Origin of the sequence: Erythrobacter litoralis (genome assembly GCF_029760855.1) — a bacterium.
Taxonomy (GTDB): Bacteria; Pseudomonadota; Alphaproteobacteria; order Sphingomonadales; family Sphingomonadaceae; genus Qipengyuania; species Qipengyuania litoralis_A.
Genome location: NZ_SOSI01000003.1, coordinates 452,954 through 508,755, shown reverse-complemented (window position 1 = coordinate 508,755; position 55,802 = coordinate 452,954). Strand labels below are relative to the sequence as shown.

Genomic DNA, 55,802 nt, shown 5'->3' with positions numbered 1-55,802 from the left:
GCGAACGCCAGCTCGATTTCTTCCGGATGCTGCTGCTCGACTGGAAAAAATCGATCCACAATGCGGCTGGCCAGACCATCCAGTCCCTGAAGGATGGTCCGATGCGCGAGCCCGATCTCAACGATCGCGCGTCGTCCGAAACCGATTGGGGCATCGAACTGCGTACTCGGGACCGGCAGCGCAAACTCATTTCGAAAATCGATGCCGCACTGCGACGGATCGACGAGGGCGAATATGGATATTGCGACAAGACCGGCGATCCGATCGGGCTAAAACGCCTGATCGCGCGCCCGGTTGCGACCATGACGCTGGAAGCGCAGGAAGCCCACGAGCGGCGCGAACGGATATCGCGGGACGACTGAATTCCTAAGAGAAATTACCCGTTTTCTAACTTTCTGTTTAGCATTCACTCCTACTGCCCAATCGGGTCGCGAATGCGGGTTCGGGTTGGAAATGCAGGATAAGATGATGTCGGCAATCGATACGCGCGGGGTTTCCCGCGATAGCCTTTTCCTGATGGCGGATATCTCGGTCGAGAGCCGCGATGTCGAAAGAATCAAGGTTCGTAACCTGTCGGATTCGGGGATGATGGGCGAAGGAACTATCAAAGTCAGTTCGGGGAACCGCGTTACCGTCGACCTGCGCAATATCGGCGAGGTCACCGGTAAGGTCGCATGGACGCAAGGCAATCGGTTCGGCATCGCGTTCGACAGGATCATCGATCCAAAATTGGCGCGAACGATATTGGAGACCGGGGAGACGAAAGCTCCGCGCTACGCCCAGCCGGCGCTCGATTGCGAACCCGATCCGATCGATCCCCGCAATCTGCGCAAGCTCTGAACGCCCGAACGCTTGCGCGCCGGCGGTCGGATGCTACGCCGCTTTCCATGCGGCGAATTTCCGGCCTTGCGATAGCCTTTCTGATTTCCATGCTGGCGACGGGCTGTGGTGGGCCGGTCGGCGATGGATCGGTCGACGTCGCTTTCATCGGGGACGATGAAGACCTGCTGCAACAGGGCGTTCGGATCGGCCCGGGCGCGCAGATCGTCCGCGCATCGCGCTGGCAGGGCCTCGTCCGGCTCGATCCGGCTGGGCAAATCGTCTCCGGACTAGCGGAACGCTGGATCGTTACCGACGACGGGTTGAGCTACATCTTCCGGTTGCGCGATCTGAAGGAAGGCGACGGAACCCCGCTCACTGCCGAAGAGATCACGCGCGATCTGCAACGCGCGATGGGCGCGCTGAAGGGCAGCAGCTTCGGCCTCGATCTTGCCAAGGTGGAGGATATTCGTGCGCTGACCGGTCGGGTCGTGGAAATACGGCTCGACAGTCCGATGCCCGGGCTCTTGCAATTGCTGGCCCAACCGGAACTCGTTATCGCGCCGGAAGGCGGCGAGGCGGAACTGATGACCTTGGTTGAAAGCGACGGGCTTAACCTGTTCGCACCCCTTCCCCCCGAGGCGCGCGGCCTACCGCAACAGGGCGACTGGGCCGATATCGTGCGGCCGGTTTCCCTGCGGCAAGTCTCCATACAGGACGCAATAGACGGCTTCGCCAACGACCGGTTCGACGTCATCCTGGGCGGACGAATTCAGGACCTTCCGCTGGCCTCGGGCGGCCCGCTTTCGCGCGGGACCGTGCGGCTGGATCCCGCCATCGGCCTGTTCGGGCTCGATATCGCGAGGCCGCAGGAATTCCTCGAAACCGCGGCAAATCGCGAAGCGCTTGCCCTCGCGCTCGAACGGCCCGCTCTGGTCGCATCGCTGGGCGTCGGAGGGTGGCAGGCCAGCGCGCGGATCGTGCCGAACGATCTACCGGACGCCCAAACGCCGGCGAGCGAACGTTGGCCGGGGCTCAATCTCGAACAGAGGCGGGCGGAAGCCACGCGCCGGGTGAATGGATGGAAGGCGCAAAACGCGCCGGACCTGCGCCTGTCCCTGTGGCTTCCCGAAGGACCGGGTTCGGCCATACTTTTCCGGGAACTACGCTCGCAATACGCGCAGATCGGCATCGCGCTGGATCGGGCCGAAGCGAGGGACGGTGCAGACTTGGCTTTGCGAGATCGGGTTGCGCGTTTTGCCGGCGCGCGATGGTTCCTGAACCAGTTCAATTGCGACATCGCCCCCGCCCAGTGTTCGCCGGAGGCCGACGAACTGGTTGCCGCTGCCCTATCGGTTAACGACGCCGCCGTGCAGGGGCAATATTATGGCGAGGCGGAAAATACCCTTACCGCGCTCAACCTCTACATACCCATCGGCGCGCCGATCCGATGGTCGCAGGTGCGGGCCGACGTTCCCGGTTTTGCGGAGAACCAGTGGGCCTTCCATCCCTTGTTCCCGATGTCGGGCGCGCCCATCTGACTTTGATGACCGACGACCGCCTTACCCCGATTACCCCGCCTTCGCCGCATGACGAGCAGCAATTCGGCACGACCGATCGCATGCGGTTCGACCTCCCGATGGGCAGCGATCCGCATTCGGTTCGGCGGCGCGTAGAGGCGATGGAGCACCTGCTCGAGCGCAGCGCGACCATTCCGGGCACGAATTACCGCATCGGGCTCGACCAGATCGTCGGGCTGGTGCCGGTGGTGGGCGATTTGATCGCCGCCGCCATGGGCAGCTATATCGTGTGGGAGGCGCGCAATCTCGGCCTGCCGAAATGGAAGCTGTGGCAGATGATGGGGCGGATTGGGTTCGATACGGCGGTCGGCGCGGTCCCGTTCATCGGCGACGCGTTCGATGTGATCTACCGCTCGAACACCAAGAACCTGAAGACGATCAAGCGCCACCTCGACAAGCATCATCCCGAAACCCGCACGATCGAGCAATAGTTTCCCGCCGCGTCCCGCTGCGCTAGGGCAGGGGCATGACGCAAGGCGTAACCTACTCCTCCTATCTCGATCTCGACCGCATTCTCGCCGCCCAGCACCCGGTTTCGGGCGCGCATGACGAGATGCTGTTTATCGTCGTCCATCAGGCGAGCGAGCTGTGGCTCAAGCTGTGCCTGCACGAACTGTTTGCAGCGCGGGATCGGATTATCGTCGACGATTTGCGCCCAGCCTTCAAGATGCTGGCGCGGGTCGCGCGAGCACAGGGGCAGCTGATCCAGAGCTGGGACGTACTGAGCACGATGACGCCGCACGATTATTCCACCGTGCGTCCACATCTCGGCGGATCGAGCGGCTTCCAAAGCGCGCAGTACCGGATGATGGAATTCCTGCTCGGCGGCCGCAATCCCGATATGGTGACCATGCATGAGGCAACCCCCGAGGTTGCGCGGGAGCTACGTGATGAATTGGGCCGCAAGAGCATCTATGCCGAGGTCGTCGCCCTGCTGGACCGGCGCGGTTTCGAAATTCCGGGCGATGTTCTGGCGCGCGATCATACAGAAACGTGGGAACGATCCGAAGCGGTCGAGGCAGCGTGGGCCGATATCTACCGCGAGCCGCAACGGTATTGGGATCTCTACGAGCTCGCCGAAAAGCTGGTCGATCTCGAATATCATTTCCAGCGCTGGCGCTTCGGGCATCTTAAAACGGTCGAGCGGATCATCGGCTTCAAGCGCGGCACGGGGGGAACGCCCGGCGTGCCCTATCTCGGCAAGGTGCTGGAACAGGCCTTTTTCCCCGAGCTTTTGAGCGTGAGGACCGCGATATGAGCAGCTGGCGCAGCCCCCGCCGCATCTGGGACATCTCCCAGACTTTGCGCCCCGGCCTCCCGGTGTGGCCCGGCGACACGGAATTTGCGTTCGAGCGGACATGGAAGATGGAAGACGGCTCACCCGTCAATGTCGGGCGCATGACGATGAGCACGCATTCCGGCACCCATGCCGATGCGCCGCTGCACTATGCGACGGACGGGCTGGACGCGGCGGCGTTGGAACTCGACCCCTATATCGGTGCCTGTCTGGTGGTCGATGCACGCGGCGTATCGGGCGAAGTGGACGTGGCGGACCTGCCGCATATCGAAAGCGCCGATCGCGTGCTGTTCCGCACATGGGATGCCTTCCCGTACGAAGAATGGCGCAGCGACTGGTTGCCGATCGCGCCCGAGGCGATCGAGTGGCTGGCGATGCAAGGTGTCAAGCTGATCGGCACCGACGCCCCGTCGCTCGATCCGCAGGAGTCGAAAGAGATGGCGGCCCATAATGCGGTGCTGAAGCACGATATGCGTATTCTGGAAGGGCTGGTGCTCGATGACGTACCCGAGGGGCGGTACGAACTGATTGCCTTGCCATTGAAAGTCGGCGGCGGCGATGCTGGCCTGTGCCGCGCGATCCTGCGGGAACTGGCCGATGCTTGAGCGCGCACGGGAACTCGACGCAAACGATCCGCTTGCCGCCTATCGCGACCGTTTCGAAGTACCGGACGGTGTCATCTATCTCGACGGCAATTCGCTCGGCTGCCTGCCCAAGGCGACGCCGCAACGGCTGCAGCAAGTCATTCGCGGCGAATGGGGCGAGGGTCTCATCCGAAGCTGGAATGACGCGGACTGGATCGGCCTGCCCCAGCGCATCGGCGGCAAGATCGCACCCCTCATCGGGGCCGCGCCGCACGAGGTGATCGCGGCTGACAGCGTTTCGGTAAACCTGTTCAAGCTGATCTCCGCCGCGCTCGCCATGAAACCCGGCCGGAAAGGCGTGCTGAGCGAGCCGGGCAACTTTCCGACCGATCTCTACATGATCGAGGGTCTGGAGAAGCAGGGTCTTGCCGAGCAACGGCTGGCGGATCGCGCTTCGATGGAAGCTGCGCTCGATAAGGATGTCGCGCTGCTCCTGCTCACCCATGCGCATTACAAAACGGGCGAGGTGTTCGACATGGCTGCCCTGACCCGCGCTGCGCACGAGGCGGGAGCGCTAGTGCTGTGGGACCTGTCGCATTCCGGCGGCGCCCTGCCGGTCGATCTCAACGCCTGTGACGCCGATTTTGCTGTCGGCTGCGGCTACAAGTATTTGAACGGCGGCCCCGGCGCCCCGGCCTACGCCTTCGTTGCCGAGCGTCACCACGATGCCGTGCAGCAACCGCTTAGTGGCTGGATGGGCCATGCCCGCCCGTTCGAATTTACCGACGATTATGCCCCGGCCCCGGGCGTCGACCGCCTCCTGTGTGGCACGGCGCCCATCCTTGCGATGGCGGCACTGGAAGTCGGCGTGGATCTGATCGCCGAGATCGGAGTCGAGCGACTTTATGCCAAATCGCAGGCGCTCTCCGAATTCCTCCGCGAATGCTTGGACGATCGCGGCGTAGATCTCGATCTCGTCAGCCCGAGCGATCCGGCCTCGCGCGGCAGCCAGCTCTCCTATCGCCATCCCGAAGCCTATGCGCTGAGCCAGGCGCTGATTGCGCGCGGTGTCATCGGAGACTTTCGCGACCCCGACATTTTGCGCCTCGGCTTCGCCCCCGCCTACTTGCGGTTCGAGGACATGGCGGAAGCTGCACGGCATTTGGCAGAGGTGCTGGAAACCGGCGAGTGGCAGCGCGACGAGTTCCGGAAGAGGTCCGCCGTAACCTAGCTAACTACCACCCCCCCTTGCGTTTTGGGTTTGACGCATTACCTTAATTTCGCCACAATTGGCAGTCTGTCGATACTGACAGCAGAATAGGGGTATCCCATGAAGTTCAACAAAGTAGCACTCGTCGCCTCCGCATTCGCCTTCGCAGCCCTCGGCGGCTGCGCCGAGAGCGAGCAGGAAGCGCAGGAAGATCTGGCCGAACAGCAGTTCGAATCGCAGGAAGATCTGCTTGAAGAGCAGGCCGATCTGGCCGAAGCCCAAGGCAACGAAGCCGCCGAAGAATCGCTCGACGCGCAGGCCGATGCCATGGGCGAAATGGGCGACCAAGCCGAAGACGTCGTGGACGCGAACGAAATGTAATTCGTTTAGTCTGTCGATCCGGCAGACGAGGTTTGGGGCGGCACCGCTTTTGGACGGTGCCGCCTTTTTCGTGCGCCGCCTACTCCTCCAGCTCGATGTCCCAATAGAGCCAGTCCCGCCATGTCTCGTGCAGGTAGTTTGGCGGGAACATCCGGCCCTGTTGCTGCAGTTGCCAGTGCGTCGGGCGGATCGGCTGGGCGTAAAGCTGCATGCCCGCCTGTTTCGGCGTGCGCCCGCCCTTCTTCATGTTGCACGGGGCGCAAGCGGTGGCGATGTTTTCCCATGTCGTCTTCCCGCCCAAACGGCGCGGCACGACGTGATCGAAGGTCAGGGTCTGCATCGAGCCGCAGAACTGGCAGGAAAAGCGGTCGCGCAGGAACACGTTGAAGCGTGTGAAGGCTGGGAATTCGGACGGCTTCACATATTGTTTCAGCGCGATCACACTGGGAATCTTCATGTCGAGGTTCGGCGAATGGACCTCGCGATCGTAGGTCTCGATCACGTCCACCCGATCAAGGAAGATCGCCTTGATCGCGGTCTGCCACGGCCAAAGGCTCAGCGGGTAATAGGATAGCGGGGTGTAATCCGCATTCAGCACGAGGCTGGGGCATGACTGAAGATTGCACGAAGCATCCTCGTCGGCGCTGCGGAACCTTGCGGCCCGCTCGATAAGATCGGCCCTAAACATCTGGGTTGAGCACTTTCTCGCGTCCTTCCCTGTCGTTCGAAGAATGCACTTGCAGGATAAAGCGTCAACCCTGTTACAGACAGGCTATCCACATACTTGTCCCACGAGGCAGATCTTGGTCGTCACGCGTTTCGCCCCCAGTCCGAACGGTTCGCTGCATCTGGGCCATGCCTATTCGGCGATCGTCGCGCACGATATCGCCGCGAAGCGAGGCGGCCGCTTCCTGCTGAGGATCGAGGATATCGACGGAGCGCGCTCTTTGCCGGAGAAGGCCGACGAGTTCCGCCGCGATCTCGAGTGGTTGGGCCTGGAGTGGGACGAGGTGCCCGCGCAATCGAGCCGCCTTGCCGCATATGAGGAGGTCGCGCAGTATCTCTTGCACGAAGGGCTGCTCTATCCCTGCACCTGTACACGCAAGGAGATCGAGGCAATGGCGGTACGGCTGGGTCCGGAAGGGGCGATCTATCCCGGCACCTGCAAAGGCCAGAAACTCGATCCGGCAAAACCCGTGGCCCTGCGCCTCGATGTCGACCGGGCCTTGGCCGAAACGGGCGAACTGTTCTGGGAAGACGAGGTCCACGGGACGGAGATCGCCGATCCGCGCGGGTTCGGCGATGTCGTGCTGGTGCGCAAGGATGCGCCGGCGAGCTACCACCTCGCTGCCACGCTCGACGACGCGGCGGACGGGGTGACGCTGGTGACGCGGGGCGAAGACCTGTTCGGAGCCACCCATATCCATCGGGTGCTGCAGGAATTGCTCGGTCTTCCGGTTCCAATCTGGCACCATCATCCGATCCTGCTCGATCCATCGGGCGAGAAGCTCGCCAAGCGTCGCCACAGCGCCAGCCTTGCCGATCGGCGCGCTGCGGGCGAAGACGGCCGGGCACTGGCAGACCGGCTGCGCGAAGGGCGTTTCCCCGCTGGCATTACGCTGGCGACTGCCTAGATAGAGCGCATGAATACATTCCTCGTCATCGTTCTGCTCGCGGCCATGGTCATGGTCGTCGTCTCCCTTGTGCGCGGCGTGATCGCCTTCCTGAAAAGCACCAAGGTCGATCTGCAGAGCGGGCAGCAGGTCGATGCGACCGAGTTCCAGTTGCGCCAGAACAAGGCGATGGCATCGCGCGTAAAGTGGCAGGCCTTCGCCATCATCGTGCTCGCGGTAATCATGGCCGTCGCCACCTGATCGATGGTCAAGCTCAACAAGATCTATACCCGCACCGGCGATGACGGAACGACCGGGCTCGTCGACGGCTCTCGGCTCGCGAAGCAGGCGCCGCGCATGGCGGCGATCGGGAAGGTGGATGAGGCGAACAGCGCGCTGGGCCTTGCCGCAGTCTGTGCCGAGGAGATGAGCGAAGATCTTTTCCGTATCCAGAACGACCTGTTCGATCTCGGTGCCGATCTCGCCACGCCCGCTGCGGAAGACGACGATTTTTCGCCAGGCGAGATGACCTTGCGCATCGTATCCGGCCAGGTCGAATGGCTGGAACGGGCGATCGATAGTGCGAACGAGAAACTCGAACCGCTCGACAGCTTCGTGCTGCCCGGCGGAAGCGAGCTGGCCGCGCGGCTGCATATCGCCCGCGCGACCACGCGCTCGGCCGAACGTTTGGTGGCGGCACTTGCGGCGGTGGAGCGGATCAATCCGCAGGCGCTCGCCTATATCAATCGCCTGTCCGATTACCTGTTCGTTGCCGCCCGCCTCGCCAACGATGGCGGCGCGCGCGATGTCAAATGGGTTCCCGGCGCCAATCGCTGACGCACCGCTGGCCAAGCGCCGCGCCCCTCGCTAGTGCAGCGCCTTTGCTGTATCTGCGAAGGACGAATACGACATGAGCAAGACGATCGCGATCATCGGGGCGGGCCAGATGGGCTCGGGCATCGCGCAAACCTTCGCGCAGCACGGCAATTCTGTTCTCTTGGCGGACGTCAGTCTCGACATCGCCGAAAAGTCCGTCTCGGGCATCGACAAGTCGCTCGGCAAGCTGGTCGGCAAGGGCAAGCTCGAAGTCGCGGATGCCGAAGGGGCCGTGAAGCGAATAACGCCGGTCGGCGATTACGACCGCATGGGCGAAGCCGATTTCATCATCGAGGCGGCAACCGAAAAGGAAGAAATCAAGCAGGCGATATTTGAGAAGGTCGGGTCGATGCTCGCCGCCGATGCCGTCATGGCGTCGAACACGAGTTCGATCCCGATCACGCGCATGGCGAATTATTCGCCCGATCCGGCGCGCTTCATCGGCTTGCACTTTTTCAATCCGGTGCCCGTGATGGGCCTGATCGAAGTCATTCCGGGCCTCGCCACGTCCGAAGCGACGACCGAGAAGACTACCGCGCTTGCCGAAAGCCTCGGCAAGGAAGTGGTGCTGAGCCAGGACGAGCCGGGCTTCGTCGTCAATCGCATCCTCCTGCCGATGATCAACGAGGCGGTATTCGTCCTCGGCCAGTCGACGGCGGAAATGGAGGATATCGACAAGGGCTGCCGGCTCGGCCTCAACCATCCGATGGGGCCGCTGCAACTGGCGGATTTCGTCGGGCTCGATACCTGCCTCGATATCCTCATGGTGCTCTACAAGACCACGCGCGACAGCAAGTATCGCCCGGCGCCGTTGCTGGTGAAATATGTCGAGGCCGGCTGGCTCGGTCGCAAGACGGGGCGCGGTTTCTACGATTATTCGGGCGAAACGCCCGAGCCGACGCGCTGAAGAGGGAACGGGGCGGGGCGGCCCTACGTTGACGGGGAAAGGAGAATTTCCCCATGGACGACGACCGCAAGAAAACCCCCGATGTCGGCGAGAGCCAGGAAGCGCGGCAAGCCGATCTCGCCCCCGAAACCCATAACGACGAGCAGGACGATCACCGCAGCCAGGCGCAGGAAATCGCCGAGGATGCGCAGCAGTTGACGCCGAAAGCCGGCGCGCCAACCGAAAGCACCAAGGGCGACAACAAGTCCGGCCTGATGAACGACTCCACGCAGGACACCGTCGATCACATGCGCGACATGGAAAGTTCGGGCCGGATCGACATGGGTGCCTATCGCGGCGAACCGAACATGGACGACAACGAAGACAAGTACGGCAAGTCGAACAAGATCGACGATCTCAGGTCCGACGGAACCTGATCAGGTCGCCGCGTTCAGGGTTCCATCGTTCAGCAGCCACAAACCGGCCGTGAGGATGATGGAGCCCACCAATACCGAATAGGCAAGCGCACGGAAGTTCGGGGTCGATATGGCCTCGAACTCGTGCGTGTTGAGCCTTGCGAGCGTCTTGCACGCGCGTCGCTGCGCCGTGATGGCCAACCAGCCGCCAGCTAGAATGAACATGGTTGCAATGGCCTTGGCGAGCCATGGCGGATCGAACGCGCCGAACACCGCCTTGAACCCCAGCCCGATGCCGATGGCGGCGAAAGCGGTGCGCATCCAGCCAGCGAAGGTGCGTTCCATCGCCATGATATTGCGATCTTCGGCGAGATCCGTGCGGAACGCAGCCATCTGCGTGCTTTCGTCCGTGTCGCTCTCTTCGTCGATCTCGGCCATGAAGAGGAAGTGTGTCAGCCCGTTCGGCGTTCCGCAACCAACATTTATCCGACCGGCTCCAGATCGATTGGGAGGGGTCGCACGTCGCTGGGTGTCGGACTGTCTACACTCTCCGGGATTGGTTGAGGCGGGGGAGAGGACGCCGATTGGGAATACCACGAATCCAAGGCCGGATCGCGAACAGGCATTTCGGACGGCAGCGGCTGCGGTTCCGGAAGAGGGGGGGCTGCCATAGTCGCGTTCGCGCTGCCCGAGAGGCCCTTGTTCGAGATGTCGGTCAATACGCCGGGATTTTCCTCGCCGCCGACAAGCATCGCCACGCCGACAAGCAGTGCCGCAATAGCGAGCAATTTCTTATAATGCTTTGCTAGGAGTTCGGATTCCATGGCGCAAAGCGTACCGAAAAAAGCTTAAACCTTGGTTTCGTCCACCTGCGCTTTGAGGGTGTAGAGAAGGTCCAGCGCCTCGCGCGGGCTGAGGGCATCGAGATCCGCTTCCGCGAGCGCGGAATGCAGGGCATCCGTCCGGCTTTCTTCCGCCGCCATGCTGGCTGCGAACAGGGGCAGGTCTCCTAGCCCGGCGGCCAGGCCGCCAGTTTCCGCGCGGCCTTTTTCCAGCTTATCCAGAATGGCCCTGGCCCGCCGCAAGACCGGCGGCGGCACACCGGCGAGCTTCGCAACCGACAGGCCGTAGCTGCGATCAGCGGCACCGTTGGCCAGTTCGTGCAGCAGGATAAGGTCGCCTTTCCATTCCTTGGCGCGAACGTGGTGCAGGCTCAATGCCTCGCAGGTATCGGCAAGGCGGCTGAGTTCGTGGTAATGTGTGGCGAACAGGCAGCGGCATTTCAGCGTTTCGTGCACTGCTTCGACTACCGCCCAAGCGAGCGCCATGCCGTCATAGGTCGAGGTTCCGCGGCCGACCTCGTCGAGGATGACGAAGCTGCGCGGTGTCGCCTGCGCAAGGATGGCGGCTGTCTCGACCATCTCGACCATGAAAGTGGACCGCCCGCGCGCCAAATTGTCGCTTGCGCCCACGCGGCTGAAAATACGGTCGGCGAGCCCGATCCGGGCCTTCGTGGCCGGCACGAAGCTCCCTGCCTGTGCAAGCAGCATGATGAGCGCGTTCTGGCGCAGGAAGGTCGATTTTCCGCCCATATTCGGACCGCCAATGAGCCATAGCCGATCGTCCGTCCCCAGCGTGCAATCGTTCGCGACGAAGCGCTCGCCGGTCTTTGCAAGCGCGCTTTCGACTACCGGGTGCCGCCCGCCGGTGATTTCGAGACAGGGGTCTTCGAGGATCTCCGGCCGGGTCCAATCGCCTTCCGCCGCCCTTTCGGCCAAAGCGGCGGACACGTCGATCCGCGCCAGTGCCGCCGCCGTGGCGGCAATCGCATTGCGGCGTTCCACGATCCGCGCGCACAAATCCTCGTAATGCGCTTCCTCGGCGGCCAGCGCGTGGGCACCCGCTTGCGCGATGCGGCTCGCTTCCTCGTGCAGCCCGAGCGAATTGAACCGCACCGCCCCCGCCATCGTCTGGCGATGGGTGAACCCACTGTCGGGTGCCATCAGGCTGTCGCCGTGCTTGGCGGGTACCTCGATGAAATAGCCGAGCACCTTGTTGTGCTTGATCTTGAGCGAGACGACGCCGGTTTCCTCGCGATACTTCGCTTCGAGTGCGGCGATGGCGCGGCGTGCGTTGCCGCTGGTTTCGCGCAAGTCGTCGAGCGCGTGATCGTACCCTTCGGCGATAAACCCGCCGCCACTGCGCTCGGTCGGCGGGGAAGGGACCAAAGCACGGCCCAGAAGGTCGGTCAGTTCCGCATGCCCGCCAAGCCCGGCGCATGCCGTTTGCAGTAATGATGGAAGGTCCGCACTCGCACGCAGCGTATCGCGAATACGGCGGGCCTGATCGAGCCCGTCGCGCACCTGCCCCATGTCGCGCGGACTGCCCCGGCCCGCGACGATCCGCCCCAGTGCGCGCCCGATGTCCGGCAGGCTTTTCAGCATCGCGCGAAGGTCGGCGCGCAGCAGGGGATCGGCGTGGAAGTGACGCACCGCCGAATGTCTCGCATCGACCAGCACTTTTGCGGCGAGCGGTGCGGACAGGTCCTCCGCCAATTGCCGCGCACCCGCGCCCGTCACGCATCGATCCACGCAGGCGATCAGGCTGCCGTCGCGCCCGCCGCTTTGCGCCTGCAGGATTTCAAGGCTCGTCCGCGTCGCCGCGTCCATCGCCATGTGGTCGCCCGATGCGCGCAGGGTGGGCGGCTGGAGGAAGGGCAGAGTACCGCGCCCCGCATGGTCGAGATAGGCGAAAAGGCCCGCTGCGGCCGCCAGCATCGGCCGGGTGAAATCCCCCAGCGCATCGAGCATAGCGAGCCCGTGCAGCGCCTTCAGCCTCCGTTCGCCTTCCTCGCTGCGAAAGTCCGACCGCGGGCGCGGAGTGGCATCATTCAGTTCGACATCGTCCGGCGCGACGATTTCACTCGCGCCCAGACGGGCGAGCGCCGCGTCCACTGCATCTTCAGAGCATTCTTCCAGCACCGTCTCGCCGGTCGAGATATCGCACGCTGCAAGACCCACTCCCCCGCGCATCGGCGCCACAGCCACCAGCAGGTTCGCCCGGCGCGGTTCGAGCAGCGCGTCTTCCGTAAGCGTGCCGGAGGTGACGAAGCGCACGATATCGCGCGCCACCAGCGCTTTCGAACCGCCGCGCTTCTTCGCCTGCTCCGGAGTTTCGGTCTGTTCGGCAATGGCGACGCGCGCGCCGCCCTTGATCAGCCGGGCGAGATAGCCTTCCGCAGAATGCACAGGCACGCCGCACATCGGCACCGGCATGCCGTCGTGCTCACCGCGCGTGGTCAGCGCGATATCGAGGATAGCGGCGGCGCGTTTCGCATCATCGAAGAACAGTTCGAAGAAATCGCCCATCCGGTAGAACAGCAGCGCATCGCCGGCCTCGGCTTTAAGAGCGAGGTACTGTTCCATCATCGGAGTTGGCTTGCCGGACATGGCTGTCGCCGTAGCGAGGGGGCAACCGATTCGGGAAGCGGAAGGGGGCGTCTTTCCCCTATGACTTGGCTTAGAATGCCCTTAGGGCATGGCCGACCAACGACAAGGACGATCATGGCCGACGAGAAACCGACCGCCTTCACCACCCGCGAGGCGCTGTTCTATCACGAGACGATCCGCCCCGGTAAGATCGAGATCATCGCGTCGAAACCCATGGCGACGCAGCGCGATCTCAGCCTCGCCTATTCGCCGGGCGTCGCGGCGCCGGTGGAAGCGATCGCCGCCGATCCGAAATGCGCGGCGAAATACACCGCCCGCTCCAACCTCGTGGCGGTCATCTCCAACGGGACGGCGATCCTTGGCCTCGGCAATCTGGGCGCGCTGGCGTCCAAACCGGTCATGGAAGGCAAGGCGGTGCTGTTCAAGCGCTTCGCCGATGTTGATTCCATCGATTTAGAACTCGATACCGAGGTTCCCGAAGCGTTCATCAATGCGGTGGCGCTGATGGAGCCGAGCTTCGGCGGCATCAACCTTGAAGACATCGCCGCGCCCGAATGCTTCATCATCGAGCAGGCTTTGCGAGAGAAGATGAACATCCCGGTGATGCACGACGATCAGCATGGCACCGCGATCATCGCCGCCGCTGGCTTGATCAACGCCTGTCACCTGACCGGGCGCAAGCTAAAGGATTGCCGGATGGTGGTGAATGGCGCGGGCGCGAGCGCGCTCGCCTGTACCGCGCTGGTGAAGGCAATGGGCATGCCGCACGAGAACGTCATCGTGTGCGACCGTTCGGGCCCCATCACGCCGGGCCGCGAGAATGTCGACCAATGGAAAAGCGCACATGCCGTGCCGACCGATGCGAAGGATTTGCACGAGGCCCTGAAAGGCGCGGACATATTCCTCGGCCTGTCTGCCGCCGGTGCCCTCAAGCCCGAATGGATCGCGGAGATGGCCGACAGGCCGATCCTCTTCGCAATGGCGAACCCGATCCCCGAAATCATGCCGGAAGAGGCAAAGGCCGTGCGCCCCGACGCGATTATTGCGACCGGGCGCAGCGATTATCCGAACCAGGTCAACAATGTCCTCGGCTTCCCCTTCATCTTCCGGGGCGCGCTCGATGTGCAGGCGACCGCGATCAACGAGGAAATGAAGATCGCCGCCGCGCGCGCCATCGCCCAGTTGGCGCGCGAGCGGGTGCCAGAGGAAGTCGCGGCGGCCTATGGCGTCAGCCACCAGTTCGGCACCGATTATATCATTCCCGCTCCGTTCGATCCGCGGCTGATGGAGGTTGTTTCCAGCGCGGTCGCCCAGGCGGCAATGGACTCAGGCGTTGCGCAGGCGCCGATCGAGGATTTCGAAGAATACCGGATCGCGCTGAAGTCGCGCCTCAACCCCACGACAGCGGCGCTTACGAACATTTACGAGATCGCGAAGGCCAACCCCAAACGGATGGTGTTCGCCGAGGCGGAAGAAGACGTCGCCCTGCGCGCGGCAATCCAGTTCCGAGACTATGGCTATGGCGAACCGATCCTCGTCGGGCGGACCGAAAAGGTGCGCGAGAAGCTGGTCGAGCTGGCGGTGGACGATCCGGACGACTGGATCATCGAGAACTCGCTCGTGTCCGACAAGGTGCCGGCGATGGTCGATTTCCTCTACAAGCGCCTGCAACGCCGCGGCTATACCGAACGCGACGTGGGCCGCATGGTCAATCAGGAGCGCAACGTGTTCGCCGCCCTGCTGGTGGCGCTTGGCCATGGGGACGGGATGATCTCCGGCCTGACGCGCACCTTCGCACAGACGGCGCGCGAGATCGCCAAAGTGCTGGACGAAAAGCCGGGCGGTCTGGCTTTCGGCATACACATGCTGATCGGGAAGAACCACACCACTTTCCTCGCCGACACCACTATGAACGAGCGGCCGACTTCGGAAGAGCTGGCGCATATAGCCAAAGAGACCGCGGCAGTCGCGCGGCGGATGGGGCACGAACCGCGTGTGGCGTTCCTGTCTTATTCGACTTTCGGCAATCCCAGCGGGCAATGGCTCAACAATATCCGCGATGCGGTGGCCATCCTCGATGCAGAGGAGCCGGGCTTCGAATACGAAGGCGAAATGGCGCCCGATGCCGCGCTCAACCCCACGGTGATGGGGCTATACCCCTTCAGCCGCCTGTCGGGTCCGGCAAACGTCCTCATCATGCCCGGACTGCAATCGGCCAACCTTTCGGCCAAGCTGCTACGCGAACTGGGCGATGCGGCCACCGTCGGCCCGATGATGATCGGAATGGAAAAGCCAGTGCAGATCGCGCCGATGACGGCCATTGCACCGGACGTCCTGACGCTCGCCGTTTTGGCGAGCGCCGGCGTGGTAGGTTAGTTAGAAAACGTTCGGTGCCGCAGCCCTTTCGAGAGGTGCGGCACCGATAAATAGAGTTTTTTCAACTATACCGAATGGTGGTCATACGATTGAGTCGCTTCGAACGCAGCGCCCCGCCGACCAGCGCGAAGCCGAGGATAAACAAGGCCCAAGTCGCAGGTTCGGGAACGGCACCGCCGGCAGTGGCCGAACCGAACGTGATGTTGTCATACGCGGTCTGGTTGGCAGTTCCGCCGAAATCGATGGAAAAGGCAGTTCCTTCGAAGGTGGTTCCGATATTCGTGAAGTTGCAAAAGGTGCCGGTCGGGTCGCCACCGCAATTCACTGTGTTCTGCGCGGCAAGGTTTATGCTGCCAAGCAGCGTTCCCGTAGCGTTCAAGCCGCTCCAGATGTTTACGGTTGCCGCTGTCGACGAGGAATAGAAAAACGAAAAGCCCGTATCGAACCCATTCAACGCGTTCAGGACCGCATTGTTGGAGTTCAGAAAGAACATCACTGTACTTGCGGAAGGCTCATTCGCAAAATTGCCGGTTCCTCCGGCGTCCTGATCGATAATCGCGAGTGTATCGGGGGAAAACACGAAATCCGGTGCATAGAAATCACCGACCGGTTGTTGATCGCCGATACCTTCGAAATCCAGAACAGTCACAGCGTTGGCCGTGGCGGGCGCGATCACCGCAAGTGCCGCCGCAGTGCTTACCGCTAAGCTATTTATATATCTCATATTCAAGTCCCTCGGATTGAGTTAACGACCCGACACCCTCTTGATTCGACCAAGAAGTTAACCGAAAATTAACCAGCAATCCGGGCTTTTGCAAGACTGTCTATGCGTCGCGAAGTTCGAAGACAGTAGGAAAATCCTATCGATACGTTCGTTTTATGTCTTGTATCAAAGACTTAAAATGCCAGTTCTTTCCCGCTGTAATCGAGATAACGATAGCCGCCGTCCGCTTGTTCGATAACCTCGGCGAGGCCTTTGGCACTTTCTTCGACCGTGATTTTGGCATTCGGGCCGCCCATATCGGTCTGGACCCAGCCGGGGTGCAGGGAAAGGACGGCAATGCCGCGCGAATTGGCGTTTTGTTCGGCAATACCCTTGGCCAGCATGTTCTGCGCGCATTTGCTGGTGCGATAGAGGTCGTATCCGCCCGAGCTATCCTCGATCGAGCCCATTAGCGAAGTCATCATGGCGAGCGTGCCGCCGTCCTTGATTTTGGGCAGGATCACCTTGGCAAGGTGGGCCGGGCCGAAAGCGTTGGTCATCATCACATGTGCCACTTCGTCTGCCGTCGCCTTGGCGGCATCCTGATGCTCGGCACCGGTAATCCCCGCATTGACGATCACGGCGTCGAGCTCCGTGTCGAAATCGGTAAAGGTTTCCGGTTTGGTGACATCCATCGTTTCGATGCGGACGCCGTCGAGGCCATGTAATTCGTCGCTGCGGTCGCGTTCGGTGCCGATAACGTCCCAGCCGCGGCTCTTGAATTCCTTTGCAAGGCCGAGGCCGATGCCACGCGATGCACCGACGATGAGAATTGTCTTTGCCATGGTAATTGCTCCTATGCCGGGTAAACCAGCGTCTTGAGGTTCATGAATTCGTGAAGGCCGAACTGCGCAAGTTCGCGTCCGTGGCCCGAGCGCTTGATGCCACCGAAGGGTGCCTCGATCTTCGAGCCGTTGACGGCGTTGAACGTCGTCATTCCGGCCTCGATGCCATTCGCGAAAAATGCCTTCTCGTCATCATCTTTGGTCCAGACGGCAGAGCCGAGGCCGAAAGGGATGGCATTGGCGATGGTCAGCGCGTCGTCGCGGTCCTTCGCGCGGTAAAGCTGGCCGACCGGGCCGAAGATCTCGTCGGTCCCGGTTTTGCTGCCGATAGGGACATCGGTCAGCAGACCGGCCGTCATCCACGCCCCGTCACGGTCGAGCTTCTCGCCGCCGAACATCAGGGTGCAACTTTCCTCCTTCGCCTTCGCTACCTGGTCCAGCACGGTGTCGCGCTGGTCCTCGCTCGATAGCGGGCCGAGTTCGGTATCATCGTCCATCGGATCGCCGAGCTTCACGTCTTTCAAGGCCGCGACGAAGCGGTCAGCGAAGTCGTCGTAGATGTCGGCGTGCACGATGGTGCGTTTGCCGCAGATGCACGATTGGCCGTTGTTCTGGATGCGGGCCGTAACCGCATCCTCCACCGCCTGGTCCATATCGGCGGACGGCATGACGATGAAAGGATCGGAGCCGCCAAGTTCCAGCACCACCTTCTTCAGGTGCTTACCCGCCTGCTGCGCCACCGCAGCACCGGCGCCCTCGCTACCTGTCAGCGTCGCGGCGACGATGCGAGTATCCGCGATGACATCGGCGATCGGATCGGACGAAACGCACAGGTTCTGGAACAGCCCTTCCGGCGCGCCTGCCTCGAGCACTAGTTCCTCCATTCGCGCGGCGACGCCTTGTACGATGCTTGCATGCTTCAAGACGCCCACATTGCCGGCAAGGATCGTCGGCGCGAGGAAGCGCACGACTTGCCAATAGGGGAAGTTCCACGGCATCACGGCCAGCACCGGACCCTGCGGCAGCCAGCGGCCTTCGGCCTTGCCGCCATCGGACAGATCCCAGAACTGCGACTCCAGCATGGGCGGCCCGTGTTCGGCAAAATAGGCGAACAGGCTCGCGCATTTTTCCACTTCCGAGCGGGCCTGCGTGATCGGCTTGCCCATTTCTGTCGTGGCGAGCTTGGCCAAGTCTTCCTGATTGGCCTCGTAGAGTTCGCTCAGCTTTTTCAGCACAGCCGTTCGTTGTTCGATCGGCGAAGTCTTCCAATGGCCATAGGTGCGCGTAGCGGTTTCCAGTTTGGCGTCGATGCCGTTCTGGTCGAGTTCTTCGTATTCCGCGATGGTCTGGCCGGTCGCGGGATTGGTAGTGGTGATCAAGGGATGCTCCTTATCGGACGGTCATACCCTTAATGGCCGCGAGGCCCGCAGCGTTCCGCCTTTCAGCGTCGCCGGAAGCGGAAATACCACACTTCGTGGCCGAACACGTCGCGCGCCTTTCGCTCGTAGCGGGTTTCGGGCCAGCCGGAGGGGCGGGTGTCCCAGCTATGTCGTCCTTCGACCTGCCATTCGAACTGGTCCGTATGCCGCCGCATCACCATCAGCGCATGCCGAAGATAGATCGGGTGATCGGTCCCGAACCGGAATTCGCCGCCCGGCTTCAGCTTGTGGGCGAACATTTGCACGGGGCCATCGTTCATCATGCGGCGCTTGGCATGTTTGTTCTTGGGCCATGGATCGGGATGCAGGAGGTAGAGCATCGTCAGCGAGCTGTCGGGAATGCGGCGTAGCACGTCCAGTGCATCGCCGGCATGGAGCCGCACATTCGCGAGGCCGCCGTCGCGCACATGGGTCAGCGCCTGGGCGACACCGTTGACGAAAGGCTCGGCCCCGATGAAACCGTGATCCGGCAACAGGTCGGCGCGGTAGGCCAGATGCTCCCCGCCGCCGAACCCGATCTCGAAATGCAGCGGTCGCGCATCGCCGAACAGGCCTTCGGCGGTTATCTCACCCTCATCCGGGACCGCGATTTGCGGGAGGAGGTTCTCGATCAAATCCTGCTGCGCACCGCGCAAGGGCTTGCCTTGGCTGCGCCCGTATAACCTGCCGAGAGTGGTGGGATCGCCGTCTTTGAATGCGCTCATCGAAAGGCGGTTATAGCTGGCATCGGCGCGTTTCAAGCGCGAGGCCAATTTCTGTGCAGGCCATTTAGAAAGAAGGCGCGCTCACATCTGCCGAGAGATGTAAATAGCTGTCCTTTGCGGTGGCGCGCCTGTTCCTCGGTGACACAGGCGAAAAAAAGATTTGATCATCTGTTGCCTCGTTAAACGGACAAGACGAAGAGAAAGCTATGGTAAATTTGGTATGAAGGCGGCCGGCATTAGTATCTTTATCCGGTAGTTCGTCGATTTGTAATTTAGATGGAATGTGAAACTATCGTATTAAGAATAGAGTACATCCTAATTCAGAAAAAAGGGTCAGAATATGAAATTGAAAAAAGCGTTGTTTCTATGTGCGGGAATTACTGTCGTTTCGGCTCCGATCAATGCCAACGCCGCCACCCTTCTGTTCGATTTCGATGGGGACGACGGACGCAATTTCGAATTCACTCTTGATGATACGACTGCGCCCGACGCTGCATTGAACTTCGGCACATCGGCACGTGTGCGATACGACGATGTGAGCGGATCTTTCTCGAGCGCCAATGGAACCAGCACGATGGCGGATGTAACCTTCGGTACTGGGTTGATTACCACGCTTCGAATTGCTTCGACGAACTTCTCCGGATTTTTCAATGGCCCCGATCTGTTCGATGGTTCGACGACAAATCCCGTTTTCTTTCTCGGTGAATTCCGTTTGACCGGCGGGGCGGCGACACCGACAGGCGGACTGCTTACGGTGTCCCAGGTTGGCGGCGCAGTTCCCGAACCCGGCACATGGATGACGATGCTGCTTGGCTTCTTCGCACTCGGCGGAATGATGCGTTCGGCCAAGGGGCGTCGCAAGGTCAGCTTCGCGTTCTAGGCTATATCGTCCAAGCTAAAAAAGGCCCCGGAGTTTGCGCTCCGGGGCCAGCTTGCTGAGTGGTGACGAACTTTTAATTCAGGCGGCTTCGGCTTCCTCGTTCGGATCCCGTAGCACGTAACCGCGCCCCCACACGGTCTCGATGTAATTCTCGCCGCCGCAGGCATGGCTCAGTTTTTTGCGCAGCTTGCAAATGAACACGTCGATGATCTTGAGTTCGGGCTCGTCCATCCCGCCATAGAGGTGGTTGAGGAACATTTCCTTAGTCAGCGTCGTGCCCTTGCGCAGCGAAAGCAGCTCGAGCATCGCATATTCCTTGCCCGTCAGGTGTACGCGTGCCCCGTCGACTTCCACCGTCTTTGCATCGAGATTGACTGCCAGTTTGCCGGTCGCGATGATCGACTGGCTGTGCCCCTTGGACCGGCGAACCACCGCCTGGATGCGGGCAATCAGTTCTTCGCGGTGGAACGGCTTGGTGACGTAATCGTCCGCGCCGAAGCCGAAGCTGCGGATCTTGCTGTCCATCTCGGCAATACCCGAAAGGATCAGTACCGGCGTCTGCACCTTGGCGACGCGCAGTTTCTTTAGGACATCGTAGCCGTGCATGTCCGGCAGATTGAGATCGAGCAGAATGATATCGTAATCGTAGAGCTTGCCGAGATCGAGGCCTTCCTCGCCGAGATCGGTGGCGTAAACGTTGAAGCCCTCGGTCGTGAGCATGAGCTCGATCGCCTTGGAAGTAGTCGGTTCGTCTTCGATCAGCAGTACGCGCATGGGTCGTCCCCCCGTTGCCCAGTGTTTCCAGTAACCTTCAGATAAGAGGTGTTGTCGCTCGTTAACCACTGCGGAAATGAACGAGAAAGGTTAACGGCGGGTAAAAGGTATTAACTTTTTCTACGCAGCTTTCGAAGCCTAAAAGGACAGGAGCTTCTTCTGGCGACGTCTCTCGGCAGACGAGCCGATACCGATGGCTTCGCGATATTTAGCGACCGTCCGGCGAGCGAGGTCGAAGCCTTCGTCTTTCAGTAGGTCGGCAAGTTTTTGGTCGGAAAGCACTTTTTTCGCCTCCTCCCCGTCGCACAGGGCTTTGATCCGCGCCTTGATGGCTTGTGAACTGGCACCTTCGCCATCTGCCGCAGGTACGCCGCTCGAAAAGAAGTATTTCATTTCGAAGGTTCCACGGGGGCAGCTGAGATATTTGTTGCTGGTGACCCGGCTGATGGTGGATTCGTGCATATCGATCGTTTCCGCCACTTCGCGCAGGGTCAGCGGCTTCATCGCCGAGATCCCTTCGCGGAAGAAGCCTTCCTGTCGACGCAGAATTTCACTGGCGGCTTTGAGGATCGTTTTCTGGCGCTGGTCCAGAGCGCGTATCAGCCAGTCCGCTTCGCCAAGCTGTTCGTTGAGCCACGCCTTCGCCTTCTTGTCGTGCGCCCCCTTGTCGAGTTCGACATAATAGTCGCGGTTGACGACGAGACGCGGCAACGTCTCTTCGTTGATGCGGATATTCCAGCCACCTGAAGGCAGCTGTTCGACGATCACGTCGGGCACGACGGCGGCGTGTGACGCTCCTCCGAAACGGCAGCCGGGCTTGGGGTCGTAGGTCCGTAATTCGGCGAGCATTTCGGCAAAATCTTCGTCATCGACTTCGCACAGCCGCTTGAGCTTCGAGACGTCTCCCTTCGCCACGAGATCGAGATTGTCGATCAACCGTGCCATGCAGGGATCGTAGCGATCGGCTTCCTTCGCCTGCAGCGCCAGGCACTCGCCCAAGGTCCGCGCGCCGACGCCGGTCGGATCGAGTTGCTGGACGAGTGCGAGACCCCGTTCGATTTCCGCAAGTGGTGCGCCGAGTTCGTCCGAGAGATAGCGCAGATCGCTATGGAGATAACCGGCATCGTCGAGCTCCGCGATGATCCGCTGCGCGATCAGGGCTTCGCGGCGATCCCCGGCGATCCCGCCGATCTGCGCCGAGAGATGTTCGGCAAGCGAGGGGCCATCGTCGGTCCGGTTTTCGAGGAACGGCGTATCTTCTGACGACGCACCCGAAGCCGCGCGCGACCAGTCGCCGCTATCGCCGGGGGCCGATTCGGGATCGAGCGCATGATCGGCAATATCGAGAGCTTCTCCGCCGTCGGGGCCGGGGCTTGCATCGTGTTCTTGCGCTGCGCGTTCGGGTTCGCTTGTCTCGCTGCGCGTCTCGCCGATTTCGAGCAGGGGATTGGCTTCGAGCGCTTCCGAAACGAAGCTTTCGATCTCGAGATTGGAGAGCGCCAGCAATTTGATCGCCTGCTGCAGTTGCGGCGTCATTACCAGCGATTGCGTTTGTCGCAGGTCGAGGCGAGGGCCTAGGGCCACGAAAAGAGCTACTCCGAATTACAAGGTGGCAGCATCATTACAACGTAAAGCTTTCGCCGAGATAAAGCCGTTTCACGTTTTCGTCTGCCACTAGGTCTTGCGGCGTACCGGCGAACAGCACCTGCCCACCATAGATGATGCAGGCACGGTCGACGATTTCCAGGGTCTCGCGCACATTGTGATCGGTGATGAGCACGCCGATCCCGCGGGTTTTCAGATCGGCGACGAGATCGCGGATGTCGCTGATCGAAAGGGGATCGATCCCGGCAAAGGGTTCGTCGAGCAGCATGATGGACGGTTTGGCGGCGAGGGCGCGCGCGATTTCCGCGCGGCGGCGCTCACCGCCCGAAAGCGCCATGGCCGGGCTTGTCCGCAAGCGTTGCAAACCGAATTCGTCCAGCAGGCGGTTCAATTCGGCTTCGCGGGTGGTCTTGTCGGGCTCGACCATCTCGAGGACACAGGCAATGTTCTGCTCCACGGTCATGCCGCGAAAGATGCTGGTTTCCTGCGGTAAGTAGCCGAGACCAAGGATCGCACGGCGATACATCGGCAGCTTGGTCACATCCTCACCGTCCATGAGGATGCGGCCGCTGTCCGGGCGCACCAGGCCCATGATGGAGTAGAAGCAGGTCGTCTTGCCGGCACCATTCGGACCGAGCAGGCCGAGCACCTCGCCCTTGCCGACCGACAATGAGATGTCCGTCAGGACGGCGCGCTTGTCGTAGCTTTTGGCGATCGACACGACTTCGAGGCCGCCCTGCGGAATGGGCGGAGCGGCATCGGGCAGTGCCGCGCTGTCGGTATTGAACGTCGTATCGGCCATGGCGAACGGCATAGCACGCTATGGTTCGGCGAAAACCCCGAAGCGCGCACGTATCAGCGAAATACGCGGCAATCTTGCCACGAGGGCGGCGATCTGAAAGGATGCGTATAGGGAGACATTGCTGGGAGAAAAGGTATGGCCAAAGCCATCCAAGGGCGGGCAGCCCGCCCGAAGACAGCCGCGACGCGCGATTTGCGACGGTCGATGAGCAATCACGTCGCAACGGCGCTGATCGTGTATACCGGCTTGCAGATATTCCTGACGGTCAAAGCCTTGCAGGATGGTTTGCCGTCGATCCTGCCATACGTCGCGCTCATATTGCTCGTCGCCGGTATCATTCCGGCTTGCCGCTGGTTCGAAGCGCGCTGGAAGGATTTGACCGACGAGCAGGCCGCCGATCCTTCCCTCCTGCCCACATTCCGCAGCGATCTCATGGGGCTGTGGGCGACGGCAATCGGACTGCCCTTCCTGATCACGCTCGTGTTCCGCTTGGCGACGCAAACCCTCTGACGCCGGACCTCTTCAGCCTGCTGCTGCGTTAGGCGGGCATGATCGATACCGATACCGCGCTCGCGCGCTGCGACGAACTCGTCTCCCTAGCGCTAAAGAACGGCGCGAGCGCCGCCGACGCGGTCGCGAGCGCCGATGCATCCGAGAGCGTCACCGTGCGACTCGGCAAGCTGGAGGAAGTCGAGCGTTCGGAAAGCGAAGAGATCGGTCTGCGGGTCTTTGTCGGGAGAAGGTCGGCCTCGATCAGCACAAGCGATTTTCTACCTGCAAGCCTTGCCGCCCTCGCCGAACGCGCGGTCGAGATGGCGCGCATTGCGCTGGAAGACTCGCATGCCGGCTTAGCTCCGCAGGACAAGCTGTTCGGCGGTCCCGTGCCCGATCTCGATCTGGCCGATCTCTCGGAAATCGAACCCGCTTATCTGCGCGAGGCCGCCGCGGCCACGGAAGACGCAGCGCGCGCGGTGAAAGGCGTGACCAATAGCGATGGCGGCAGTGCATCCGCCAGTCGCTCGGTCGCGGCTCTGGTGACATCCAACGGCTTCGCGAAAGGCTATGCCACCTCGGGCTATGCGCTTTCGGCCAGCGTCATCGCGGGCGAGGGCAGCCGGATGCAGACCGATTATGCCATGCGCAGTGCCAGGCATCGCGCCGATTTGCCGTCCTTTGACGAGATCGGTCGCAAGGCCGGCGAGCGCGCGGTTGCTCGGCTCGATCCCGGATCGCTGCCGAGCCGTACAATGCCGGTCGTCTTCGATCCGCGCGTGGGATCAGGGCTCATCGGACACCTCGTCGCAGCCATGTCGGCGCCGGCGGCCGCCCGCAAGGCGACGTTCCTGCTCGGGCGCGAAGAGGAAGACCTGTTCGATCCCGCCATCCGAATCGTGGAAGATCCCTTCCGACCGCGCGGCCTCCGGTCGCGCGCATTCGACGGCGAAGGCGTGCCGACACGTGAAAAGGCATTGGTGGAGGGCGGACGGATCGGCGGCTGGCTCACCAACGTCGCATCCGCCGATCAGCTCGGCCTCGGCCTCACAGGCAATGCGTCGCGCGGCGGGGCAGGGGCGCCCGGGGTATCCGTCTCCAACGTCCATCTCGACCCTGGTCGTGTTTCGCCCGCTTCCCTTATGGCCGATATCGCCGACGGTCTCTATGTTACCTCGCTGTTCGGGCAGGGCGTCAACGGCGTAACCGGCGACTACAGCCGCGGGGCCACTGGCTTTCGCATTCATAATGGCGAGATCGCCGGGGCGGTGGCGGAAATCACCATCGCAGGAAATCTACTGGAGATGTATCGCGCCATGACGCCCGCCGACGATCTCGCCATGCACCGCGCGATAAACGTGCCGACCTTGCGGATCGACGGCATGATGGTGGCGGGGCAGTGAAGGGCCTCCTCGCCGCGCTCGCTCTATGTGCCGCCTCGCCAGCTGCGGCCATGCTTCCTGCCGCGCCTGCCGAAACTGCCTCGCCCGAGCCCACCGCCCCCGCCCAGCCGATCGACAACACGCAAAATGCGGGTGATGACGACCGCATATCCGGGCGTATCAGCGGCATCTTCGCCGAACTGCCGGCGTTCCGGAACGTGCGCGTTTCGGTAAGGGAGGGCGTGGTCACGCTCGTGGGCGAGGTGCCACAGCAGGAGGATATTGCCAGGGCCGAGGAGATCGCGGGAAGGGTATCGGGCGTCGTCACGGTCGAGAATGGTCTCGAACGCGATGTCTCGCTGTCTTCCCAAGCCGGCGGTCTTGCCACCCTGACAGGCAAGCTGAACGATTTCCTCGCGATGCTGCCCCTGTTCGGCTTCGCACTCGTCGTCTGGGGGGCAATCGCCCTTATCGGTTATCTTCTTGCCGGCCTCGGTGGGCTGTGGAGCCGCATCGCCCCCAACGGCTTTCTCGAAGAGTTGATCGCCAGCGCGATTCGCTTCGTGTTCATCGTGGGCGGTCTGGTCGTCGCACTGGATATTATCGGGGCGGGGGCGCTGCTCGGCGCGGTCCTCGGCGGCGCGGGCGTCATCGGCCTCGCGCTGGGTTTCGCATTGCGCGATACGATCGAGAATTACGTCGCCTCGCTCATGCTCAGTCTCCGGCAACCGTTTCGCGGCAACGACTGGGTGCTGATCGACGATCTGGAGGGTCGTGTGATCCGCCTCACCAGCCGCGCGACCGTGCTGATGACGCTGGACGGCAATCATCTGCGCGTGCCGAACAGTCAGGTGTTCAAGGCGGTCATCACCAATTTTACCCGCAATCCGCAGCGTCGGTTCCAGTTCGATCTCGGCGTGGATGCCGACGACGACGCGCTGGCCGCGCGCAAGCTCGGGCGCGAAACGTTGCAGGCCTTGCCCTTCATCCTCGATAAGCCGCCAGCCGAGGGTCGTATCATCGAGGTGGGCGATTCGAACGTGGTCATCCGGTTCCTTGGTTGGGTCGACCAGACCGAAACGGATTGGTGGAAGGCGCAGAGCCGCGCTATTCCGGCAGTAAAGACCGCGCTCGAAAATGCGGGCTTCGGCTTGCCCGAGCCGATCTATCGCCTGCGCTTCGATCCACGCTCCGCGAACGTGCCGTTCGGGGAAGCTAACCAGTCACAGGAAAGCGAAGCACCGAAGAAGCAGGTGCAGCAGCTAAGCTCGACTCACCACGACGAAGACGTTCGTCCGGTCGACGAGATCGAAGATATGGTTGAGGACGAGCGCCGCCAGAGCGGGGGCGAGCAGGACAAGGACCTGCTCGACCATTCGCGCCCGGTGGAGTGATCTAGCCGCCGTTTTTGCAGCGTTCGATCGATTCGAGCGTAATCCGCTTGGCTTCCGCGGCATCGCCCCAAGCGCCGATGCGAACCCACTTTTCCTTCTCCAGATCCTTATAGTGGGTGAAGAAGTGTTCGATCTGCGCGAAGATGATGCTCGGCAGATCCTTGGTTTCGCCGACGTCCGAATAATACGGGAAGGTCGTGTCGACCGGGACGCAGACCAGCTTTTCATCGCCGCCATGCTCGTCTTCGAGGTTAAGCACGCCAATGGGGCGGGCGCGCACCACGCAGCCCGGAATGAAGGGCGAGCGGGCGATGACCAGCGCATCGAGCGGATCGCCATCGGGCGAAAGGGTATGGGGCACAAAGCCGTAATTCGCGGGATAGCGCATCGGCGTGTGCAGGATGCGGTCGACGAACAATGCACCCGACTGCTTGTCGAACTCGTATTTTACGGGTTCGCCGCCGGTCGGCACTTCGATGATGACGTTGAGGCTTTCCGGCGGATTGTCGCCGATCGGGATCATATCGATACGCATGGAGGTCTCTCGAATGTTGCAGCCGTTTCCTTAAGGAGATAGCCAAGTCGGCGCGCGGCGTAGCCAGCGCCTTCATAAAGGGCAAGCGCCCGACGCCTTTAATCTCGATCGGTAAACGCCGACCTAAAATTCGATAGGCGGGATCACTTGATTCTTGATGCGAGCAAGCGGTCGAGGCCCTGTTCGCCATCGCCGGTCGGCTCGATCCAAGGATAGCGCAGGCCGCCGCTATAATCGACCGTTACGGTATCGTAGCGCTCGCCGCGCTTGACCAGCAGTTCGATCGGGTCGTCGCTCTCCTTGGCAGCGGTAACGGCATCGCGCATCGTATCGGTGGAATAGGCATCTCCGTTCACGGCCACGATCTGCGCGCCGTTGACGATGCCCGCATCGAAGGCCGGGCCGTCGTAAAGGGTGCTCGTCACCGTGCCTTCGGAAGAGAGATTGATACCGAGCGAATAGAACAGGTCGAGATAGTTCGAATACTGCATTCGGCCCTTGGCGTAAGGATTGGGTTCGTCCTTCCAGACGAGTTCGTATCCGGCCATCTCTAGGCCGCGCGTCGGCGCGGGCTGGTTCGGCTGGCGAAGGCGCGTGTCGAGGAAGGTTGCCCAATCGTACTCGTAGATGCCGTTCAGCGCAGCCACGACCTCGTCGAAATCGTACGTCTTCTCACCGTAATCGCCGTCCGCACTGCCGAAGAACACCTTGGCGAAATCGTCGAGCCCGCGCCGGCCGCGTGTGCCGTTCCGGATAATCTGGTCGGCTTCGAGCCATGTCAGTGCGCCTTCGACGTAATAGTCCTCGCTGCGCTGGAGCGAGCTATACGGTAAGGGCGCGCGTGAATTGATGATCGGATCGTAGGTCGTATCCTGCACGCTGCGCCATGCGCGGCCCGGCTGCCCTTCGGAGTAATTCGCCACAGCATTGGCGAAATTGCCGAGAATGGTGTCCTTCGACTGAAAGCCGGAACGCGCGGCAAGGACCCACCCCCAGAACTGGGTCTGCCCTTCATAGACCCACAGCAAAGTGTCATCCATCGGCGTGCGGTAATCGGGTGTCCAAAGCCCCACCGGACGGCGGTACTTGCCGTTCCAGCTATGCACGATCTCGTGGCTGACGACATTGTGATCCCAGTCGAACTCGTCCCACTTCATGAGGGCTTCCGGTTCGTACTGGTTCTCGCTCGAGCGGTGATGTTCGAGGCCGATGCCGCCCATCCGGTCGGTCATAGCGAGGAGAATGTTGTAATGGTCAAACGGGCGCGAGCCGAACAGGGCAATGGCCTCTTCGGCCAATGCGGTGAACTTGGTTGCGTTTTCGGGCGCAAGATCGAGATATTTCGGCGCATCGGCCACCGCATCGAGCCGAACGCCTTCGCCAAGCTCCCACTGCTTCGAATACGCGCCGGCGAAGATCGGCGAATCGACGAGCGTCTCGTAATCCGTCGGTTCCCAGCGGACCGTGTTGCCGCTGCGGCGTTGCCCGTCGAGTGCGGTGAAGACTTGCCAACCCTCAGGCACCGTCACAATCGGCTGCACTGCGATGCGGCGGACGTAATGCCCTTCGGGATAGAGGCTCATCTGTTCCCATTGTAGGTTGAGCATTTCCTGCGTCATGGTGATACGCCCCTCGCTTCCCGTCACGGGCGAGGTGTGGACGAAGGTCGCCACAACTTCGGACGCGCCATCGGGCACCTCCACCCGGAAGCGGAACACATCGTACGGATCGCGCGACCATGTCAGCGTTTCGCCATTCGCAGTGAAGCGGATGTTCGAGAGCAAGTTGATAGCACCGCGCGCCGCGTGCTTGCCGGGCAGCCATTCGGGCAGCAGCAAGTTGAGCTGTCGCGTTCCGGCGGGCAACGGGAAGGTCTGCGTGACCGAATAGATCCCGCGGCGCGTATCCGTCGCGTCGATATTCAGGCCGATCGTTCCACCCGGCCATGGCGTATCCTGCGGCAGCGGGGTCGAATCGTCGAGCGACGGGGCGGTGGGCGCCGAGTTGCTCTCCGGTCGTATCTGGGCGGCGGCGGGGTGCTGGGCAGCGAGGGCGGCGAAAGCGAGCGGGGCGAAGCGTTTGATCATGACGCTTCTTTGAAAGGCCATTGGCGGCAAGGCAAGTATCGCTTCGACGAGCGGCTTTTCCGTTCCCACCGAACGCGCTAGGGCGCGGCGCATCATGGGCAAAACTCCACAAGCTATTCGCGGCACGCAGGACATTTTCGGACAAGATGCGGAGGCCTTCGCCTTCGTGGTCGATACCTTCGAGCGCGTGCGAAAGCTCTACCGCTTCCGCCGGGTGGAAATGCCGGTGTTCGAGAAGACCGAGGTCTTCGCTCGCTCCATCGGCGAGACGACGGATATCGTCTCCAAGGAGATGTACACCTTCGAGGATCGTGGCGGCGACAGCCTGACCCTGCGCCCCGAGTTTACTGCCGGCATCGCGCGCGCCTTCCTCACCAATGGCTGGCAGCAGCACGCGCCGCTCAAACTGGCGACACATGGCCCGATCTTCCGCTACGAACGGCCGCAAAAGGGCCGCTATCGCCAGTTCCACCAGATCGATGCGGAGATCATCGGTGCAGCCGAACCGCAGGCGGATGTGGAATTGCTCGCTTTTGCCGATCAGCTCTTGAAGGAGTTGGGCATCGAAGGCGTGACCCTGCACCTCAACACGCTGGGCGACGGGGACAGCCGCGAGGCATGGCGTGCCGCACTAGTCGAGCATTTTCGAGCCGTGCGCGGGGAACTGAGCGAGGATTCGCAGGAGCGGCTCGAGAAGAACCCGTTGCGCATCCTGGATTCGAAGGACCGCCGCGACCGGCAATTCGTGGTGGATGCGCCGAAGATCGACCAGTTCCTGTCGGACGATGCGCGCGCGTTTTTCGATGCTGTGACGAGCGGGCTGGATGCGGCAGGCGTGAAATGGACGCGCGCCGAAAGCCTCGTGCGCGGCCTCGACTATTATCGCCACACCGCGTTCGAGTTCATCCCCGACGAAGGCAGCGAGGCGGCCAGCAAACTTGGTAGCCAGAGCACGATCCTCGGCGGCGGTCGGTACGATGGCCTGATGGAAAGCCTCGGGGGGGCGCCTACCCCTGCCGTGGGCTGGGCAGCGGGCATTGAACGGCTGGCGATGCTTTGCGACAGCAAGAGAATTGAACAACTCGAAGTCGCGATCGCCGCTGAGAATATCGATCGCGAGAGCGACGCGGCAGAACTGGCGGCTGCCTTTCGCAAGGCTGGTTTCTCAGTCGAAGTATTCGCTACCGGTAGTCCTCGCAAACGTTATGACAAAGCGCGTAAGGCTGAACCCGCCGTCTTGATTTCGCTCGACGTTCGAGATGGGGCAAACTCCAACACCTTCACGGCAGTTGCCGACATCTTCGAGCGCGAAGCAGACGCTGCGGAAATTTTCGCTGCTCGAACGATCGGGTAACCGATGAAAGTCCCAGCCGAACGCCTCGACCAGATCGCCCATCGCTTCGCCGAGCTCGAGGCGCGCATGGCGTCGGGCACGCTTGAAGGCGATGCTTTCGTCCAGGCCTCACGCGATTATGCCGAGCTCGAGCCGGTCGCCCTCGTCGCCGCCAAGGTCAAGGCAGCGCGGGGCGAGATGGGGGAACTGGAAAAGATGCTCGCCGACCCGGAAATGCGCGCCATGGCGGAGGAGGAACTGGAAGGCCTGCGCAAGGCGCTGCCCGAAATGGAACGCGCGCTCGCCGTCGCCATGCTGCCGCGCGACAGTGCCGATGCAAAGCCTGCCATGCTCGAAATCCGTGCCGGCACCGGCGGCGACGAGGCGGCTCTGTTCGCGGGCGACCTTTATCGCATGTACGAACGTTTCGCCGCCGAACAGGGCTGGCAGATCGAACCGGTCAGCATGAATGCGAGCGAGGTCGGCGGGTTCAAGGAAATCGTCGCCAACGTCACCGGCAAGGGGGTGTTCGCCAAGCTGAAATTCGAAAGCGGCGTCCACCGCGTGCAGCGCGTACCCGAAACCGAGAGCGGCGGGCGCATCCATACCTCGGCGGCTACCGTCGCCGTGCTGCCCGAACCGGACGAGGTGGACGTGCAGCTCGACCCGACCGAGTTGAAGATCGACACCTATCGCGCCAGCGGGGCGGGCGGCCAGCACGTCAACACGACCGACAGCGCGATCCGCATTACGCATTTGCCCACCGGCACCGTCGTCACCTGCCAGGACGGGCGCAGCCAGCACAAGAACAAGGAAAAGGCACTGCAGGTTCTGCGCACCCGCCTTTACGACGCCCAACGCGAGGCGACGCAGGGTGCGGAGGCCGAGGCGCGCAAGGCGATGGTCGGCAGCGGCGACCGCTCCGAACGCATCCGCACCTATAACTTCCCGCAGGGGCGGGTGACCGACCACCGGATCGGGCTGACCCTGCACAAGCTGCCGGAGATCATTGCTGGGCCGGGGTTGGGCGAACTGGTCGACGCGCTGATCGCCGAGGACGAGGCGAAACGGCTAGCGGCGCTGGAGGAATAGGGTGAAAAGCAGCCCTCCGACGGGCTCGGAGCGAACGGATGAGGCGGGAGTGGCGGTGCGCGAAGCCGCCGTGCGATTAAGCAAAACTAGCGACCCCCCCCGCCTCGATGCCGAACTGCTCATGGCGCATGCGCTCGGCACGACGAGATCCCACATGCTGATCCATGCCATGCGCGATGAAGCTCCATCGGCATTCGAAGCGCTGATCCAACGGCGGCTCGCATACGAGCCCGTCGCCCATATCGTCGGCCGGCAAGAATTCTACGGCCTAGATTTGGAAGTCAGCCCGAACACGCTGATCCCGCGCAGCGACAGCGAAACGCTCATCGAAGCGGCTCGCGAAGCGTTCGGCTCGCGTAGAGCGCCACGCCGCATCCTCGATCTGGGGACCGGAACAGGTGCCTTGCTGCTCGCCGCGCTCGATCTGTGGAAAACGGCAAGAGGCTTCGGTCTCGATGCGAGCGAAGGAGCAGTCAATGTCACACGCCGCAATGCCGCCCGGTTGGGCTTCGGAGATCGCGCCACGATGGACGTCGGCGACTGGACCCAAACCGGTTGGCGCGATGGTCTTGGCGGGTTCGATCTCGTCCTGTGCAACCCCCCCTATATCGAAGCGGCAGCATCGCTCGATCCGGATGTTGCCGACTACGAACCGCATTCCGCCCTGTTCGCCGGCCCCGATGGTCTGGACGACTATCGCCTTCTCGCGCCGCACATTCGCGCGTTGATTGAGCCGGGCGGCATCGCGGTCTTCGAAATCGGGCACACACAAGCCGATGCCGTGACGGAAATTTTTGCCGCTGAAGGCTTCGCCATTACGCTGCGTCAGGACCTTGCCGGACGGGCACGCGCGCTGGTCCTTTCATAAAGGGGTTGGCAAAGGCCCGGCTTGTCATTACGTCTTGTCCAAGACTTGCGGGATATGGATCGTATCGCGCAACGTCATGCTCCGACATTGCAGTTCAGGTGCGTAGGCCTCGGCAACGCATACCATGCATGAAGGCCGGAGCGGGTGCACGGTGGTGGAACCATGCACGCGAGGGGGAACGCGGCCAGATGCGAACCGGGGGTTCGCGCCGCGCCATGAATGAGGATCGATACCCTTGAACAACAATCGCAATAATAACCGTCGTCGCGGACGCAATAACCGCAATCAGGGCGGTGCCAATTCGGGCAATCGGATCGATAGCCGCGCACGGGGCAACGCGCCTCAGCTGCTCGACAAGTACAAGAAGCTCGCGCAGGACGCGCAGCATCACGGCGACCGGGTGCAGGCGGAATACTACTTGCAATTCGCCGACCATTATTTCCGCGTCATCGCCGACAACAAGGCGCGCCAGGACGAAGCACGCGCCAAGCGCGACGACGAGCGCCAGTCTAACGACGACGATGGCGACGAGGACGAGGGCGACGATCGCCGCAACCGCCGCCAACCCCGCGCCCGCCGCGACGACGATCAAAATTCGGACGATCGGCAGCCCGCACGCGCTCGCCGCAACCGGAACGACGACGATGGCGACGGGGAAGACCGGCAACCGCCACGCGGTCGCCGTCCACGTACGAAAAGCGACGACAATGACGGCGCGGACGATGCGGGCGATAATTCCTTCGTGAAGAATGCAGACGCACCGAAGAAGCCGCGTGCGCCGCGCAAACCCCGTAAGACAGAAGAAGGCGCTCCGGGCGTCGAAGGCGAGATCGACGCTGCGGCGCTTCCGCCCTCGATCGGTAGAAGCGACGAAAGCGAAGCCAAGCCCGCTCCGCGTCGCCGTCGCCGCAAGCAGGAGGACGACGCCGAAGTGGGCGTCGCAGGCTAAAAGAGAGTACTTTCGGTGCGCGCTGCGCCGTCCCGTATGAAAAATGAGCAGCTTCGCGGCGTTCCAGGGTGGGCGCTTCGCCATCCGCGCTGGTCGGCTTTGGTTCTGGGCGCTGGTGCCGCGCTCGGTTTCCAGCCGCTCCATTTGTGGCCCGTCGCGCTGGTGGCCATAGGCGTATTCGTATGGCTGGCGCATAAGAGCGCGGGCCGAAAAGACGCGTTCTTGAACGGGTGGCTGTTCGGGATCGGCCTGTTTACCGTCACCAACAACTGGATCGCGACGGCCTTTACCTATCAGGGCGAGATGCCCGCGATCCTGGGATGGGCGGCCGTTCCGCTGCTCTCACTGTATCTCGCGGTCTGGCCGGCATTCGCTACTCTCGTCGCGTGGATGACCGGGCGTCGTGGCAACCTCCTCCCATTTGCCCTCGCTTTCGGCGCTCTATGGGTGGCGGCGGAGTGGTTCCGTAGTTGGGTCTTCACCGGCTATGCCTGGGGTCCGTTTTCGATGGCCTTCATCGGCCCGTGGGACCGGCCTGGTATCGGGCGACTGCTGCCCTTTGTCGGAACTTACGCCATGTCGGGGGTGCTGGTGGCGGCAAGCGGGGCGCTCGTCGCCTTCGCAATGGGCCGGCGCTGGCTTCCGATGGGGGCCTTGCTGTCACTTGTGCTAGCCGTAATCTACTGGCCGGCCGGTCCGGATGAGCGCGGCGATCTTCCCCTGACCCTCGTCCAGCCCAATCTGCAGCAGGAGGAGATGGACGATCCGGCACTCTACGAAGAGCAGTTCCAGAACATCGGGCGACTTAGCCTGCCACAACGACGTCTCGATCGCCGGCTGGTCCTCTGGCCCGAAAGCGGCATCCCCGATTACCTGCGCGACGGTTATCCCGAACGCTACTACCTCCAGATGACCGCGGGCGGCGATCCCGATTTCGCCCGTTTCCGCATCGGCAAGGTCATCGGCGAGGGCAGCCTGCTGCTGACCGGAGCGATGGATCTGGAGATCGGACAACGCGACGAGCGCGAGACGGCGGTCGGCGCGTATAACGTCGTCACTCCGATCTATGCGGACGGAACCCTGGGCGAGCGCTATTCGAAAGCGCATCTCGTACCCTACGGCGAATATCTTCCGATGCGCGCGCTGCTGGAGCCGATCGGTCTGTCGCGCCTCGTGCCGGGCGCATTCGATTTCCTGCCCGGCCCCGGCCCGCAAACTATCGATCTTGGCCCATGGGGCAGGGCGGGCATGCAGATCTGCTACGAAATCGTGTTTTCCGGGGAGGTCGTCGAACCGGGAGACCGGCCGGACTATATCTTCAATCCATCGAACGACGGATGGTTCGGCGATTTCGGGCCCCCGCAGCATTTGGCGCAGGCGCGGATGCGCGCCGCCGAAGAAGGTATCCCTGTCCTGCGCGCGACGACGACCGGGATCAGCGCGGTGATCGATGCGCAGGGCGTGGTCCGCGAACATATCGGGCGCAATGTCGCTGGCCGCGTCGATACGATGGTGCCAAGCGCCGCCCCGCCGACGCCGTTCTCCCGGCTCGGACACTGGCTGACCCTCATCTGGGGCGCGGTGTTGCTCGGCGCATCGCTGGTTGCCAAGCGCGTCCACGCGCGCTACCTGTCCCGCAACACATAAAGCTTTCTTTATATCTGTATATCCGCGGGGTTTCGATGCGCACCAATTACCTGTTCACGTCCGAGAGTGTGTCCGAAGGCCACCCCGACAAGGTATCCGACCAGATCAGCGACGCGATCGTCGACCTCATGCTGGCGAAAGACCCGGAGTCGCGCGTCGCCTGCGAAACCATGACGACGACGCAGCGCGTGGTCTTGTCCGGCGAAATCCGCTGTAAGCCGATGTACGATCGCGAGCGAGAGGACTGGAAGTTCAATCACTATTGGGCACCCGGTGCGCGTGACGAGATCGAAAGCGCGGTGCGTCGCACGGTCAAGGAAATCGGCTACGAACAGAGCGGCTTCCATTGGGAAACGCTGACCTTCGAGAACCATCTTCACGGGCAGTCGGCCGAAATCGCGCAGGGCGTGGATGCGGGTATCGAAGGTTCGAACAAGGACGAAGGTGCAGGCGACCAGGGCATCATGTTCGGCTTCGCCTGCGACGAGACGCCCGATCTCATGCCGGCGACGCTGGATTACAGCCACAAGATACTGGAACGCCTCGCCGCCGATCGCAAGAGCGGGAAGGCCCCGTTCCTCGAGCCCGATGCGAAGAGCCAGCTGTCCCTGCGGTACGAGAACGGAAAGCCCGTGGAATGCACTGCAATCGTTGTCTCGACCCAGCACGGCAAGGGCTATCACGAGGGCGACAAGGAAGCCGAGCTCAAGAATTACGTCAAAGGTGTGGTGCGTGAAATCCTGCCCGAAGGCTGGGTCACGGATGCGACTGACTGGCATATCAATCCGACCGGCGCTTTCGAGATTGGCGGGCCTGACGGCGATGCCGGTCTTACGGGCCGCAAGATCATTGTCGACACATATGGCGGCGCGGCTCCGCATGGGGGCGGTGCGTTCAGCGGCAAAGATCCGACCAAGGTCGATCGCAGCGCGGCGTACATCACCCGATATCTGGCGAAGAACATTGTCGCCGCCGGGCTGGCCAAACGCTGCACGATCCAGCTTTCCTACGCTATCGGAGTCTCGAAGCCGCTGTCGCTCTATGTCGACACCCACGGCACTGCTGCGGACGGCGTCACGGATGAGAGGCTGGAGAAAGCGATCCGGGCAATGGACAAGCTGGGCGGCCTTACGCCGCGCGGCATCCGGATGCATCTTGGCCTCAACAAGCCAATCTACCGCGAAAGCGCGGCATACGGCCATTTCGGACGCCAGGCGGATGGCGACCGTTTCCCGTGGGAACGCACCGATCTGGTCGACGATCTGAAAGCAGCGGTCGGCTGATTCGAAAAGGGCGGCTCGAGTCCGGCCGCCCTCTTTCGTCCTATTGCGGCAATTTAGCGCAGGGTCACGCCTCGTGCCGGGGCATCATCCGGATCGCCGAATGCATCCTCGCGAAGCCATTGCCCGACCTTGCGACCGAACTTGGCGACGGCATTCATGTTGAAGAAGTGCATGGCGCCGAGAACCACGACGACCAGCCCGATCTTGCTGGACAGGAAGCGGATCGTATCGGCTACGCTCTCGGGCTCGCGTCCGAAGCGCAGGGTCAGCAGGATCCACCCCAGATTGACGAGATAGAAGCCGACCACCAGCAGGTGATTGGTGGAATGCGCCAGCGCATCGTCGTGTCCGAAGCATTCCTTGAGGAAGACGATGCCGTTCGTGCTGAGGGTGCGTGCAACCCAGATGGTGAGCCCGACGCTGACGAGGAGGTAGACGATATAGGCAGGAACGAGATACATGATGTTTCTCCTGTTATTTCGGTAATTACAGAAATAGGCAGTTGCAATTCGAGTGTTCCAGTGGCGGTCTCCTTCCAGTCACATGGTCAGGATTTGGTGCCGGGCAACAGGCGCGTGACCTTGCTGCCGAGCTTCATAAGAGTGACGAGCGTCGTCTTGGGCAGGCGGCGGACATCGGCGTACCAATCGGCGAGAGTGCTGATAAATTCGTGCATTCGACCGATCCGCTGACGAATATGCTCGGGCACGTCTTTCCGTCCAGCGAGGCTTTCGGTCAATTCACCGAGCAGTTGCACGGTCGGGTCGATCTCGCGCCGTTTGCGTTCGGCGGCAATCTTGAGGAGCATGTCCCACAGATCGGTATCGGCCGTGAAATGGTCGCGCCGATCGCCTTCGACGTGAACGCGGCGAACGATATTGTAGGATTGCAGTTCCTTCAGCCCGTTCGACACATTGGAGCGCGCGAGACCGAGCTTCTCGCAAATGTCTTCCGCATGGCGCGGACGATCGGAAAGATAGAGCAGGGCATGCACTTGCGCGACCGAGCGGTTGACGCCCCATTCGCTGCCCATCTCCCCCCAGTGGAGGATGAAGGCCCGCGCCTCGGGAATGTCCATGATATCGGCCACGACTCGGCTCCATTTCTTCTATTTCTGTTTTAACAGAAATGAATGAAGCGTCAAGCCATGACGTCAGTTGCCGGAATGCTCCCCGTGCTTCGGCGAAGGACTCCCGAGCGCGAGTTCGGCATCGGAGAAGTTCATAGGGCTGCGAACCCCCGTCAGTCCTTCCGGCAAGGGAAAGGCCAAGCCGCGTGCGGCGACCTGCGGGTCGTCGAACACTTCGGCAACCTCGTTGATCGGACCGGCGGGCACCCCGGCCGCCGCGCATTCCCGCAGCAGCGTGTCGCGCTGCCAGCCGACGGTTTCATCGGCGATGAGAGCGTCGAGGGCGGAGCGGTTCGCAATGCGCGCTTCGTTGGTAGCGAAGCGAGGATCGTTTATCAGATCGTGCCGGCCGAATAGCGTCAGAAGCTTGCGGAACAGGCCGTCATTCGCCGGTGCCAGCACAACCGGGCCGTCCTTCGTCGGGAAGACGCCATAGGCGCTTACTTGCGCGTGAAGATTGCCCATGCGCGGCGGGTTCTCGCCGGTCGTGAAATAGTACTGCGCCTGATGCGCCAGCATGGCGACCGAGCAATCGAGTAGGCTCATGTCGATCCACTGCCCCTTGCCGGTACGCTGGCGCATGAGCAGCGCGGCTTGGATTGCATTGGCGGACCAAAGCCCGCAGAACATGTCGCTGATCGAAAGGCCGTGCTTCATCGGCGCGCCGTCCGGTTCGCCCGTAAGGGCCATGAACCCGCTCATGCCCTGCACGACGAAATCGTAGCCCGGCTCGTTGCGACGTGGGCCGGTCTGCCCGAAGCCGCTGATCGAGCAGTACACCAATTTCGGATTGGCGGCGGCAAGACTGTCGTAATCAAGAGTGAATTTCGAAAGCGTACCGGGCTTGAAGTTCTCGAGCACGACATCCGCCTGTCCGGCCAAGCCGGTGACAAGGCGCAAATCGTCAGCATCTCCGAAGTCCGCAACGATGCTGCGCTTTCCGCGGTTGCAGCCGTGGTAATAGGCCGCCTCGCGGTCGCCGTTATCGCGCGTGACGAAAGGCGGCCCCCATTTCCGGGTACCGTCGCCGTCCGGGCTTTCCACCTTGATGACGTCCGCCCCCAAATCGGCAAGGATCTGTCCGCAGAACGGTCCTGCCAGAACGCGCGCCAGTTCCAGCACTCGTACACCCGCAAGCGGGGCGTTCGGCTCACGCGGGTTGTCCAGCCAATGGGCCACGGTCCGCCTCAGCCCAGCGCGACCTCGTACTTCGCGGTCGTGCTTGCGGCGATGTCGTCCTCGCTCACGCCGGGCGCCAGTTCGATCAGGCGGAAGTCGCTTTCATGGTCGGGCCGCTGGAACACGCCGAGATTGGTCACGATCATGTCGACGACGTTGGTCCCCGTCAGCGGCAGCGAGCATTCGGGAATGAATTTCGGGCTGCCGTCCTTCGCCGTATGGTCCATAACCACGATGATCTTCTTCACCCCGGCGACAAGGTCCATCGCGCCGCCCATCCCCTTGATCATCTTGCCGGGGATCATCCAGTTGGCAATGTCGCCATTCTGCGCCACTTCCATAGCGCCGAGCACGGTAAGGTCGATATGTCCGCCGCGGATCATGCCGAAGCTGGTCGCGCTGTCGAAATAGGCGCTGTGCGGCAATTCGCTGATCGTCTGCTTGCCGGCATTGATGAGGTCCGCATCTTCCTCGCCCTCATAGGGGAAGGGGCCGATGCCGAGCATGCCGTTCTCGCTCTGTAGCGTGACCTGCATGCCTTCGGGAATATGATTGGCGACGAGCGTAGGGATGCCGATGCCGAGATTGACGTAGTAGCCATCTTCCAGCTCGCGCGCGGCGCGGGCAGCCATCTCGTTGCGGTCCCAGCCGGTCTTCTGTGCAGTATCGCTCATTTCGTGCCTTCGTTCATGATTGCGGGCGCATCGCCCGGCATGGTCGAATTATTCGGGGTCCAGCGCTGCTCGGGCGGGAAAACCTCACCGATCGTGCCGTTGATCGAATCGCCGTATACGGGGTTGGGAAAGGCGAACCAGCCATTGCCCCAAAGCTGCGCGTATTCGCCGCGTGCGGCCAGTTCGCGGCGGGCCTGCACGCCTTGGCCCTCGACGTTGAAGACGTCCGCGAAGTCGCCGAGATTGTCTCCGGCGAGCGCGATCACGCAATAGGTTTGCGCGATCAGGGCCCGACGACCATCCTTGCCGCCGCTGTTCGTGCCGTCGTCGCCGCGCAGATATAGCGTCTGCCGGTGCACCGCATCGCCGAGGCCGGCCGCCTTGATCGCCCGAGCCGCTCCTTCGGCGCTGTACTGACGGTTGGTGTTGAATACCGGTGTTATTCCGGCTTCGCGCAAACGGCGTATGCCAGTGACGGCGCCGGGCACGGGGCGGGCGAGGGTGTCGCCGCGCTCTTCCCATTCGCGCCACGTGTCGCGCGAATAGGTGTTGCCCTGAGCCAGCCACGCTTCGTAGCCCGCGTTAAGGATGACCGTCTCGTCGACGTCGAACACCACGGCGAGCGGCTTGATCCGGTCGCCCTGCATGCAGCTTTCGCGGCGTACTTCGCCATCGAGGCCCATCGGTACGGCCTGCAGAATGCTGCGCTGACGTGAAATCGTCACGGCATAGTCGGCCAGCATGCGCCAGGTTTGAATGGACGCCCCCGCCGCCTCGCCCGAGCCATAGAGCCAACGCATAGAATCGGGCGCATCGCTTTCGAGCGTGACCGCCGCCTGAGCGCTTGCAAGCGGCGCGCTATCGGGGGCGGTGGCGCACCCGGTCGCCGCAAGGGCGAGTGCCGCCGCGAAGACGGTACGCATCAAGCCGTTTCCCGCTCGCGCGTCGTCACGAATTCGATCTTCTTGTCGTAAGGAGCGCCCATGATCATGCGCTGGACGTAAACGCCCGGCAGGTGGATGGTATCGGGATCGAGGCTGCCCGCAGGCACCACTTCCTCCACCTCGACTACGCAGACCTTGCCGCAGGTCGCCGCCGGCTGGTTGAAATTGCGCGCCGTCTTGCGGAACACCAGATTGCCGGTTTCGTCGGCCTTCCAGGCTTTCACGATGGCGAGATCGGCGAAGATGCCGTGCTCGAGAATGTAGTCCTCTTGTTGCCCGTCGCGGTTCGCGAACTGCTTTACCTCCTTGCCCTCGGCCACCTGCGTGCCGACGCCTGTCTTGGTGTAGAAGCCGGGAATGCCCGCGCCGCCCGCCCGCATCCGTTCGGCGAGCGTGCCTTGCGGGCAGAATTCGACTTCGAGCTCGCCGGAGAGAAACTGCCGCTCGAACTCCTTATTTTCACCCACATAGGACGAGATCATCTTCTTCACCTGCTGGGTGCGCAGGAGCATGCCGATGCCTTCATTGTCGATCCCGGCATTGTTGCTGGCGAAGGTGAGGTTCTTTACCCCGCTGTCGCAAATGGCGCCCAGTAAGCGTTCGGGAATGCCGCAAAGGCCGAAACCGCCGCTTGCTATCAGCATGTCGTCTTTCAGAAGGCCGTCGAGCGCGGCGGCGGCATCGGGAAAAAGCTTGTTCATCGAACCTCCGTATTGGCTTTGCTCTAAGCGTCGGGACCGGACGTGTCACCCCTTCGCAGAGCATACGGTTCTGCGCGAAAACTGCATGGAATCGATCACTCCGCCTGAATGTGTTGCATAATATGCATGCATACTTGAACGTTTCGCACTTGCACAAAACCTTGCTGCACTGCACATAGGGCGGGCCTTTCAGGCATCCTCTCCCAGACTTTCAAGCCCGGTTGGTTCTTCCAGCCGGGCTTTTTTCTTATCCGCAAACCGTCCCGCAGCGGACCTCTCAAAGCCTTCGCTCATTGCATGATCGACTGCCGTAACCATTTGGGCGGTTCAGAAACGAAACGAAGGAGTAGGCTCTATGGCCGATGCGGACGGTGCGACGGCGGTGGACGAAAAAACGGTCAGGCTGCAAGTCGCTGCCGCACGGCAGGAGGAGAGCGGGCAGGGTACCGCGCGCATTCCGCGCTCGGCGTTCCAGGCGCTCGGCATCACCGAGGGCGACGTGGTCCAGGTCACCGGCAAGCGCGACACGGTGGCTATTGCCATGTCGGCTTACGATGAGGACCAGTCCCTTTCGGTCATCCGGCTCGATGGCCTGCAGCGCGGCAATGCCGAAGTTGGTTCGGGCGAGCATGTAAAGATCGCCGCCGCCGAATCGCGGCCCGCCACGCGCGTGGTGTTCGCGCCCGCCAATCGCGAGATGCGGCTGCAAGGGCCGACGCAGGCCCTGAAGCGCAATTTCTTCCGAAAGCCCCTGATGGCGGGCGATCTCGTCGCCACCACGGGCCAGCAACCGGTGCAGAACATGCCGCCCGAAGTTCGCCGGATGTTCAACGCCCCGGCTTATGCGCTTACGCAGATCCGCTTGAGCGTCGTTTCCACAACGCCGAAGGGCATCGTCCATATCGACGAGAATACCGAGGTGGAACTGCGCGCCGAGTTCGAAGAACCGCGCGATGCGCGCGCGGTCGTCAATTACGACGATGTCGGCGGGATGGAAGATACCATCCAGCAGCTTCGCGAGATGGTCGAGCTGCCGCTGCGCTATCCCGAATTGTTTACCCGCCTCGGCGTGGATCCGCCCAAGGGCGTGTTGCTCCACGGCCCGCCCGGAACCGGCAAGACGCGATTGGCGCAGGCCGTCGCGAACGAATCGGACGCTAATTTCTTTGCCATAAACGGGCCGGAAATCATGGGCTCGGGTTATGGTGAGAGCGAAAAGGCGCTGCGCCAGGTATTCGAGGAAGCGGCCAAGTCCTCCCCCGCCATCGTCTTCATAGACGAGATCGATTCCATCGCCCCCAAGCGCGACCGGGTGCCGGGCGAAGCGGAGAAGCGGCTCGTCGCCCAGCTTCTGACGTTGATGGACGGGCTGGAAGCGCGCTCGAACCTCGTGGTCATCGCCGCTACCAATCGCCCCGACGCCATCGACGAGGCGCTGCGCCGGCCAGGCCGGTTCGACCGCGAGATCGTGATCGGCGTTCCCGACGAAAGCGGGCGGCGCGAAATTCTCGGCATCCATACCCGCGGCATGCCTCTGGGCGACAAGGTGGACCTCGCCGAACTGGCCAAGGCCACTTACGGCTTCGTCGGTGCGGACATTGCCGCTCTGGCGCGCGAGGCCGCGATCGATGCCGTGCGGCGGCTCATGCCCAAGCTCGATCTCGACGAGCGGACCATTCCGCCGGAACTGCTGGACGAGCTGTATGTAAGCCGCGAGGATTTCCTGTCCGCCCTCAAGCGCATCCAGCCTTCCGCCATGCGCGAAGTCATGGTGCAGGTGCCGCGCACCGGCTGGTCCGACATCGGCGGCGTCGGCGATGCGATAGACAAGCTGAAGGAAGGCATCGAACTGCCGATGCGCAATCCCGATGCCTTCCATCGCTTAGGCATCCGGCCCGCGAAGGGCTTCCTTCTTTTCGGACCGCCCGGAACCGGTAAGACCCTGCTCGCGAAGGCCGTTGCCAAGGAAGCAGAGGCGAACTTCATCTCGATGAAGTCGAGCGACCTGCTTTCCAAATGGTACGGCGAGAGCGAACAGCAGATCGCCAAGATGTTCAAGCGCGCCCGCGCCGTGGCACCCTGCGTGATCTTTATCGACGAGATCGACAGCCTCGTGCCCGCACGCGGTAGCGGGGCGGGCGAGCCGGAAGTGACCGGGCGGGTGGTCAACACCATCCTCGCTGAAATGGACGGGCTGGAGGAACTTCAATCGGTCGTCGTGATCGGCGCGACCAACCGGCCGACGCTGGTCGACCCCGCGCTATTGCGCCCCGGCCGTTTCGACGAACTGGTCTATGTCGGCACGCCGGACAAAGCCGGACGCGAGCAAATCCTCGGCATTCATGCGGCGAACATGCCTTTGGCCGACGACGTCAGCCTCGCCGATGTCGCGGGGAAGACGGAACGCTTCACCGGGGCCGATCTCGAAGACGTCGTCCGGCGTGCGGGCCTAAACGCGTTGAAGCGTGCGGGCGGCGATGTGCAGCAGGTGACCGCGGAGGACTTCTCCGAAGCGCTCGAAGACAGCCGGGCAACCGTGACGCAGAAAATGGAAGACGAGTACAAGAAGATGCGGGGCGAACTCAAAAAGCGCGCCGCGGAAGCGCAGCCTATCGGTTTCCTGACCGAAGACATGCTCCAATCGACGCGCGAGAAGAAGCACGGCTGACGCGGAAGCGCAAACCGGCGGGCGCGAGTATCAGTTGCCCAAAGCTCGCTGGTTCGCCGCTTCGACCTCGAGGCGATGGCGAATCAGTGCATTCGGCATTTCGCGGCGCAGCCAGTCGAGCATGTGTTCGCGCACGGCGCAGCGCAGGTTCCACAGATCGCCGATCGTCTCCGCGCTCATCGAAAGGCGCAATTCCACGCTTTCGGGCCGGGCCTCGGTCATCAGTAGCGATATATTCCGACCGTCGAACAACGGATGGTCCTTCGTGAACCGTTCGAATTCCTCGCGAATCGGATCGATTGCGGTTGCCGGATCGAGATGCAGGAAGATCGGCCCCGTAAGCTTTTCGCTGACACGCGACCAGTTTTCGAAGCTTTGATCGAGGAACCGGCTGGTCGGCACCACTATGACGCGCTCGTCCCACGTGCGAACCGTCACGAAACTCATGCGAATTTCCTCGACCCGGCCGACTTCTCCATCGACCTTCACCATGTCGCCGATACGCAGAGGCTGGGTCAGCGCCATCTGCAGGCCCGCGATAAGCGATTTCAGCGCCGGCTGGGCCGCAGCACCGACCGCAAGGGCCGCAAGGCCGGCGGAGGCGAGCATGGTCGTTCCCACATCGCGCACACCGGGAATGTTGAACAGGAACAGCGCGACGGTGACGAGAATGATCGCCACCCGCGCCGTGCGCGACAGGATGGCAATGCGCGTCCGGTGCGAGCGCAGCGCCACTTCGTCGCCCGATAGCGAGGCCTGTTCCTCATACCCCGCCGCGATCCCCTTGACCGCCGCGAAGAGGAGCCAGCCGACCACCGCGGGCGTTAGGAAATCGGCGAACACGTCCCACCCGCGGCCGACCAAAGCCTCGTTTTCCGCCGCGATCGATATCGCGAAAGCGACCATCGCCCATCTGAGCGGGCGATAGACGAGGCGCAGGACAACATCGTCGATCCGCGCACTCGACATGCGCACCACGCGGCGCAGAACCGCCATCATGATCCAGTGGAGAATGAACGCGCCGCCGATGGCGATGCCGAGAACCACCAGCGTATCGAGGGCGGCTTCGTAGCTTACCGGCCAGTTTTCGTATCTCAGACGCTCGATCATCGTCTCGTCGCCGTATGGGCCGCCCGCCGCGCTTTCAAGGCTTGCCCTACTCGGACGTGGGAATTTCGATGACGACTTCGATCCCGTCCGGGCCGAATTGCCGTTCGACCGTCCCGCCGAACTGGCGGGCCGCACTGGTCATCAGCAGGCTTCCGAACCCGGTGCTTTCAGGCTCGCCCGTGACTTTCGCCCCGCGTTCGCGCCAGACGAAGCGGATGTTATCGTCGTCCTTGCGCTCCCACGATACATCGATCGTGCCGTCATTCGCCCATGCGCCATACTTGACCGCATTGGTGGTAAGCTCATGCAGGACCAACCCAAGAGGCGTGACCTGCTTCGCCGGCAAATGGATGTCGGGGCCGCTGATGCGCGAGGTCTTTCTCGAGGATTCGTAAGGCGCGAGCGTGGTTTCGACCAATGCGGCCAACGAGGCGACTTGCCTGTCCAGCTCGCCCTGACTGACCTCATGGGCCGTAAGCAGGGCACGAATGCGCTGACTGATGCTTTCGGTGACCGCTTTGGCTTCCGGTTTGTCGCGCGCGCTCATCTGGACGATAGCCAGAATGACGGCGAACAGGTTCTTCACCCGGTGATTCAACTCGCGGGCCAGAAGGTCGGCCCGGTCGCGCGCTTCGCCGATGGCGGAAGCCTGGGACGCCTCGGCCTCGGCCTTGGCCGCGCGGGAGACCAGCCGCGCACCGAAAATGATCGCGAACAGGAGCAGCAGGATCAACATGCCGAGCAGGGGGAGGACGCGAGACTCCGCCCGGGCCGTATCCGTCAGCTGCTGAGCGAAAATATCGCGCTCGATCCGCTCCATCTCGCGAATGGAACGGCGCAGGCGCTGCATCATCTCCTGACCCTCGTCGGTCAGTATCGTGCGACGCGCTTCGATCAAACCGCCGCTTTGCGACTGTTCGACGGTAGTCTGCATTTCCGCGAATTTGGCGCGTGCCAGTGCATCGATCTGGTCGAGCAATTGTGATTGCCGCTGCGTACTGTCGGTTTCGACGGCGGTGCGCAGGCGTTCGAGCGCAGGTTCGATCTGTTCGCGCCCCAATTGGTACGGCTCGAGATAGCGGCGGTCGAGCGTGAGCAGATAGCCGCGCTGTCCGGTCTCGGCATTGAGCGCCGCCGTGTGCACGTTCCGCAGTTCCAGCAGGATGTTGTCCGTCTGCCTGCTCTGCTCACGCGTATCGCGTTCCGATTCCAGCGTCTGCCAGACGAGGAAGATGAGCGCGAACATCATTCCCCCGATCAGAAGGAGGATGACGACATTCGGCCACCGCCGGCCGAGGTGCGCAAAAGGAATGGCCGCCATCAATGCGCGGTGCCCCAGCTATGGCCGTGTCCGATCTCGACGCCGAGCGGCACCGAAAGCGTAACGCTGGGCCCGGCGGCTTCCGCCATCACCCGCTCGATGACTTCGGATGCCGCGCCGACATCGCCTTCCGGTAGTTCGAACACCAGTTCGTCGTGCACTTGCAACAGCATGCGCACGCCGGAAAGGCCCGCATCGGCTAGTGCCGGCCCCATGCGTGCCATCGCCCGCTTGATGATGTCGGCGCTGGTGCCCTGGATCGGCGCATTGATCGCCGCGCGTTCGGAACCGGAACGCTCGTTCGGGTTCTTCGAATTGATGCGCGGAAACCACGTCTTGCGGCCGAACAGCGTCTCGGAATAACCACGCTCGCGCACACGTTCCAGCGTGCTGACGATATAGCGCTGAATGCCGGGGAAGCGCTGGAAATAGGTGTCGATCATATCCTGCGCGACGTCGGCTTCGACATCGAGCCGGCCCGCCAGCCCCCAGCGCGAAATGCCGTAGAGAATGGCGAAGTTGATCGTCTTCGCCTGCGCGCGGGTGTCGCGTGTCACTTCTCCAAACATCTCGCTCGCGGTACGGGAATGGATATCCTCGCCCTTCTCGAACGCATCCTTCAGCGGTCCGACATCCGCCATATGCGCGGCCAGCCGCAATTCGATTTGCGAATAGTCGGCGGCGAGAAGGACGTTGCCTTCGTCGGCCACGAAGGCTTCGCGGATCTGCCGCCCGATTTCGGTACGGATCGGGATGTTCTGCAGGTTCGGGTCGGTGGACGAGAGCCGCCCGGTCTGCGCGCCGACGAGGCTGTAGCTCGTATGGACGCGGTCGGTGAAGGGATTGATCGCCGCCTGGAGCGCATCGGTATAGGTCGTCTTGAGCTTCGTGAGCTGACGCCATTCGAGAACCTTGCCCGGCACCTCCGCGCCGCTCGCTGCGAGCCGTTCCAGAACCGACTGGTCGGTCGAATATTGGCCGCTCTTGCCCTTCTTGCCGCCCTTGTATCCGAGCTTGTCGAACAGGATTTCGCCGAGCTGCTTGGGGCTGCCGATGGTGAATTCCTGCCCCGCGATCTCGTGAATTTCGCCTTCGAGCCGTGCTGTCTCGACTGCGAATTCCTCCGACAGTTTGGCAAGCCGCGACCGGTCGACCTTGATGCCATGCCGCTCCATATCGGCGATGACGGGAATGGTCGGCCGGTCGACCCGTTCGTACACGCGCGTGCCACCTTCGACCGCGAGGCGCGGTTTGAGGTGCTTGTACAGGCGCCATGTGACGTCCGCATCCTCGGCTGCATATTCGGTCGCCTTGTCGAGCGGGACTTCGCCGAACGGGATCGCCTTTTTGCCGGTGCCGCAAACTTCCTTGTAGCTCAGGCATTTGTGGCCGAGGTGGCGCTCGGCCAGCTCGTCCATGCCATGCCCGCCGCCGATGCCCTGTTCGCTGCGTCCGGCATCCAGCGCGAAGCTGATGATCATTGTGTCCTCGATCGGCGCGACGTGAATGCCGTTGCGGGCGAGGACGTTAAGATCGTATTTGCCGTTCTGGAAGATCTTCAGCACGCTGTTCGCCTCGAGCAGCGGCTTCAGCGCGGCGAGAGCGGCGTCCATCGGCACCTGTTCGGGCCGGTCCGCGAACATGTCGGTGCCCCCATGGGCCAGCGGAATGTAGCAGGCATCGTTCGGACCGAGGGCCAAGCTGACACCGACGAGATCGCATTGCATGCAATCGAGCGAACTCGTCTCCGTATCGACCGCGACCAGCCGGGCGGCAAAGGCCCGTTCGATCCAGGCATCGAGCCGTTCGCGCGTCTGCACGCATTCATAGGCGGAGCGGTCGACAGCGGGAAAATCGGGCAGGGGCTGGGCGTTCGCCCCGTCGACCGCCTGCGCCGCAGCGGTGACCTGCTTCGCCGGATTGAGATCGGTCTTGCGGCCCGGACTCCCGGTTCCGGACTCCAAACGGCGGGAAAGGCTGGTGAAGCCGTGCTTTTCCAGGAAGGCGGCGAGCGGTTCGGGCGGCGTACCGTCGAGCTTCATATCCTCAATCGGCACCGGCAGGTCGCAATCTTCCTTCAGCGTGACCAGTACCCGGCTGAGCTCGGCCATGTCGCGGCCTTCTATCAGGCGCTCCTTCAGCTTGGACTTCTTCATATCCGGCGCCTGATCCAGCGCCGCGGCCAGCGAACCATGCTCGGCAATCAGCTTCGAGGCGGTCTTTGGGCCGATGCCGTAAATGCCTGGAATGTTGTCGACCGAATCGCCCATCAGCGCGAGAACGTCGCCGACGAGATGCGGGGGCACGCCGAACTTCTCCTCGACCTCATCCGGGCCGATGCGGGCATTCTTCATCGTATCGAGCATATCGATACAGCCGCCCTTCTCGACGCCCGGCTCCAGGTCTTCCTTCGCGCAGTCCCCCACCACTTGCATCAGGTCTTTGTCGGAACTGACGATGGTGACGTCCCATCCCTTGCGCGTCGCGGCGCGGGCGTAGGAGGCGATAAGGTCGTCCGCTTCCAGACCCTCTTCCTCGATACAGGGTAGGGAAAAGGCGCGCGTCGCATCGCGGATGAGGGGGAATTGCGGAACGAGATCTTCCGGCGGATCCGGCCGGTGCGCCTTGTAGTCGGCATAGATATCGTTGCGGAAACTGGTCGATCCCTTGTCGAGGATGACTGCGAGATGCGTCGGCCCGTCGGCCTTGTCCAGATCCTCGGCCAGCTTCCATAGCATCGTCGTATATCCGTAAACCGCGCCGACGGGCGTGCCTTCGGGATTGGTAAGTGGCGGCAGTCGATGATAGGCGCGGAAGATGTAGGCCGATCCATCGACGAGATAGAGGTGGTTCTTTTCGGACATCGCGCGGCTTCTAGCAGCGGTGCCCTACGAAGTGGAGACGAAAGCGGCATAGTCCGAACGGTGAGGCATTGGTAAGGTCTGGCAGGAAAACGACGAAATAAGGCAGAATGTGGCGAAAGGACTTGCAATGCCACATTGCTGCCATTATTTGAGATCGCGTGGGGGCCGCAAAGGCTTTCGCGCAGTACCTGTTCGATAGGATAGGGGCTGCACCGGAACCGAAATTTGAGGATTTCTATTATGCGCAAGATCGCTCTTCTGGCCGCTTCGGCCGCCGCTCTCTCGCTGGCCGCTTGCTCGGAAGAAACGCAGGACGCCGCTTCGACGACAGCCGAGAGCGCCGCCGCCGACACCGAAGCCAACATGGACGCCATGGGCAGCGAGATCGAAGAAGCTGGCAACGACGTTGCCGCAGGTGCCGATCAGCTTGGCGAGAACGCCGACGCTGCCGCCGCGAATGCCGAAGCTGAAGTCGAAGGCGAAACGCCTGCCGAAGCCGAAGCCGACTAATCTCGCGCTATCGCACGGGCGGCTCGGTCGCCTGAAATTTCAAGGGGCAGTGCTTTATGGCGCTGCCCCTTTTTTTATGAATGAAGAGAAGTTCTTGCGCGCGCGTCAATTGCCCCCGCCATAATTGGCATCCGCATAGATGCGCCGGGTTTTTTCCGCCGCATAGCCATCGTGCAAGGCCCGCGCGATCTGCGCGATCTTCGCCTCGCGATTGAGCCGCGTTCCCTGTCCGGTCACATAAATGGCGACTGCCACCGCGCGCCCGTCAGGCATTTCGAGAATGCCGATATCGCTGGACGTATTGTTCAGTGACCCGGTTTTGTGGGACACTCGCACGCCTGCCGGCATCAGTGCCGGTATCCGCCTCTTACCCGTGCGGGTCCGGCTCATTGCACCTAGAAGCACCCGGCGCGAACTCGCCGACAGGTAGTCTCCCTGATACAAGCCTTTCAGCAAGGTCAGCATCGCCGCCGGCGTCGCGCTGTCACGCTTGTCGATATGGTTGGCGGGATCGAACTCGCCATCGTCGCGAACGAGGGTTGCGATATCGCGGTCGAGGCTGAAATTCTTGATCCCGGCGCGCCGCATCCAGGCATTCACTTCTTTCGGACCGCCCACGACGCGAAGCAAGGCATCAGTCGCGGGATTGCTGGAGCGAGTGATCATAATCTCGATCAGGTCGATCGCCTTCATGTGATCGCCTTCATAGACCGGGGCGACAGCACTGGAAAAGCGCGCCGAGCGCTTTGGCAGAAGAAGCGGGAATTCGCTCGTCAGAGACCAGCGGCCTTTCTCCACCCCTTCTAGGAACGTCGCGGCGATCGCGATCTTGCTGGTGCTGGCCATGGGAAAAAGCTGGTCGTCAAGGATGCCGATCTGCTGCCCGGTCGACAGGTCGACGGCGGCGACGCCGATCCGGCCCCGCGATCCATCGGCCAGTTCGGCGATGCGTTGTTCGAATGCCGATTGATATACCGCATCGAACGATTGCGGCGTGCGCATTTCCGTGCCGAGCGTGCTGTCGAACTGCGCTTGGTAAGTTGTCTGCGCCTGAGCAGCAAAAGGCACGGCTGCGGCCAAGACCGCCGCCACGAAGGTTTTCCCGATCCGTTTCAATGTCATGTCCAACCGTCTAACCCCATCATGGTTATTCAGGCGTTAACGGATCGATCCGGTCGCAGGCAAGCGCGACGAAGACCGAACGTGTCTTCGCCGCGCCGGGAACCGAACAAGTCGTAGATCTTATGCGGAGACGATGGCCTTTTCGATCCGGTCGGTAGGCTCGCCGGTCATGGTTTTGGCAATTTCGCCAACCAGGCGCTTTTCCAGTTCGCTGTGATAATGCCGACGCATCTCACCGAGTGTCTTTGGGTCTGCAATTACGAGGAGGTCGTCGATCTCGTTCGCGACGGCCTTGGCGTTCAACCATTCCGCTGCCGCGGCACCATGCGCCAGTTCCTCGAGATCGCTACTGCCGAGATGCCGTCCGACGTCGTCCTGATGCTTGACCCCGGCGCTGTAATTGGTGGTCGACAGGTTAGGCTTTTCAGCGTTTTCGAGCTTGGGGTCCAACGACTGTCCGCTATTGCGCATGACGATAAATTTTTCGCCGTCGACGATCGCGACGTGGGCCTTATGCGGCAAGTTCATAAAAGTCCTCTTCCATTTGGGTCAGATGGATAGAGAACGAGGGAACGCGCCGGGAGGTCCGGGGCAAGCGGTTTAGAGACCGAAAAAACCGATCGTTCCAGCGTTAACCGCGTTCGGCCACGCGGGATATGCCTTGTGCATTTCCGATAAGGGCGAGGCGCTGCTTGGTGCTGACCGAGCCAACCATCTGACTGAGGAATGCTGCGATATCGACGCTCGCCGGCATACCTTCAGGTCGGACATGCGATGCGCGCACGAGGATACCATCTGGGATCAAACCCTGGAACGCGAGCGCCAGTTTTTCACTGCGCTGGGCACCGGCGTCCTGCGGGAAGCTGTTGCCCATGCGGCTCCAGTAGATGATATCCTCGATGCGTCCAGGTGCCGTGGCGGTCAACTCGACCGCGGGGACGGACCGCCCGCCGAGCTCAAGCATCACCGGGCGCCGCGCGGCGATCTGCATGCCGACCGCGGGATAGCAAGCCTCGGGCCGGTGCAACTGCAGGTCGTCGGTCTGCGTCCCGCCATAGGCCGCGAGTAGCATGATCTGCTCACCCGTATTGACGTTTTGGTACCGCCGCGTAACGAGATCGTCGTATAGGCGATCGGTCAAGCTGCCTTCGGTCGGGGGGACCACCAGGTTCGGGTCGAATTTAGACACCCACGGGCCGAACCTCTCGGGGATAACCTCGGAAAGCTGATCATCCTCTAGATAGCGAAGCTGTTCGCGCGGCGTCAGCCAAGCGGCGGTTCCGAAGGCTGCGGCGAATGCCCCGCCGATAAGGACTGTCCGGCGATTGACTGCAGTCATTGAAGCCGTCCTCCCAAAGCTTTGCGCAGGCCGGCATCGATGAGGAACATCAGCGCGAGCGCCAAAGCGAACAGGGCCACGCCTGCCGTGTTGTGGAACACGCCCTGCGCTACCGCGTCGCCGTAGTGATAGGTCACCAAGATCAGCGTGCAAACGCGAAGGAAGTTCACGAAGACAGCGATCGGCAGAATTAGCGCCATCAGCAGGATCGCATAACGCCAACTCGAGCCGTGCAGTAGGTAAATGTAGAACAGCGTCACTGCGGTCAGGCCGACGATCGAGTTCATACCGGAACACGCCTGTTCGACCAGCAAGCGATATTGCGCGACCTCGATCGCGACGCCGCTACGAGACACCGGATAGTCGAGCCAACGCAGGAGCTCGGTCGCCGAAAACGAGATGAAATGCTGCAAGGGCGCTGTCACAGCGTCGATCACCCAACCGGGCGGCGGGATGAGGAAGGCTAGGTACAGCAGCGGGAATGTGTTCCGAAAGACCGTACGCGCCCCGACTGCTAGGACAAGCACACCGATCAGCGCGAAATAGAGACCCGCCGTTTCCAGGGCGAGAAAATCATATGCGCGTCCGAAGACGTACAGGATAAGAGACACGACGATGGCGGCCCATGTTAGACCTTGCACGGTTCCCGAACGGCCCTCACCGGACTGGTGAGACCAGTCGCAGCGAGACAGTAGCCACAATCCGGTCGCGAGGACGATCGGGCCGTGCGCACCGATTTCCAAGCTCCACGATCCTTCAGCCAGCCGAATGATCGTCGGGATCGCGAAGGCGACGCAGGCGAGAACAAGCGGCCAATGGGAACGCAGCCGTGCAAGGGTACCCGACTGGTTCGGGGCCGCGTTCGAGAAAGGCTTGTCGAGAACGGCCTCAGTAGGCATTCAGGAATGTGCCAAGTATTTCGCCGTTATTCTGCCGAATGTCGCCGGCGAGCTTCTTGATATCGGCGACGAACGACTTGTCCTTCCGTGCAACGATCAGCGTGTAGCGCACCATGTTCGCGATCCGCACTGCGTCTGAACTACGGTTGGCCGGAGCCGTATCGACGATCGTGCACGCGTAATCGCGCAAGCAGTCGGAAAACACCGCATCGGCGTTTTTCGAAGCAAGAAGGCCTGCATCATTGGAGACCCCGCCCGCGTAAAGGACCGAAAGATTGGGAATTACGTCGTGGTGTACCACATGCTGCAGGGTCGTGTATTCGTCGCTCAGACATTGAAGAAGCCCGCCCCGGTCGCTCACTGGAGCGATATAGTCCTGCACCGCCGGATCGCGCATATTCGCATCAACCAGAATCGTGCGAACGCCTGACAATGCCATGGCAACCGCAATATTCGCCGCCATGTAGCTGCAGCCGGTGTCTTTCGATGCGCCGCAAAAGGCTATGCCGCGTTTGGCATTCTGAACGTGCTGCGAAAGCAATTCCGACAGCAAGAGCGAAATCGTTTCCGCATCGAGAGACCCACGCCCTGAGAGAAGCGCAAGCTTGTCTGAAAAAGTGTAATCACCGCTTTCCTCGATCGAATCGAAGCGATGATCGGCATAACCGCCGTCCGCATGGACGTCAGGCGTCCAGTCTTGCTGCGATGGGGTGCTCAATTCGTTCATGTGGCGTAACTTTCCCCTCGAAGGCGCGCGAATGGCGATGCCCCCTGTTTGTCGCTGCCGGATTGGGCATGCATAGCGCCGAGAACCGGCGCATCGATCAGTTGCAATTCCTCAACCCCGCGAATGCGCCGCTTGAATAGTTCGAGCAAAAGGGCAGCGAGAACGCCGATGCCGAGGCCCGCTGCCAGCGACACGATCAAGAGGAAGGGATAGTTCGGGAACACCTTACCCTGCGGAATGATCGCATCGTTCAGCAGGGTCAGTCCACTTTCGCTGGACCGGGCTTCCTGCTCGAGCTGGGCTGCCCGGGCTGCGGTCTGCTGGTATTGGTCACGCAACACCAGCACATCGGTCGCGAGCCGGCGCGCTTCGTTGGCGGCACCGGCATTTTCGAGCACACGGGCCTGCTGTGCACTGTAGAGCGAACTGAGCGACGGGCCGGTCGTGACCATGCGCGGCTGCGCGGCGGATTCCTGCGCGACCGACGAGGCAAGAGCGTTGCGCTGTTGGCGCAATTGCTGCAAATTCGGGTGGTTCGGACCCAAGGTCCGCGATGCGGCGGCAATGGCCGCATCGATTTGTGCCAACTGGCCAGCCGACGGTGCGACACCGCCGCCCGCCATCGTCTGTACCTGGCCCGCAGGCGTCGATCCCGCTAGAGCGCGAAGCCGCGCAGTATCCGTGTCGACAAGATCGTCGGTCAGGATGACGCCGTTCGCACGCTCGAAGTCGGTCTTAGCTTCTTGTGCTTCGGCCAGTGCGGTCTGAATTTCCTGGGTCTGCTGGTCGAACCAATCGGCGTTCCGCTGGGCGGCTTCCTGCCGGAACTCGAGCGTCTGATCGACATAGGCATCGCGGACAAGATCGGCCAGCTCGGCTGCCGGTTCGGGCGTAGTGCTGGCATAAGTAATCTCAAGAATATTGCTGCCGGGCACCATCGATGCAGTCGTATTCTCGATGACGCGTTCGGCGAGCCAGCGCTGAAAATCCATGCGCTCGGCTGCCCCGCTATCGCGATATTCCTGCGCGAATTCGGCGGAATCAGTCCAGCCTGCGCGCTCCGCGACGCGGCTGGCGACGCGCGGATCGGTAACCAATTGCAGCTGCGTTCCGACATAGGCACGCGCCCACTGCGCCGCGATGGTCTCACCCGTCACCGGGTCCGGCTTGACGATATCGAGCATCAAGCGCGACGTCGCTTCGTAACGAGGCGGCATGACGACTGCGACTGCCATCGTAAGCAGCAGCGCTATCGCCGTGGTCGCGCCGATTAGCAAACGGCGCGCCCAGAGTATTCGGAAGAATTGATTGATGCTCATTGCGAACGCCTAGACCAAAAGGAAATCAAAAGAAACGCTCGCCGACCTTGAGAACGTCGCCTTCAAGCACAGGCTGCGAAAGATCAATGCGGCCAATTTCGCGGCCGTTGCGGAAAACGTCGATCTTCTTTTCCGAACCGAGATTATTCAGACCTCCTGCGCGCGCGAGCGCCATGCGTAAGGTCATGGTCTGGCCGACGGGATAGCAACCCGCGGCATTGACCGCGCCGTAGATGCAAAAAGTCGCTTGCGACCCTGCTTCCACACGGTCGACGAAAATCTTGTCGCCCGCGGCGACATAGGGATCCATCGCCGGACCGCCGGTGGCCATTTCCTCGAGCGTCACATTGATCTTTTCGCCCGAAGCCCGGATAAGCGTGACGGTTTCCGAACCGTTGGGTCCGATGCCGCCAACACGCGCGATCATCTCGGAAAGGCGATAGTTCCGGTCGATGGGAACGAGCCCCTGCGATCCGACTTGGCCGAGAACCGTCACGTAGCGGCTAGCATAGCCAGCCACGATCACGTTCACCACGGGATCGGTATAATATCCGCCACTACGCAGCCGATCGGCTACCTCATCCTGCAACTGGGCGACCGTGCGGTCTTCTGCCTGAACGTCGCGAATAAAGGGCAGTTGGATCGATCCGTCCACCTGTACCTGGACGCGTGAACGATATTCTTCCTGCCCGGCGACCGACACCTCGACGACATCGCCCGGACCAAGAATATAGCCCGCGGCAAGCGGCATTTCCGACTGGGGGGAGGGGGCCTCTTCATCGGCCGATGTATCGGGCTGATTCTGGAATTCCTGCTGGAACGCAGAAGTCTGCGCCGCAAGCGGCACGGCCATCAGGCTCGCCATGCCGATGGCACAAACAAGGGAGCGGGTCGAAAGAATCGTTTTACGCATCTTCTCTTCCTAGCGACGGAACAGATACTTTACCGTTAATCCTGCGTAGAACCCGTCATAGTCGAAGATCGGATTGTTGGCA

56 protein-coding genes (2 of these 56 running past the window's edge) are annotated in these 55,802 nt (G+C 62.0%); 26 read left to right on the top strand and 30 right to left on the bottom strand.

Translation table 11 applies throughout. From position 1 onward, the window contains the following. The 8 genes from dksA to E3U23_RS08180 all read left to right on the top strand — a co-directional run. Positions 1–362, top strand: the 3' portion of a protein-coding gene (gene dksA / locus E3U23_RS08215) for an RNA polymerase-binding protein DksA (RefSeq protein ID WP_279350749.1). It extends 97 nt beyond the left edge of the window; 362 of the gene's 459 nt are visible here — the last part of the coding sequence; the start codon falls outside the window, past its left edge; it ends in the stop codon at positions 360–362. Between the two features lie 103 nt (positions 363–465). Then, positions 466–840, top strand: a complete 375-nt coding sequence (locus E3U23_RS08210) for a PilZ domain-containing protein (RefSeq protein ID WP_347710014.1) — start codon at positions 466–468, stop codon at positions 838–840. Between the two features lie 47 nt (positions 841–887). Continuing rightward, entirely contained in the window at positions 888–2,360 is a 1,473-nt protein-coding gene (locus E3U23_RS08205) for an ABC transporter substrate-binding protein (RefSeq protein ID WP_279350748.1), read from the top strand. Positions 2,361–2,440: 80 nt separating this feature from the next. Further along, a complete protein-coding gene (locus tag E3U23_RS08200) occupies positions 2,441–2,830 on the top strand; it encodes a DUF4112 domain-containing protein (RefSeq protein ID WP_279350794.1) in 390 nt (129 codons plus the stop codon). A 35-nt stretch (positions 2,831–2,865) separates the two neighbouring features. Beyond that, entirely contained in the window at positions 2,866–3,657 is a 792-nt protein-coding gene (locus E3U23_RS08195) for a tryptophan 2,3-dioxygenase (protein WP_279350747.1), read from the top strand. Further along, positions 3,654–4,301 carry an arylformamidase gene (gene kynB, locus E3U23_RS08190; protein WP_279350746.1) on the top strand — a complete coding sequence of 216 codons (648 nt, stop codon included), beginning with the start codon at positions 3,654–3,656 and terminating at the stop codon, positions 4,299–4,301. Before E3U23_RS08195 ends, kynB begins: the two co-directional genes overlap by 4 nt. Next, positions 4,294–5,511 carry a kynureninase gene (kynU, locus tag E3U23_RS08185; protein ID WP_279350745.1) on the top strand — a complete coding sequence of 406 codons (1,218 nt, stop codon included), beginning with the start codon at positions 4,294–4,296 and terminating at the stop codon, positions 5,509–5,511. The genes kynB and kynU overlap by 8 nt, the downstream gene beginning before the upstream one ends. A gap of 99 nt (positions 5,512–5,610) precedes the next feature. Continuing rightward, positions 5,611–5,871 carry a hypothetical protein gene (locus E3U23_RS08180; protein WP_279350744.1) on the top strand — a complete coding sequence of 87 codons (261 nt, stop codon included), beginning with the start codon at positions 5,611–5,613 and terminating at the stop codon, positions 5,869–5,871. A gap of 79 nt (positions 5,872–5,950) precedes the next feature. Here the strand turns inward: E3U23_RS08180 and E3U23_RS08175 are convergent, their stop codons facing one another. Continuing rightward, positions 5,951–6,559, bottom strand: coding sequence for an HNH endonuclease (locus tag E3U23_RS08175; RefSeq protein WP_279350743.1), 609 nt, complete (start codon positions 6,557–6,559; stop codon positions 5,951–5,953). A gap of 115 nt (positions 6,560–6,674) precedes the next feature. Between E3U23_RS08175 and gluQRS the strand changes: the two genes are divergently transcribed. From gluQRS to E3U23_RS08150, 5 genes are all read left to right on the top strand, one after another. Beyond that, positions 6,675–7,505, top strand: a complete 831-nt coding sequence (gene gluQRS, locus E3U23_RS08170) for a tRNA glutamyl-Q(34) synthetase GluQRS (RefSeq protein ID WP_279350742.1) — start codon at positions 6,675–6,677, stop codon at positions 7,503–7,505. Between the two features lie 9 nt (positions 7,506–7,514). Continuing rightward, positions 7,515–7,745 (top strand): HIG1 domain-containing protein, encoded by a 231-nt coding sequence (locus E3U23_RS08165; RefSeq protein WP_279350741.1) that lies wholly within the window; start codon positions 7,515–7,517, stop codon positions 7,743–7,745. Positions 7,746–7,748: 3 nt separating this feature from the next. After that, positions 7,749–8,321 (top strand): cob(I)yrinic acid a,c-diamide adenosyltransferase, encoded by a 573-nt coding sequence (locus E3U23_RS08160; protein ID WP_279350740.1) that lies wholly within the window; start codon positions 7,749–7,751, stop codon positions 8,319–8,321. 73 nt (positions 8,322–8,394) lie between these two features. Beyond that, positions 8,395–9,267, top strand: coding sequence for a 3-hydroxyacyl-CoA dehydrogenase NAD-binding domain-containing protein (locus E3U23_RS08155; protein WP_279350739.1), 873 nt, complete (start codon positions 8,395–8,397; stop codon positions 9,265–9,267). 53 nt (positions 9,268–9,320) lie between these two features. Continuing rightward, positions 9,321–9,683: a hypothetical protein gene (locus E3U23_RS08150; protein WP_279350738.1), complete on the top strand. Its 363-nt coding sequence runs from the start codon at positions 9,321–9,323 to the stop codon at positions 9,681–9,683. On the opposite strand, the gene E3U23_RS08145 is transcribed toward E3U23_RS08150, so the two are convergent. Genes E3U23_RS08145 through mutS form a run of 3 tightly spaced genes read right to left on the bottom strand, consistent with a single transcriptional unit; the run spans position 9,684 to position 13,111 of the window. Beyond that, positions 9,684–10,100 carry a YidH family protein gene (locus E3U23_RS08145; protein WP_279350737.1) on the bottom strand — a complete coding sequence of 139 codons (417 nt, stop codon included), beginning with the start codon at positions 10,098–10,100 and terminating at the stop codon, positions 9,684–9,686. It abuts the gene before it with no gap. Between the two features lie 44 nt (positions 10,101–10,144). Continuing rightward, on the bottom strand, positions 10,145–10,486 hold the full coding sequence (locus E3U23_RS08140; protein WP_279350736.1) for a hypothetical protein: 342 nt from the start codon (positions 10,484–10,486) through the stop codon (positions 10,145–10,147). A 24-nt stretch (positions 10,487–10,510) separates the two neighbouring features. Beyond that, positions 10,511–13,111, bottom strand: a complete 2,601-nt coding sequence (gene mutS / locus E3U23_RS08135) for a DNA mismatch repair protein MutS (RefSeq protein ID WP_279350735.1) — start codon at positions 13,109–13,111, stop codon at positions 10,511–10,513. Between the two features lie 114 nt (positions 13,112–13,225). On the opposite strand from mutS, the gene E3U23_RS08130 reads away from it, so the two are divergent. Then, entirely contained in the window at positions 13,226–15,487 is a 2,262-nt protein-coding gene (locus E3U23_RS08130) for an NADP-dependent malic enzyme (protein ID WP_279350734.1), read from the top strand. A gap of 61 nt (positions 15,488–15,548) precedes the next feature. Here the strand turns inward: E3U23_RS08130 and E3U23_RS08125 are convergent, their stop codons facing one another. The 4 genes from E3U23_RS08125 to trmB all read right to left on the bottom strand — a co-directional run bounded on the left by E3U23_RS08125 (position 15,549) and on the right by trmB (position 19,178). Further along, positions 15,549–16,211: a PEPxxWA-CTERM sorting domain-containing protein gene (locus tag E3U23_RS08125; RefSeq protein WP_279350733.1), complete on the bottom strand. Its 663-nt coding sequence runs from the start codon at positions 16,209–16,211 to the stop codon at positions 15,549–15,551. Positions 16,212–16,384: 173 nt separating this feature from the next. Further along, on the bottom strand, positions 16,385–17,035 hold the full coding sequence (locus E3U23_RS08120) for an SDR family NAD(P)-dependent oxidoreductase (RefSeq protein ID WP_279350732.1): 651 nt from the start codon (positions 17,033–17,035) through the stop codon (positions 16,385–16,387). An 11-nt stretch (positions 17,036–17,046) separates the two neighbouring features. Continuing rightward, positions 17,047–18,414: an NAD-dependent succinate-semialdehyde dehydrogenase gene (locus E3U23_RS08115; protein WP_279350731.1), complete on the bottom strand. Its 1,368-nt coding sequence runs from the start codon at positions 18,412–18,414 to the stop codon at positions 17,047–17,049. Positions 18,415–18,476: 62 nt separating this feature from the next. Next, complete coding sequence (gene trmB / locus E3U23_RS08110) at positions 18,477–19,178, bottom strand: tRNA (guanine(46)-N(7))-methyltransferase TrmB (RefSeq protein WP_279350730.1); 702 nt, start codon at positions 19,176–19,178, stop codon at positions 18,477–18,479. Between the two features lie 340 nt (positions 19,179–19,518). Here trmB and E3U23_RS08105 point away from each other — a divergent pair, with 340 nt between their 5' ends. Then, positions 19,519–20,058: a hypothetical protein gene (locus tag E3U23_RS08105; protein WP_279350729.1), complete on the top strand. Its 540-nt coding sequence runs from the start codon at positions 19,519–19,521 to the stop codon at positions 20,056–20,058. A gap of 78 nt (positions 20,059–20,136) precedes the next feature. Here E3U23_RS08105 and ctrA read toward each other — a convergent pair whose 3' ends face one another. The 3 genes from ctrA to lptB all read right to left on the bottom strand — a co-directional run bounded on the left by ctrA (position 20,137) and on the right by lptB (position 23,239). Then, a complete protein-coding gene (gene ctrA, locus E3U23_RS08100) occupies positions 20,137–20,832 on the bottom strand; it encodes a response regulator transcription factor CtrA (protein WP_279350728.1) in 696 nt (231 codons plus the stop codon). Between the two features lie 138 nt (positions 20,833–20,970). Then, positions 20,971–22,416 (bottom strand): RNA polymerase factor sigma-54, encoded by a 1,446-nt coding sequence (gene rpoN, locus E3U23_RS08095; RefSeq protein ID WP_279350727.1) that lies wholly within the window; start codon positions 22,414–22,416, stop codon positions 20,971–20,973. Positions 22,417–22,453: 37 nt separating this feature from the next. Continuing rightward, positions 22,454–23,239, bottom strand: coding sequence for an LPS export ABC transporter ATP-binding protein (gene lptB / locus E3U23_RS08090; protein ID WP_279350726.1), 786 nt, complete (start codon positions 23,237–23,239; stop codon positions 22,454–22,456). Positions 23,240–23,374: 135 nt separating this feature from the next. On the opposite strand from lptB, the gene E3U23_RS08085 reads away from it, so the two are divergent. The 3 genes from E3U23_RS08085 to E3U23_RS08075 are packed head-to-tail and all read left to right on the top strand — an operon-like array spanning position 23,375 to position 26,507. Further along, entirely contained in the window at positions 23,375–23,749 is a 375-nt protein-coding gene (locus E3U23_RS08085; protein ID WP_279350725.1) for a hypothetical protein, read from the top strand. A 38-nt stretch (positions 23,750–23,787) separates the two neighbouring features. Continuing rightward, positions 23,788–25,134: a TldD/PmbA family protein gene (locus tag E3U23_RS08080; protein ID WP_279350724.1), complete on the top strand. Its 1,347-nt coding sequence runs from the start codon at positions 23,788–23,790 to the stop codon at positions 25,132–25,134. Beyond that, positions 25,131–26,507 carry a mechanosensitive ion channel family protein gene (locus E3U23_RS08075; RefSeq protein ID WP_279350723.1) on the top strand — a complete coding sequence of 459 codons (1,377 nt, stop codon included), beginning with the start codon at positions 25,131–25,133 and terminating at the stop codon, positions 26,505–26,507. The genes E3U23_RS08080 and E3U23_RS08075 overlap by 4 nt, the downstream gene beginning before the upstream one ends. Position 26,508: 1 nt before the next feature. On the opposite strand, the gene ppa is transcribed toward E3U23_RS08075, so the two are convergent. Both ppa and E3U23_RS08065 read right to left on the bottom strand, forming a co-directional pair. Further along, positions 26,509–27,042 carry an inorganic diphosphatase gene (gene ppa, locus E3U23_RS08070; protein ID WP_279350722.1) on the bottom strand — a complete coding sequence of 178 codons (534 nt, stop codon included), beginning with the start codon at positions 27,040–27,042 and terminating at the stop codon, positions 26,509–26,511. Positions 27,043–27,185: 143 nt separating this feature from the next. Then, the gene (locus E3U23_RS08065; protein ID WP_279350721.1) at positions 27,186–29,129 is read right to left on the bottom strand and encodes a M61 family metallopeptidase; all 1,944 of its coding nucleotides are present in this window, start codon (positions 29,127–29,129) and stop codon (positions 27,186–27,188) included. Between the two features lie 94 nt (positions 29,130–29,223). Here E3U23_RS08065 and hisS point away from each other — a divergent pair, with 94 nt between their 5' ends. The 6 genes from hisS to metK all read left to right on the top strand — a co-directional run bounded on the left by hisS (position 29,224) and on the right by metK (position 36,301). After that, a complete protein-coding gene (gene hisS, locus E3U23_RS08060) occupies positions 29,224–30,483 on the top strand; it encodes a histidine--tRNA ligase (RefSeq protein ID WP_279350720.1) in 1,260 nt (419 codons plus the stop codon). 3 nt (positions 30,484–30,486) lie between these two features. Continuing rightward, positions 30,487–31,554 (top strand): peptide chain release factor 1, encoded by a 1,068-nt coding sequence (gene prfA / locus E3U23_RS08055; RefSeq protein WP_279350719.1) that lies wholly within the window; start codon positions 30,487–30,489, stop codon positions 31,552–31,554. A gap of 1 nt (position 31,555) precedes the next feature. Then, complete coding sequence (gene prmC / locus E3U23_RS08050; protein ID WP_279350718.1) at positions 31,556–32,422, top strand: peptide chain release factor N(5)-glutamine methyltransferase; 867 nt, start codon at positions 31,556–31,558, stop codon at positions 32,420–32,422. 235 nt (positions 32,423–32,657) lie between these two features. Continuing rightward, entirely contained in the window at positions 32,658–33,371 is a 714-nt protein-coding gene (locus tag E3U23_RS08045) for a DUF4167 domain-containing protein (protein WP_279350717.1), read from the top strand. A gap of 36 nt (positions 33,372–33,407) precedes the next feature. Beyond that, complete coding sequence (gene lnt, locus E3U23_RS08040; RefSeq protein ID WP_279350716.1) at positions 33,408–35,018, top strand: apolipoprotein N-acyltransferase; 1,611 nt, start codon at positions 33,408–33,410, stop codon at positions 35,016–35,018. Between the two features lie 35 nt (positions 35,019–35,053). After that, entirely contained in the window at positions 35,054–36,301 is a 1,248-nt protein-coding gene (gene metK, locus E3U23_RS08035; RefSeq protein WP_279350715.1) for a methionine adenosyltransferase, read from the top strand. Positions 36,302–36,354: 53 nt separating this feature from the next. Here metK and E3U23_RS08030 read toward each other — a convergent pair whose 3' ends face one another. The 6 genes from E3U23_RS08030 to E3U23_RS08005 all read right to left on the bottom strand — a co-directional run bounded on the left by E3U23_RS08030 (position 36,355) and on the right by E3U23_RS08005 (position 40,928). Next, positions 36,355–36,762 (bottom strand): hypothetical protein, encoded by a 408-nt coding sequence (locus E3U23_RS08030; protein ID WP_279350714.1) that lies wholly within the window; start codon positions 36,760–36,762, stop codon positions 36,355–36,357. Positions 36,763–36,848: 86 nt separating this feature from the next. Next, positions 36,849–37,379: a GbsR/MarR family transcriptional regulator gene (locus E3U23_RS08025; protein WP_279350793.1), complete on the bottom strand. Its 531-nt coding sequence runs from the start codon at positions 37,377–37,379 to the stop codon at positions 36,849–36,851. A 75-nt stretch (positions 37,380–37,454) separates the two neighbouring features. Then, positions 37,455–38,609 (bottom strand): CaiB/BaiF CoA transferase family protein, encoded by a 1,155-nt coding sequence (locus E3U23_RS08020; RefSeq protein WP_279350713.1) that lies wholly within the window; start codon positions 38,607–38,609, stop codon positions 37,455–37,457. 8 nt (positions 38,610–38,617) lie between these two features. Then, the gene (locus E3U23_RS08015; RefSeq protein WP_279350712.1) at positions 38,618–39,283 is read right to left on the bottom strand and encodes a CoA transferase subunit B; all 666 of its coding nucleotides are present in this window, start codon (positions 39,281–39,283) and stop codon (positions 38,618–38,620) included. Then, positions 39,280–40,206, bottom strand: coding sequence for a 5'-nucleotidase, lipoprotein e(P4) family (locus tag E3U23_RS08010; protein ID WP_279350711.1), 927 nt, complete (start codon positions 40,204–40,206; stop codon positions 39,280–39,282). Before E3U23_RS08010 ends, E3U23_RS08015 begins: the two co-directional genes overlap by 4 nt. Further along, positions 40,206–40,928, bottom strand: coding sequence for a CoA transferase subunit A (locus tag E3U23_RS08005; protein ID WP_279350710.1), 723 nt, complete (start codon positions 40,926–40,928; stop codon positions 40,206–40,208). The genes E3U23_RS08010 and E3U23_RS08005 overlap by 1 nt, the downstream gene beginning before the upstream one ends. A gap of 355 nt (positions 40,929–41,283) precedes the next feature. Between E3U23_RS08005 and E3U23_RS08000 the strand changes: the two genes are divergently transcribed. Next, positions 41,284–43,596 (top strand): CDC48 family AAA ATPase, encoded by a 2,313-nt coding sequence (locus E3U23_RS08000; protein WP_279350709.1) that lies wholly within the window; start codon positions 41,284–41,286, stop codon positions 43,594–43,596. Positions 43,597–43,626: 30 nt separating this feature from the next. Here the strand turns inward: E3U23_RS08000 and E3U23_RS07995 are convergent, their stop codons facing one another. The 3 genes from E3U23_RS07995 to polA are packed head-to-tail and all read right to left on the bottom strand — an operon-like array spanning position 43,627 to position 48,891. Continuing rightward, on the bottom strand, positions 43,627–44,706 hold the full coding sequence (locus tag E3U23_RS07995; RefSeq protein WP_279350708.1) for a mechanosensitive ion channel family protein: 1,080 nt from the start codon (positions 44,704–44,706) through the stop codon (positions 43,627–43,629). Positions 44,707–44,752: 46 nt separating this feature from the next. Continuing rightward, a complete protein-coding gene (locus E3U23_RS07990) occupies positions 44,753–46,027 on the bottom strand; it encodes a sensor histidine kinase (RefSeq protein ID WP_279350707.1) in 1,275 nt (424 codons plus the stop codon). After that, on the bottom strand, positions 46,027–48,891 hold the full coding sequence (polA, locus tag E3U23_RS07985) for a DNA polymerase I (RefSeq protein WP_279350706.1): 2,865 nt from the start codon (positions 48,889–48,891) through the stop codon (positions 46,027–46,029). The genes E3U23_RS07990 and polA overlap by 1 nt, the downstream gene beginning before the upstream one ends. A gap of 240 nt (positions 48,892–49,131) precedes the next feature. Between polA and E3U23_RS07980 the strand changes: the two genes are divergently transcribed. Continuing rightward, positions 49,132–49,401, top strand: a complete 270-nt coding sequence (locus E3U23_RS07980) for a hypothetical protein (protein ID WP_279350705.1) — start codon at positions 49,132–49,134, stop codon at positions 49,399–49,401. A gap of 105 nt (positions 49,402–49,506) precedes the next feature. Here the strand turns inward: E3U23_RS07980 and E3U23_RS07975 are convergent, their stop codons facing one another. From E3U23_RS07975 to E3U23_RS07940, 8 genes are all read right to left on the bottom strand, one after another. Beyond that, the gene (locus tag E3U23_RS07975) at positions 49,507–50,523 is read right to left on the bottom strand and encodes a class A beta-lactamase-related serine hydrolase (RefSeq protein WP_279350704.1); all 1,017 of its coding nucleotides are present in this window, start codon (positions 50,521–50,523) and stop codon (positions 49,507–49,509) included. A 120-nt stretch (positions 50,524–50,643) separates the two neighbouring features. After that, positions 50,644–51,051: a host attachment protein gene (locus E3U23_RS07970; RefSeq protein ID WP_279350703.1), complete on the bottom strand. Its 408-nt coding sequence runs from the start codon at positions 51,049–51,051 to the stop codon at positions 50,644–50,646. A 103-nt stretch (positions 51,052–51,154) separates the two neighbouring features. Further along, positions 51,155–51,862 carry an exosortase-associated protein EpsI, V-type gene (gene epsI, locus E3U23_RS07965; RefSeq protein WP_279350702.1) on the bottom strand — a complete coding sequence of 236 codons (708 nt, stop codon included), beginning with the start codon at positions 51,860–51,862 and terminating at the stop codon, positions 51,155–51,157. Continuing rightward, the gene (gene xrtV, locus E3U23_RS07960; protein WP_279350701.1) at positions 51,859–52,761 is read right to left on the bottom strand and encodes an exosortase V; all 903 of its coding nucleotides are present in this window, start codon (positions 52,759–52,761) and stop codon (positions 51,859–51,861) included. Before xrtV ends, epsI begins: the two co-directional genes overlap by 4 nt. Continuing rightward, positions 52,751–53,488 carry a CpsD/CapB family tyrosine-protein kinase gene (locus E3U23_RS07955; RefSeq protein WP_279350700.1) on the bottom strand — a complete coding sequence of 246 codons (738 nt, stop codon included), beginning with the start codon at positions 53,486–53,488 and terminating at the stop codon, positions 52,751–52,753. The genes xrtV and E3U23_RS07955 overlap by 11 nt, the downstream gene beginning before the upstream one ends. After that, positions 53,485–54,807, bottom strand: coding sequence for a GumC family protein (locus E3U23_RS07950; protein WP_279350699.1), 1,323 nt, complete (start codon positions 54,805–54,807; stop codon positions 53,485–53,487). Before E3U23_RS07950 ends, E3U23_RS07955 begins: the two co-directional genes overlap by 4 nt. Before the next feature lie 25 nt (positions 54,808–54,832). Beyond that, complete coding sequence (locus tag E3U23_RS07945) at positions 54,833–55,720, bottom strand: polysaccharide biosynthesis/export family protein (protein ID WP_279350698.1); 888 nt, start codon at positions 55,718–55,720, stop codon at positions 54,833–54,835. A gap of 9 nt (positions 55,721–55,729) precedes the next feature. Continuing rightward, positions 55,730–55,802: the 3' end of a hypothetical protein gene (locus E3U23_RS07940; RefSeq protein WP_279350697.1), read on the bottom strand. Its footprint extends 1,166 nt past the window's final position; only the last 73 of its 1,239 coding nucleotides appear in the window; the start codon falls outside the window, past its right edge; the stop codon is at positions 55,730–55,732.

Excerpts from the sequence above, each read along its gene's own strand:
- E3U23_RS08210 (WP_347710014.1), top strand. The coding sequence starts at position 466 with ATGATGTCGGCAATCGATACGCGCGGGGTTTCCCGCGATAGCCTTTTC.
- E3U23_RS08205 (WP_279350748.1), top strand. The coding sequence starts at position 888 with ATGCGGCGAATTTCCGGCCTTGCGATAGCCTTTCTGATTTCCATGCTG.
- E3U23_RS08200 (WP_279350794.1), top strand. The coding sequence starts at position 2,441 with ATGCGGTTCGACCTCCCGATGGGCAGCGATCCGCATTCGGTTCGGCGG.
- E3U23_RS08195 (WP_279350747.1), top strand. The coding sequence starts at position 2,866 with ATGACGCAAGGCGTAACCTACTCCTCCTATCTCGATCTCGACCGCATT.
- kynB (WP_279350746.1), top strand. The coding sequence starts at position 3,654 with ATGAGCAGCTGGCGCAGCCCCCGCCGCATCTGGGACATCTCCCAGACT.
- kynU (WP_279350745.1), top strand. The coding sequence starts at position 4,294 with ATGCTTGAGCGCGCACGGGAACTCGACGCAAACGATCCGCTTGCCGCC.
- E3U23_RS08180 (WP_279350744.1), top strand. The coding sequence starts at position 5,611 with ATGAAGTTCAACAAAGTAGCACTCGTCGCCTCCGCATTCGCCTTCGCA.
- E3U23_RS08175 (WP_279350743.1), bottom strand. The coding sequence starts at position 6,559 with ATGTTTAGGGCCGATCTTATCGAGCGGGCCGCAAGGTTCCGCAGCGCC.
- E3U23_RS08165 (WP_279350741.1), top strand. The coding sequence starts at position 7,515 with ATGAATACATTCCTCGTCATCGTTCTGCTCGCGGCCATGGTCATGGTC.
- E3U23_RS08160 (WP_279350740.1), top strand. The coding sequence starts at position 7,749 with ATGGTCAAGCTCAACAAGATCTATACCCGCACCGGCGATGACGGAACG.
- E3U23_RS08155 (WP_279350739.1), top strand. The coding sequence starts at position 8,395 with ATGAGCAAGACGATCGCGATCATCGGGGCGGGCCAGATGGGCTCGGGC.
- E3U23_RS08150 (WP_279350738.1), top strand. The coding sequence starts at position 9,321 with ATGGACGACGACCGCAAGAAAACCCCCGATGTCGGCGAGAGCCAGGAA.
- E3U23_RS08145 (WP_279350737.1), bottom strand. The coding sequence starts at position 10,100 with ATGGCCGAGATCGACGAAGAGAGCGACACGGACGAAAGCACGCAGATG.
- E3U23_RS08140 (WP_279350736.1), bottom strand. The coding sequence starts at position 10,486 with ATGGAATCCGAACTCCTAGCAAAGCATTATAAGAAATTGCTCGCTATT.
- mutS (WP_279350735.1), bottom strand. The coding sequence starts at position 13,111 with ATGTCCGGCAAGCCAACTCCGATGATGGAACAGTACCTCGCTCTTAAA.
- E3U23_RS08130 (WP_279350734.1), top strand. The coding sequence starts at position 13,226 with ATGGCCGACGAGAAACCGACCGCCTTCACCACCCGCGAGGCGCTGTTC.
- E3U23_RS08125 (WP_279350733.1), bottom strand. The coding sequence starts at position 16,211 with ATGAGATATATAAATAGCTTAGCGGTAAGCACTGCGGCGGCACTTGCG.
- E3U23_RS08120 (WP_279350732.1), bottom strand. The coding sequence starts at position 17,035 with ATGGCAAAGACAATTCTCATCGTCGGTGCATCGCGTGGCATCGGCCTC.
- trmB (WP_279350730.1), bottom strand. The coding sequence starts at position 19,178 with ATGAGCGCATTCAAAGACGGCGATCCCACCACTCTCGGCAGGTTATAC.
- E3U23_RS08105 (WP_279350729.1), top strand. The coding sequence starts at position 19,519 with ATGAAATTGAAAAAAGCGTTGTTTCTATGTGCGGGAATTACTGTCGTT.
- ctrA (WP_279350728.1), bottom strand. The coding sequence starts at position 20,832 with ATGCGCGTACTGCTGATCGAAGACGAACCGACTACTTCCAAGGCGATC.
- lptB (WP_279350726.1), bottom strand. The coding sequence starts at position 23,239 with ATGGCCGATACGACGTTCAATACCGACAGCGCGGCACTGCCCGATGCC.
- E3U23_RS08085 (WP_279350725.1), top strand. The coding sequence starts at position 23,375 with ATGGCCAAAGCCATCCAAGGGCGGGCAGCCCGCCCGAAGACAGCCGCG.
- E3U23_RS08080 (WP_279350724.1), top strand. The coding sequence starts at position 23,788 with ATGATCGATACCGATACCGCGCTCGCGCGCTGCGACGAACTCGTCTCC.
- ppa (WP_279350722.1), bottom strand. The coding sequence starts at position 27,042 with ATGCGTATCGATATGATCCCGATCGGCGACAATCCGCCGGAAAGCCTC.
- E3U23_RS08065 (WP_279350721.1), bottom strand. The coding sequence starts at position 29,129 with ATGATCAAACGCTTCGCCCCGCTCGCTTTCGCCGCCCTCGCTGCCCAG.
- hisS (WP_279350720.1), top strand. The coding sequence starts at position 29,224 with ATGGGCAAAACTCCACAAGCTATTCGCGGCACGCAGGACATTTTCGGA.
- prfA (WP_279350719.1), top strand. The coding sequence starts at position 30,487 with ATGAAAGTCCCAGCCGAACGCCTCGACCAGATCGCCCATCGCTTCGCC.
- lnt (WP_279350716.1), top strand. The coding sequence starts at position 33,408 with ATGAAAAATGAGCAGCTTCGCGGCGTTCCAGGGTGGGCGCTTCGCCAT.
- metK (WP_279350715.1), top strand. The coding sequence starts at position 35,054 with ATGCGCACCAATTACCTGTTCACGTCCGAGAGTGTGTCCGAAGGCCAC.
- E3U23_RS08030 (WP_279350714.1), bottom strand. The coding sequence starts at position 36,762 with ATGTATCTCGTTCCTGCCTATATCGTCTACCTCCTCGTCAGCGTCGGG.
- E3U23_RS08025 (WP_279350793.1), bottom strand. The coding sequence starts at position 37,379 with ATGGACATTCCCGAGGCGCGGGCCTTCATCCTCCACTGGGGGGAGATG.
- E3U23_RS08015 (WP_279350712.1), bottom strand. The coding sequence starts at position 39,283 with ATGAGCGATACTGCACAGAAGACCGGCTGGGACCGCAACGAGATGGCT.
- E3U23_RS08010 (WP_279350711.1), bottom strand. The coding sequence starts at position 40,206 with ATGCGTACCGTCTTCGCGGCGGCACTCGCCCTTGCGGCGACCGGGTGC.
- E3U23_RS08005 (WP_279350710.1), bottom strand. The coding sequence starts at position 40,928 with ATGAACAAGCTTTTTCCCGATGCCGCCGCCGCGCTCGACGGCCTTCTG.
- E3U23_RS08000 (WP_279350709.1), top strand. The coding sequence starts at position 41,284 with ATGGCCGATGCGGACGGTGCGACGGCGGTGGACGAAAAAACGGTCAGG.
- E3U23_RS07995 (WP_279350708.1), bottom strand. The coding sequence starts at position 44,706 with ATGATCGAGCGTCTGAGATACGAAAACTGGCCGGTAAGCTACGAAGCC.
- E3U23_RS07990 (WP_279350707.1), bottom strand. The coding sequence starts at position 46,027 with ATGGCGGCCATTCCTTTTGCGCACCTCGGCCGGCGGTGGCCGAATGTC.
- polA (WP_279350706.1), bottom strand. The coding sequence starts at position 48,891 with ATGTCCGAAAAGAACCACCTCTATCTCGTCGATGGATCGGCCTACATC.
- E3U23_RS07980 (WP_279350705.1), top strand. The coding sequence starts at position 49,132 with ATGCGCAAGATCGCTCTTCTGGCCGCTTCGGCCGCCGCTCTCTCGCTG.
- E3U23_RS07975 (WP_279350704.1), bottom strand. The coding sequence starts at position 50,523 with ATGACATTGAAACGGATCGGGAAAACCTTCGTGGCGGCGGTCTTGGCC.
- E3U23_RS07970 (WP_279350703.1), bottom strand. The coding sequence starts at position 51,051 with ATGAACTTGCCGCATAAGGCCCACGTCGCGATCGTCGACGGCGAAAAA.
- epsI (WP_279350702.1), bottom strand. The coding sequence starts at position 51,862 with ATGACTGCAGTCAATCGCCGGACAGTCCTTATCGGCGGGGCATTCGCC.
- xrtV (WP_279350701.1), bottom strand. The coding sequence starts at position 52,761 with ATGCCTACTGAGGCCGTTCTCGACAAGCCTTTCTCGAACGCGGCCCCG.
- E3U23_RS07955 (WP_279350700.1), bottom strand. The coding sequence starts at position 53,488 with ATGAACGAATTGAGCACCCCATCGCAGCAAGACTGGACGCCTGACGTC.
- E3U23_RS07950 (WP_279350699.1), bottom strand. The coding sequence starts at position 54,807 with ATGAGCATCAATCAATTCTTCCGAATACTCTGGGCGCGCCGTTTGCTA.
- E3U23_RS07945 (WP_279350698.1), bottom strand. The coding sequence starts at position 55,720 with ATGCGTAAAACGATTCTTTCGACCCGCTCCCTTGTTTGTGCCATCGGC.